This window comes from Paenibacillus whitsoniae (assembly GCF_003955665.1).
GTDB classification, from domain to species: domain Bacteria; phylum Bacillota; class Bacilli; order Paenibacillales; family NBRC-103111; genus Paenibacillus_E; species Paenibacillus_E whitsoniae.
Genome location: NZ_RXHU01000075.1, coordinates 57,672 through 115,342, shown reverse-complemented (window position 1 = coordinate 115,342; position 57,671 = coordinate 57,672). Strand labels below are relative to the sequence as shown.

At 51.6% G+C, this 57,671-nt stretch carries 45 protein-coding genes (2 of these 45 cut by a window edge); 35 read left to right on the top strand and 10 right to left on the bottom strand.

Annotated elements, in window-relative coordinates; genetic code table 11:
* The 18 genes from EJQ19_RS23520 to nrdF form a co-directional block, all read left to right on the top strand.
* Window positions 1-663: the 3' portion of a HAMP domain-containing sensor histidine kinase gene (locus tag EJQ19_RS23520; protein ID WP_126143685.1), read on the top strand. Its footprint begins 393 nt before the window's first position; only the last 663 of its 1,056 coding nucleotides appear in the window; its start codon lies beyond the left edge, outside the window; its stop codon occupies window positions 661-663.
* Window positions 660-1,307, top strand: coding sequence for a response regulator (locus EJQ19_RS23515; protein WP_126143684.1), 648 nt, complete (start codon window positions 660-662; stop codon window positions 1,305-1,307). Before EJQ19_RS23520 ends, EJQ19_RS23515 begins: the two co-directional genes overlap by 4 nt.
* A 145-nt stretch (window positions 1,308-1,452) precedes the next feature.
* Window positions 1,453-1,866, top strand: a complete 414-nt coding sequence (locus EJQ19_RS23510) for a YugN family protein (protein WP_126143683.1) — start codon at window positions 1,453-1,455, stop codon at window positions 1,864-1,866.
* Between the two features lie 133 nt (window positions 1,867-1,999).
* A complete protein-coding gene (locus EJQ19_RS23505; RefSeq protein ID WP_126143682.1) occupies window positions 2,000-3,574 on the top strand; it encodes a S1C family serine protease in 1,575 nt (524 codons plus the stop codon).
* Window positions 3,575-3,690: 116 nt separating this feature from the next.
* Window positions 3,691-4,380, top strand: a complete 690-nt coding sequence (locus EJQ19_RS23500; RefSeq protein WP_126143681.1) for a response regulator transcription factor — start codon at window positions 3,691-3,693, stop codon at window positions 4,378-4,380.
* Window positions 4,381-5,853: a sensor histidine kinase gene (locus EJQ19_RS23495; protein WP_126143680.1), complete on the top strand. Its 1,473-nt coding sequence runs from the start codon at window positions 4,381-4,383 to the stop codon at window positions 5,851-5,853.
* 45 nt (window positions 5,854-5,898) lie between these two features.
* On the top strand, window positions 5,899-6,855 hold the full coding sequence (locus tag EJQ19_RS23490) for a 4-hydroxy-3-methylbut-2-enyl diphosphate reductase (protein WP_126143679.1): 957 nt from the start codon (window positions 5,899-5,901) through the stop codon (window positions 6,853-6,855).
* A gap of 35 nt (window positions 6,856-6,890) precedes the next feature.
* Window positions 6,891-7,430: a DUF2062 domain-containing protein gene (locus tag EJQ19_RS23485; RefSeq protein WP_241243058.1), complete on the top strand. Its 540-nt coding sequence runs from the start codon at window positions 6,891-6,893 to the stop codon at window positions 7,428-7,430.
* A gap of 159 nt (window positions 7,431-7,589) precedes the next feature.
* Complete coding sequence (aroF, locus tag EJQ19_RS23480; protein ID WP_126143678.1) at window positions 7,590-8,633, top strand: 3-deoxy-7-phosphoheptulonate synthase; 1,044 nt, start codon at window positions 7,590-7,592, stop codon at window positions 8,631-8,633.
* Between the two features lie 242 nt (window positions 8,634-8,875).
* Complete coding sequence (gene glnA / locus EJQ19_RS23475) at window positions 8,876-10,300, top strand: type I glutamate--ammonia ligase (RefSeq protein WP_126143677.1); 1,425 nt, start codon at window positions 8,876-8,878, stop codon at window positions 10,298-10,300.
* A 158-nt stretch (window positions 10,301-10,458) separates the two neighbouring features.
* Entirely contained in the window at window positions 10,459-11,010 is a 552-nt protein-coding gene (locus EJQ19_RS23470) for an NADPH-dependent FMN reductase (RefSeq protein ID WP_126143676.1), read from the top strand.
* 125 nt (window positions 11,011-11,135) lie between these two features.
* The gene (locus EJQ19_RS23465) at window positions 11,136-12,458 is read left to right on the top strand and encodes a DUF1800 domain-containing protein (RefSeq protein WP_126143675.1); all 1,323 of its coding nucleotides are present in this window, start codon (window positions 11,136-11,138) and stop codon (window positions 12,456-12,458) included.
* A 14-nt stretch (window positions 12,459-12,472) separates the two neighbouring features.
* Window positions 12,473-13,705 (top strand): DUF1501 domain-containing protein, encoded by a 1,233-nt coding sequence (locus tag EJQ19_RS23460; RefSeq protein WP_126143674.1) that lies wholly within the window; start codon window positions 12,473-12,475, stop codon window positions 13,703-13,705.
* 60 nt (window positions 13,706-13,765) lie between these two features.
* Window positions 13,766-14,257: a mismatch-specific DNA-glycosylase gene (locus EJQ19_RS23455; RefSeq protein ID WP_241243060.1), complete on the top strand. Its 492-nt coding sequence runs from the start codon at window positions 13,766-13,768 to the stop codon at window positions 14,255-14,257.
* Between the two features lie 102 nt (window positions 14,258-14,359).
* Entirely contained in the window at window positions 14,360-15,448 is a 1,089-nt protein-coding gene (gene serC / locus EJQ19_RS23450) for a 3-phosphoserine/phosphohydroxythreonine transaminase (protein ID WP_126143672.1), read from the top strand.
* Window positions 15,449-16,044: 596 nt separating this feature from the next.
* Window positions 16,045-16,404: a class Ib ribonucleoside-diphosphate reductase assembly flavoprotein NrdI gene (gene nrdI / locus EJQ19_RS23445; protein ID WP_126143671.1), complete on the top strand. Its 360-nt coding sequence runs from the start codon at window positions 16,045-16,047 to the stop codon at window positions 16,402-16,404.
* Entirely contained in the window at window positions 16,391-18,475 is a 2,085-nt protein-coding gene (gene nrdE / locus EJQ19_RS23440; protein ID WP_126143670.1) for a class 1b ribonucleoside-diphosphate reductase subunit alpha, read from the top strand. The genes nrdI and nrdE overlap by 14 nt, the downstream gene beginning before the upstream one ends.
* Before the next feature lie 21 nt (window positions 18,476-18,496).
* On the top strand, window positions 18,497-19,483 hold the full coding sequence (nrdF, locus tag EJQ19_RS23435; protein WP_126143669.1) for a class 1b ribonucleoside-diphosphate reductase subunit beta: 987 nt from the start codon (window positions 18,497-18,499) through the stop codon (window positions 19,481-19,483).
* 384 nt (window positions 19,484-19,867) lie between these two features.
* On the opposite strand, the gene EJQ19_RS23430 is transcribed toward nrdF, so the two are convergent.
* The 4 genes from EJQ19_RS23430 to EJQ19_RS23415 form a co-directional block, all read right to left on the bottom strand.
* The gene (locus EJQ19_RS23430) at window positions 19,868-21,811 is read right to left on the bottom strand and encodes an FtsX-like permease family protein (RefSeq protein ID WP_126143668.1); all 1,944 of its coding nucleotides are present in this window, start codon (window positions 21,809-21,811) and stop codon (window positions 19,868-19,870) included.
* Entirely contained in the window at window positions 21,801-22,562 is a 762-nt protein-coding gene (locus EJQ19_RS23425) for an ABC transporter ATP-binding protein (protein WP_126143667.1), read from the bottom strand. The genes EJQ19_RS23430 and EJQ19_RS23425 overlap by 11 nt, the downstream gene beginning before the upstream one ends.
* 101 nt (window positions 22,563-22,663) lie before the next feature.
* Window positions 22,664-23,674 carry a sensor histidine kinase gene (locus EJQ19_RS23420; protein WP_126143666.1) on the bottom strand — a complete coding sequence of 337 codons (1,011 nt, stop codon included), beginning with the start codon at window positions 23,672-23,674 and terminating at the stop codon, window positions 22,664-22,666.
* Window positions 23,671-24,366 (bottom strand): response regulator transcription factor, encoded by a 696-nt coding sequence (locus EJQ19_RS23415; protein ID WP_126143665.1) that lies wholly within the window; start codon window positions 24,364-24,366, stop codon window positions 23,671-23,673. Before EJQ19_RS23415 ends, EJQ19_RS23420 begins: the two co-directional genes overlap by 4 nt.
* 130 nt (window positions 24,367-24,496) lie before the next feature.
* On the opposite strand from EJQ19_RS23415, the gene EJQ19_RS23410 reads away from it, so the two are divergent.
* From EJQ19_RS23410 to EJQ19_RS23375, 8 genes are all read left to right on the top strand, one after another.
* Window positions 24,497-25,126, top strand: a complete 630-nt coding sequence (locus EJQ19_RS23410; protein ID WP_126143664.1) for a YhbD family protein — start codon at window positions 24,497-24,499, stop codon at window positions 25,124-25,126.
* 15 nt (window positions 25,127-25,141) lie between these two features.
* On the top strand, window positions 25,142-25,828 hold the full coding sequence (locus tag EJQ19_RS23405) for a polymer-forming cytoskeletal protein (RefSeq protein ID WP_126143663.1): 687 nt from the start codon (window positions 25,142-25,144) through the stop codon (window positions 25,826-25,828).
* Window positions 25,829-25,842: 14 nt separating this feature from the next.
* Window positions 25,843-26,586 carry a cell shape determination protein CcmA gene (locus tag EJQ19_RS23400; RefSeq protein ID WP_126143662.1) on the top strand — a complete coding sequence of 248 codons (744 nt, stop codon included), beginning with the start codon at window positions 25,843-25,845 and terminating at the stop codon, window positions 26,584-26,586.
* Window positions 26,587-26,619: 33 nt separating this feature from the next.
* Window positions 26,620-28,167, top strand: coding sequence for an MDR family MFS transporter (locus tag EJQ19_RS23395; RefSeq protein WP_126143661.1), 1,548 nt, complete (start codon window positions 26,620-26,622; stop codon window positions 28,165-28,167).
* Between the two features lie 858 nt (window positions 28,168-29,025).
* Entirely contained in the window at window positions 29,026-30,888 is a 1,863-nt protein-coding gene (locus tag EJQ19_RS23390; RefSeq protein WP_126143660.1) for a hypothetical protein, read from the top strand.
* Between the two features lie 136 nt (window positions 30,889-31,024).
* The gene (locus tag EJQ19_RS23385; protein ID WP_126143694.1) at window positions 31,025-31,507 is read left to right on the top strand and encodes a DUF2975 domain-containing protein; all 483 of its coding nucleotides are present in this window, start codon (window positions 31,025-31,027) and stop codon (window positions 31,505-31,507) included.
* A 9-nt stretch (window positions 31,508-31,516) separates the two neighbouring features.
* Window positions 31,517-31,738 (top strand): helix-turn-helix domain-containing protein, encoded by a 222-nt coding sequence (locus EJQ19_RS23380; RefSeq protein ID WP_126143659.1) that lies wholly within the window; start codon window positions 31,517-31,519, stop codon window positions 31,736-31,738.
* 1 nt (window position 31,739) lies between these two features.
* On the top strand, window positions 31,740-32,984 hold the full coding sequence (locus EJQ19_RS23375; protein WP_126143658.1) for a DUF4153 domain-containing protein: 1,245 nt from the start codon (window positions 31,740-31,742) through the stop codon (window positions 32,982-32,984).
* Between the two features lie 84 nt (window positions 32,985-33,068).
* On the opposite strand, the gene EJQ19_RS23370 is transcribed toward EJQ19_RS23375, so the two are convergent.
* The gene (locus EJQ19_RS23370; RefSeq protein ID WP_126143657.1) at window positions 33,069-33,785 is read right to left on the bottom strand and encodes a response regulator transcription factor; all 717 of its coding nucleotides are present in this window, start codon (window positions 33,783-33,785) and stop codon (window positions 33,069-33,071) included.
* A 144-nt stretch (window positions 33,786-33,929) separates the two neighbouring features.
* Between EJQ19_RS23370 and trmL the strand changes: the two genes are divergently transcribed.
* Both trmL and EJQ19_RS23360 read left to right on the top strand, forming a co-directional pair.
* Entirely contained in the window at window positions 33,930-34,394 is a 465-nt protein-coding gene (gene trmL, locus EJQ19_RS23365; protein ID WP_126143656.1) for a tRNA (uridine(34)/cytosine(34)/5-carboxymethylaminomethyluridine(34)-2'-O)-methyltransferase TrmL, read from the top strand.
* Window positions 34,395-34,582: 188 nt separating this feature from the next.
* Window positions 34,583-34,837, top strand: a complete 255-nt coding sequence (locus EJQ19_RS23360) for an AbrB/MazE/SpoVT family DNA-binding domain-containing protein (RefSeq protein WP_126143693.1) — start codon at window positions 34,583-34,585, stop codon at window positions 34,835-34,837.
* A gap of 290 nt (window positions 34,838-35,127) precedes the next feature.
* Here the strand turns inward: EJQ19_RS23360 and EJQ19_RS23355 are convergent, their stop codons facing one another.
* From EJQ19_RS23355 to EJQ19_RS23340, 4 genes are all read right to left on the bottom strand, one after another.
* Window positions 35,128-36,204, bottom strand: a complete 1,077-nt coding sequence (locus EJQ19_RS23355; RefSeq protein ID WP_241243057.1) for a phosphodiester glycosidase family protein — start codon at window positions 36,202-36,204, stop codon at window positions 35,128-35,130.
* Window positions 36,201-36,632, bottom strand: coding sequence for a hypothetical protein (locus EJQ19_RS23350; protein ID WP_126143692.1), 432 nt, complete (start codon window positions 36,630-36,632; stop codon window positions 36,201-36,203). The genes EJQ19_RS23355 and EJQ19_RS23350 overlap by 4 nt, the downstream gene beginning before the upstream one ends.
* A gap of 65 nt (window positions 36,633-36,697) precedes the next feature.
* Window positions 36,698-38,326: a response regulator gene (locus tag EJQ19_RS23345; protein WP_126143655.1), complete on the bottom strand. Its 1,629-nt coding sequence runs from the start codon at window positions 38,324-38,326 to the stop codon at window positions 36,698-36,700.
* Complete coding sequence (locus EJQ19_RS23340) at window positions 38,327-40,225, bottom strand: cache domain-containing sensor histidine kinase (RefSeq protein WP_126143654.1); 1,899 nt, start codon at window positions 40,223-40,225, stop codon at window positions 38,327-38,329. It abuts the gene before it with no gap.
* 90 nt (window positions 40,226-40,315) lie between these two features.
* On the opposite strand from EJQ19_RS23340, the gene EJQ19_RS23335 reads away from it, so the two are divergent.
* The 5 genes from EJQ19_RS23335 (at window position 40,316) to EJQ19_RS23315 (ending at window position 45,913) form a co-directional block, all read left to right on the top strand.
* Complete coding sequence (locus EJQ19_RS23335) at window positions 40,316-41,200, top strand: carbohydrate ABC transporter permease (RefSeq protein ID WP_126143653.1); 885 nt, start codon at window positions 40,316-40,318, stop codon at window positions 41,198-41,200.
* Complete coding sequence (locus tag EJQ19_RS23330; RefSeq protein WP_126143652.1) at window positions 41,200-42,036, top strand: carbohydrate ABC transporter permease; 837 nt, start codon at window positions 41,200-41,202, stop codon at window positions 42,034-42,036. The genes EJQ19_RS23335 and EJQ19_RS23330 overlap by 1 nt, the downstream gene beginning before the upstream one ends.
* Before the next feature lie 160 nt (window positions 42,037-42,196).
* Window positions 42,197-43,519: an ABC transporter substrate-binding protein gene (locus tag EJQ19_RS23325; RefSeq protein ID WP_126143651.1), complete on the top strand. Its 1,323-nt coding sequence runs from the start codon at window positions 42,197-42,199 to the stop codon at window positions 43,517-43,519.
* A gap of 134 nt (window positions 43,520-43,653) precedes the next feature.
* Window positions 43,654-44,883 (top strand): MFS transporter, encoded by a 1,230-nt coding sequence (locus EJQ19_RS23320; protein WP_126143650.1) that lies wholly within the window; start codon window positions 43,654-43,656, stop codon window positions 44,881-44,883.
* A gap of 79 nt (window positions 44,884-44,962) precedes the next feature.
* On the top strand, window positions 44,963-45,913 hold the full coding sequence (locus EJQ19_RS23315; protein ID WP_126143649.1) for an NAD(P)/FAD-dependent oxidoreductase: 951 nt from the start codon (window positions 44,963-44,965) through the stop codon (window positions 45,911-45,913).
* Here the strand turns inward: EJQ19_RS23315 and EJQ19_RS23310 are convergent.
* Window positions 45,900-46,664 (bottom strand): DUF2161 domain-containing phosphodiesterase, encoded by a 765-nt coding sequence (locus EJQ19_RS23310; protein ID WP_126143648.1) that lies wholly within the window; start codon window positions 46,662-46,664, stop codon window positions 45,900-45,902. The genes EJQ19_RS23315 and EJQ19_RS23310 overlap by 14 nt on opposite strands.
* Window positions 46,665-46,909: 245 nt before the next feature.
* Here EJQ19_RS23310 and EJQ19_RS23305 point away from each other — a divergent pair, with 245 nt between their 5' ends.
* Both EJQ19_RS23305 and EJQ19_RS23300 read left to right on the top strand, forming a co-directional pair.
* Window positions 46,910-50,950, top strand: a complete 4,041-nt coding sequence (locus EJQ19_RS23305) for an S-layer homology domain-containing protein (protein ID WP_126143647.1) — start codon at window positions 46,910-46,912, stop codon at window positions 50,948-50,950.
* A 139-nt stretch (window positions 50,951-51,089) separates the two neighbouring features.
* On the top strand, window positions 51,090-57,671 hold the 5' portion of the coding sequence (locus EJQ19_RS23300; protein WP_164716687.1) for an S-layer homology domain-containing protein. Its footprint extends 105 nt past the window's final position; 6,582 of the gene's 6,687 nt are visible here — the first part of the coding sequence; it begins with the start codon at window positions 51,090-51,092; its stop codon lies off the right edge, out of view.

Sequence of the window (57,671 nt, the reverse complement as noted above, 5' to 3'; positions counted from 1 at the left end):
GAACTTACGGAGAACGCCGTGATGGAAGAGCGCCGACGACTGGCGCGTGACTTGCATGACACCGTCAGCCAGGAGCTGTTCGCTATTCACATGTCGGCTTCCGCGCTGCCGAAAGTGTTGGAACGCAATCCTGGCGCGGCGCCGGGCATGATGGATCAGTTGATCCAAATGTCGCATCACGCCCAGAAGCAGATGCGCGGCCTGATTTCGCAATTGCGGCCGATCGAACTGAAGGACAGCTCGCTGCAAGAAGCCCTGGAGAAGTGGTTTCCGGAATATTGCCGGACCCATGAGCTTCAGGGTCAACTTGAGGTTTCGCTGCCGGAAACGATTTCGGAGGCGATCGAGCATCAGTTTTTCCTCATCATTCAGGAGGGACTGGCGAATGTCGTCAAGCATGCATCGGCCAAGGAGGTGCGGCTTACGATTTTTGAAGGTGAACATCAGTATGTGCTGCAAATTCAGGATGACGGGCAAGGCTTTGAACGCAGGGACATTCCATCCGCTTCCCACGGGCTGTCGACGATGAGGGAACGGGCGCAGAAGCTCGGCGGCGAAGTGACAATCGACAGTAAAGTCGGCTCGGGCACGCGGATACGCGTACGTATTCCGAAATTTAGCTCAGCGCAGGCGCAAAGCAGCCAAGGAGGAAATAACGAATGACGACGATCAATGTCATGATTGTGGACGATCACGATATGGTAAGGGTAGGGCTTCGGACATACATTTCGCTGGAACCGGATTTGGCGGTGGTGGGGGAAGCGTCCAATGGCAAGGATGCGTTCGACCAACTGCAGCAGAAGCGCGTTCAGCCGCTGCCCGACGTGATTTTGATGGACTTGACGATGCCGGTGTTGGATGGGATTGGCGCGACGAAGCTGATTTGCGAAGCTTTTCCGGATATCAAAGTGATTATGCTGACAAGCTTCCTGGAGGAAGCGAAGGTGCTCGAAGCGGTGGAGTCGGGGGCGATCAGCTACATGCTGAAGACGGTTTCGTCGGATCAGCTGATCCACGCGATTCACAGCGCTTACCGCGGTATGCCGGTGATGAACGCTGAGGTGTCGCAGGCGCTTACGCGCGGCATTCGCCAGCGCAGCGATAAGCCGGAGGAAGAAGGACTAACCGCTAGGGAGAAGGAAGTACTTCTGCTCATTGCTGAAGGCAAATCGAACAAGGATATTTCTGAGGAATTATTTATTAGTATTAAAACGGTGAAAACGCATGTCAGCAATTTGCTGATGAAATGTGAGCTGGAAGACCGGACGCAATTGGCGATTTATGCGCACCGCAAAGGTTGGGTATAGGATCTCCGGCAATTAACGGAGAATTGGGCACATAAAAACCGTTTTTTGGCACATTCTATGCAATAAGGAAGCTTTCCGAAATTTAGCAGTATTTGATTCGGAAAGCTCCATAGTAAATTCACTTTGCCGCATAAGGAGTGCCCCAATGAGAACTGTACCCTCTTCGATTGAACATGTAAAAGAAACGTTTGACAGCGTGCGCGCCCAATTGTCGAAATTTGATTTTTCGCTCGGCGGCAACTGGGACTATGATCACGGGTATTTCGACAAATCGCTTGATGAAGCGAACAAGGTTTGGCTGCGAATTCCCGTTCAGGTGATAACCGGAAGAATTGATGGCGATTCGGAAGCAACGGATGCGTTGGTTGAGGTCGGGACGCCGTTTGTGTTGAATCACGTATATAACGAAGGGCTGGATACTTCGGCCGAGGCCGAGACTTACGGTGCGCTTGTAGACCAATTTCAGGCTCCGCTCGATCCCGATGGCCATGTCGAAGAGAAATGGGTTCAAGCTGCGAAAGATGTGTTGAAAAATGTCGAAAATGACTGGTTTCACTAATTAAAGCCCTTTTTTTACCTCCATTTTATTGATTTTTAATCTACGTTTAAGGTTGTGAGTGCATGATAGAGACATAGCAAACGAGACATTACAAAAATGCACTGATAACTTTCAATATATGGAGGTAAGACCTATGGACGATAACAAAAAAGATTACAGCGACTTTTTCAAGCCGCAGAACAATCATAATGAAAATGAGCAAGGTTCCTCCTCGAACCGGCAGGAAGAGGGTAACCAAGAAAGACCGTCGTACTATTACTCCTATGGTCCTTATAAATCCTCGTTCCAGGAAGAGAGCGAACCCCAGCCGCAATCAATGACGACTTCTTCTTCCTCCTCGGAAGGAACGTCGTCTGTGGAAGTGACACCGCCGCGCAATTTGCGTCCGTTCAGCTTCGGTCCGGAAGCGGCGCCGCAAAGCTCGTCTTGGGACGGCGGTAAGAAGCGTTCCTCGGTTAAAAGCGTTTTCGCCGCTTTCTTGGCCGGCGCCGTCGTCGTTGGCGGTCTCATGTTTGCCGCGGATAAGACGAATATGTTCAGCGGCAATCAACCGCTCGCATCCGGTACTGCCTCGCAAACGGCATCAACAACAAGCAGCGGCAGCGGCGATGTAAAAAATGTTTCGCTGGACGTCGTACGTCCGGGCAACATTTCCTCCATCGCACAAAATGCCGGTCCGGCAATCGTGAAAGTGGAGTCGTTGGTGAAACCGAAGACTTCTTCCCGCGGCGGTAATTCGATTTTTGACGATCCGTTCTTCCGCCAATTCTTTGGCGATGGCGGCGGCGGCTCGCAAACGCCAAAAAGCCAAGGCAATAGCGGAAGCGGCTCCGGTCAGCTTCAACCGGCCGGCATGGGAACCGGGTTTATTTTTGAGAAGAGCGGGTACATCCTAACGAATGAGCACGTTGTGGACGGTGCGGATGAAATTCAAGTGACGGTTGAAGGCTACGACAAGCCGTTTACAGCGAAGCTGCTCGGCAACTCTTACGATCTTGACCTTGCAGTGCTGAAAATCGAAGGCGCCAAAGACTTCCCGATTCTGCCGCTTGGCAAATCCGACGATGTGAATGTCGGCGACTGGGTAGTTGCGATCGGTAACCCGTATGGCTTCGACCACACGGTAACGGTTGGCGTACTAAGCGCCAAAGAACGTCCGATTTCCATTCCGGATGAGAAAGGTACACGCGACTACAAGCACTTGCTGCAAACGGATGCGTCCATTAACCCGGGCAACTCCGGCGGTCCGCTGCTGAACCTGAACGGTGAAGTCATCGGGATTAACACAGCGGTTAGTGCGCAAGCGCAAGGCATCGGTTTTGCGATTCCGACCAGCACCATCTCTTCCGTGCTCGATAACTTGAAAAACAACATTCAAATTCCGAAAGAGCCTGTTCCATTTATCGGTGTTGGCTTGCAAGACATCGGCAAAGACTGGGTGAGCGAGCTGAAGCTGTCGAACACCGACGGTGCGCTGGTGGGCAGCGTGACAAGAAAGAGCCCGGCTTTCCAAGCGGGTCTGCGCCAATACGATGTCATCGTGGACATTAACGGCACGAAGGTGAAAAACTCCCAGGAGCTGATCACCAAGGTGCAGGCGACGAAAGTCGGCGATAAAGTAACGCTGGGCGTCATTCGCGACGGTAAGCGCATGGACGTCACCGTAACGGTCGGAGACAAAAATACGTTGGCTGATACACAGGAATAACGACCGGTAAGAACAGAAGAAGTGGAGTCCCGCGGCCGCAAGACTGCAGGCTCCGCTTCTTTTTGCTAGTTTTGATACATGCTACAATGGAAGAAAAATGAAGGGTGGTTGCTGCGATGAGAGAAAATATTATGGTGATCGATGACGATGAGAAAATTACGTCCATGCTGCGAAGAGGTCTGGCTTTCGAAGGCTATTCCGTCGTAACGGCAAGCAACGGAGCCGACGGGCTCAAGCAGATGCTGCAAACCGAGCCGAACTTGATCATTCTTGATGTCATGATGCCGCAGATTGACGGCTGGGAAGTCGTGCGCCGGGTTCGCGAGGGCGGCAGCGAAGTGCCGATTCTGATGTTGACGGCCAAAGACGATATCAGCGATCGGGTTAAAGGGCTGGATCTTGGCGCTGACGATTATTTGGTCAAGCCTTTTGCACTTGAAGAGCTGCTCGCTCGTGTACGGGTGCTGCTGCGCCGTCGGGTGGAACGTCCGGAGGCGGTGACGAATCGTCTGACATTTGAAGATGCGGTGCTGGATCTGGATACGCGTGAAGTGTTCCGCGAGGATAAGTTGATCGAGCTGACGACCAAGGAGTTCGACTTGCTTCACTTGTTTATGTTGAATCCGAAACGGGTCCTGTCGCGCGACATCATTATGGAAAAAATATGGGGCTACGATTACAGCGGCGAGTCGAACGTCCTGGAAGTTTACATTGCTTTGCTGCGTCAAAAAACGGAAGAATACGGCCATAAACGCATTATTCAAACGGTTCGGGGAGCGGGGTACGTACTGAGAGGGGATAGCTAGATGTCCCTTCGTCTTCGATTAACGCTGTGGTATTCTGGTATTTTGGCGCTGACGATGCTTCTTTTTGGCGTCGTGCTTTACTTTTTCCTGAACTATTTCCTTTACGATCAGATCCGCCAGGATGTCAAACGCGAAGCCAGCAACAGCTCGCTGCGTGTCCAGAAAAGCATCGCACTTTCGCAAAAAGGGCTTGTTGTGGATCTGGAACTGGAGAGCCGGGATTTTTATTCGACCAATACGTTTTTGCAGCTGTACAATATCGCGCTCAAAAGCTTTAATCGCTCGGCCAATCTCCAGTACTATGATGTCACGCTCCCGTTGACGGCGGAGAACATTAACAAGCTGCAGGATCAAAGCGGCTTTTTTGTGAAAACGAAGGTGCTCGGTCAAGATTTTCTGATCTACCATCAGGGTATTCGCTCGGATGACGGCGCACGTCTCATCGGCGTGCTGCAAGCCGCAGTCCCTGTCGGCAGCTACGAGCGGACAGCGGTTACGCTGCGGTACACACTGATCATCTGGGCGATCCTGACCATCATCGTTGCCGCTTCGCTGGGCTGGTTCCTCGCGCGCAAGGCACTGAAGCCGATCGAGCGCGTAATCGACGCGGCGAATCAGATCGACAGCGGCGACGACCTCGAGAAGCGAATCGCTTACGAAGGCCCGCAGGATGAGATTGGCCGACTTACCAATACGATCAATGGCATGCTGTCGCGCATTCAAAAAGGGTACGACGAGCTCGACGAGGCGTATCGCGCGCAGCGCAGGTTCGTGTCGGATGCTTCGCACGAGCTGCGGACGCCGCTGACGACGATCCGAGGAAATGTCGATCTGCTGGAGAAAATGTGGAAGCAAACGTCCGGCAGCACGATGCTGGCGACGCCGGATCAAGTGCAGATATCGCTCGAGGCGATGCAGGACATCGCAGGCGAAGCCCAACGCATGAGCAGGCTCGTAAACGACCTGCTTGCGCTTGCGCGCGCGGACGCCGGCGTCACGATGGAGAAGCAGCCGGTCGAGATGCTGCCGCTGGTGCAGGAAGTCGTGCGCCGCGCGCAGCTGCTTGAGCATCGCGCCGAATGGTGCGTCGGCGATCTGACGGCGCTTGAAGACGTCTACGTTCACGGCAATCGCGACTATTTGCAGCAGCTTTTGTTCATTTTTATCGAGAATGCCTTTAAGTATACCCCAGAGGGTACGGTGACCATTGATGCAAGGCGCAGAGACAGCTTCATCGGATTGCGCATCTCGGATACGGGCATCGGCATGGACCGCGAGGATATTCCGCATATTTTCGACAGGTTTTATCGTGCGGATTTATCCAGAGGCGTGACAACCGGGACGGGGCTTGGCCTTTCCATCGCCAAATGGATCATTGACGAGCACGACGGATCCGTTGAAGTGACGACGCGCAAGGACGAAGGGAGCACTTTCCTCATCTGGCTGCCGGCAAACTTTCCTCTGTCTGTATAATGGGATATAATATAGGAAATAAGACATAGCAGGCAGGTGGATCGCATGGAAGTGGTACGTATATCGCCGCGGGGTTATTGTTATGGCGTGGTTGACGCGATGGCATTAGCGATGCAAACGGCTAAAAATTTAAATCTGCCAAGACCTATTTATATACTAGGGATGATCGTTCATAACGCGCACGTAACCGATTTTTTCAAGGAAGAAGGCGTCATTACGCTGGATGGAGAAAATCGTCTGCAAATTTTGGAGGGCATCGAGTCGGGCACGGTCATTTTCACCGCGCACGGCGTGTCGCCGGAAGTTAGACGCCGCGCACGTGAGAAAGGGCTGACGGTTGTTGACGCAACTTGTCCGGATGTGACGAAGACGCACGATTTGATCCGTGAGAAAGTGGCGGATGATTACCACGTGATCTATATTGGCAAGAAAGGCCATCCTGAGCCGGAAGGCGCGGTAGGCGTAGCTCCGGACCGTGTGCACCTCATCGAGAAGCTGGAGGAAGCGGAGGCGCTTAAGCTGGAGGCCGGCCGCATCATTATTACGAACCAGACGACAATGAGCCAGTGGGACATCCGGCATATCATGAACCGCTTATTGGAACTGTTTCCGGGCGCGGAAATTCACAATGAGATCTGTCTCGCGACGCAAGTCCGGCAAGAAGCTGTGGCCGAGCAAGCGAAGGAAGTTGACTTGGTCATCGTTGTCGGAGATCCGAAAAGCAACAATTCCAATCGCCTCGCGCAGGTGTCGGAAGAAATTGCCGGTGTGAAGGCGTACCGTATTTCCGATCTTTCTGAGCTCAAGCGGGAATGGTTGATGCACATTCGCAAAGTAGGGGTAACTTCGGGAGCTTCGACGCCGACGCCCATAACGAAAGAAGTTATTTCTTATTTGGAGAATTTTGATCCAAAAGATGAAACCACTTGGGAAATCATACGTACTGTAAATATGAAGAAACTTATTCCGACTGTCAAAAGCAAAGCAGCAAGTCACTCCTAAACCTGCTTATTCCACTCGACGGGATTGATGCCAGCATGTACAGTACTCAGAAGGTGAAAATGATGAAGGCTCGCTTCGAATGGAACAGTATAAAGCGATGGTTCCGGTATAAATATATTCAGTTACTACGAGCGAAGGGCGGCCCCTCCAAGGTCGCCCGCGGCTTTTCGATCGGTCTGTTCGTGGAGATGTTCACGCTGCCGACTGCGGGATTTGCCTTTGTGCTTATTTTTCCATTGGTTTATTTATTGCGAGCGAATCTGCCTGCAGCTTTGATCGGTTTTGTTTTCGGCAAGGTCATTTATATTCCAATGTCGATTCTGAACAAACAGGTTGGCGAATTGCTCGTGCCCAAACACTTCAAGATTTACTTAATTCACCATTTGCCGCATATCCTGTCCAACATCATTAGAAGCGGATTGGATCTCATCGTCGGAGGCATGGCCGTCGGGCTTATGCTCGGGATTATCGCCTATTTCCCCATTGTCTTTCTTCTCAGATATCACACCAATCGCCGCAAAGAGAAACGCAGACTTCGGAAAGATCAGCTGGCTCCCTCGCAAACAAATGAATAATAAATAAATTAGCGCTTGACGAAAACTCGTCAAGCGTTGTATATTTGCTTTAGCGGTTAAAAGCATAAAAGCTTAAAAGCGAACAAGCGTCGAAGCGTGTTAGCATTGAAGTCAATGAACTCATAACATACTATTTTAATTTAGGGAGCGTGGATTATTATGATCGCAATTACATCCAACAAAATCGGGGACGAACGTATTCAGGAGATCGTGCACTACATCGAGAGCCAAGGCGTGCAGGCGCATGTATCCAAAGGTGAAGATCGTACAGTCATCGGGATTATCGGCCAAGCGGATCCGAAGCTTGCTGAGCATCTGAGATCCATGTCGGGCGTCGAGCAAGTTGTGAAAATTTCAAAATCCTACAAACTGGCCAGCCGCGACTTCCATCCGGCAGACACCGTGATCAAGATTAAAGGCGTAGAAATCGGCGGTGAGCAGCTCGTCGTGATGGGCGGTCCTTGTGCCGTCGAATCGCCGGAACAAATCGATGAAATCGCTCGCCTGGTGAAAGCGGCTGGCGGCCAAGTACTGCGCGGCGGTGCGTTCAAGCCGAGAACAGGCCCTTACAGCTTCCAAGGCGTTGGTGTGGAAGGTCTCATCATGATGGCGGAAGCCGGCAAGAAACACGGCCTGCTGACGATTACCGAAGTCATGACGCCGGAGTACGTCGATGTGTGCGCCGAATACGCGGACATTCTTCAAGTCGGCACGCGCAACATGCAGAACTTTGACCTTCTGCGCAAGCTCGGCACGATCCAAACGCCGGTGCTGCTAAAGCGCGGATTCAGCGCAACGTACGATGAGTTCCTGAATGCTGCGGAATACATTCTCGCCGGCGGCAATCCGAATGTTATGCTTTGCGAGCGTGGAATCCGTACATTCGAGACGTACACAAGAAATACATTGGATTTATCGGCAATTCCGGTTCTCAAACAACTCAGCCACTTGCCGGTTATCTCCGACCCGAGCCATGGAACAGGCCGCAGAGAGCTGGTTGTGCCGATGACGAAAGCTTCTGTCGCCGCAGGTGCTGATGGCCTCATCATTGAAATGCACACGGATCCTGACAACTCCATGACCGGCGACGGCGTGCAATCGCTGTTCCCAGATCAATTTGCCCACTTGCTGCAGGATCTTGAGAAGCTGGCTCCGCTGCTCGGCAAGAAATTTGACACGAAAAAAGAAGCGATTTTCGCTTAATCATCCACAATCCGGAAACTGGTTTCTTCATTAAAATGGAGAAGCCAGTTTTCCTGTTTTTGGATACGTGAACAGGTCGTGAATAAGTGTGAGCATATCTTACACATCAATAAAAAATACCTGACATAAGTATTGACGGTGAGAACGCAATCGCTATATAATAAGTGCAAGAATTAAGCCAAAAGTTGAACATTAATCAAGCAAAGTACGTTGAATGTACGGAAATGGGAGGGTTTTTTAAAATGTCAGTTCAAAATGTGTTGAACCTTATCAAGGAAAAAAATATTGAGTGGGTAGATTTTCGTTTCGTTGGTCTTTCCGGCAAAGCACAACATATTTCCTTGCCTGCAACAGAAGTTGATGAAGAAACATTCGTAAATGGCGTGGCTTTCGACGGTTCTTCCATCCCGGGCTTCCGTGGAATTGAACAATCTGACATGGTGATGATGCCAGATACAGAAACTGCTTACATCGATCCTTTCACTGCACATCCAACATTGATTATCATGAGCAACATCCATACACCAGACGGCGACCGTTATGACCGTGACCCACGCTCCATCGCGCAAAAAGCTGAAGAATACCTGCAAACAACAGGTATCGGTACGCAAGCGTTCTTCGCTCCTGAGTCCGAATTCTTCATTTTCGACGATGTACGCTATGAGAACGGCATGAACAAATCCTACTTCGAAGTTGATTCCGAAGAAGCAGGCTGGAACACTGGTCGTAAAGAAGAAGGCGGCAACCTGGCATACAAAGTACCGGTTAAAGGTGGTTATGTGCCTGTAGCGCCAATCGATTCCCAACAAGACATCCGTTCCGAAATGTGTAACAAATTGGCTGATGCCGGTCTTCGCATCGAGCGTCACCACCACGAAGTTGCAACAGCGGGTCAAGCTGAAATCAACTTCCGTTTCGACTCTTTGACTAAAACTGCAGATAACCTGCTCAAATACAAATACATCGTTGCTAACACAGCGAGAGAGTACGGCAAAGTAGCAACTTTCATGCCTAAGCCACTGTTCGGTGACAATGGTAGCGGTATGCACGTTCACATGTCCATCTTCAATGAAGGCGAGCCTTTGTTCTATGAAAAAGGCGCTTACGCGAACCTGAGCGAACTGGCGATCCACTACATCGGCGGTATCCTGTACCACGCTCCTGCGTTGATCGCAATCACAAACCCAAGCACAAACTCGTTCAAACGTTTGGTGCCTGGTTACGAAGCTCCGGTTAACCTTGTATTCTCCAAAGGTAACCGTTCCGCTGCAGTTCGTATTCCAATCGCGGCTGTAACACCAAAAGGCTGCCGTATCGAGTTCCGTACACCGGACAGCACAGCTAACCCGTACCTGGCGTTCGCAGCTATGCTGATGGCTGGTCTTGACGGTATCAAAAAGAAAATCGATCCACGTGCTCTTGGCTACGGTCCTTTCGACACGAACATCTATGAAATGTCCGACGCTGAGAAAGCAGAAATCCGCAGCGTTCCAGGCACACTGGAAGAAGCGCTTGACGCTCTTGCAGCTGACTCCGAGTTCTTGACTGAAGGCGGCGTATTTACGCAAGACTTTATCGATAACTACATCGAGTTGAAACGCGGCGAAGCGAAACAAGTTGCAATCCGCATTCACCCGCACGAGTACAACCTGTACTTCGATTGCTAATCTCTAGCACTATTATAGAAGAAAGCCGTTTCTCCTTAAGGGAGGAACGGTTTTTTATTTATAATAATTTTAAATAAAGCTGGAAATTCATGTGAACTTCGGTATAATAAAAAGACCGCACCAAGCGAACCAACTCATTCATGGAAGGAATGTAAGTCATGAAAATTGCAATTGTTGCAGGCAGCAATCATAAACTCGCTACAAGTACCAAATTGTCCGTCTATATTCAGAAATTAATCGCTCTGGAAGGGCATGAGGCGACGCTTCTGGATCTGTACGAAGCGCCGCTGCCTTTCTACTCGCCGGAAGGCGGCTATGAAGGGCATGAAGCGCTGAAAGCCTTCAAACAAGCCTTGTTCCATGCCGACGCGATTGTGCTGGCTACAGCCGAGTACCACAGCTCCATTTCCGGTGTGCTCAAGAATGCGCTGGATCACGTTAACAAGGATTATTTTAGTCAAAAAGCGGTGCTTTCCGTCAGCTCCTCCGGCGGGGCTATCGCAGTAAGCTCGCTGACCCAGCTGCAAACGATCGTGCGCAATTTGCACGGCATTAACTGCCCGGAATGGATTTCCATCGGCGGCGACCAGCGCAAGAGCTTCCAGCCGGAGGCCAATCTGGAGGAGGTCGAAGCGGGAATCGACAAACGGATTCGTCACGTTGTCGGCTCTTTCCTCTCGCTGGCCAAGCAATTATCCGCCGGTAAATAATAGAACGATACATTAGGAAACAAGCTCATCATGGGCTTGTTTCTTTGTGTTGGGGGCGGAGTACATACTTTTGACACATTTCCATGCTACAGTTAGGCAAAAATGGTCGGGAGGTCCCTTTGCGTATGAGCATCCAGTGGACGAAGAAGGAAGCGGTTCATCTGTTATCGCGAGCCGGGTTTGGCGCTAGCCAAGCAGACGTTGCGGCCAGCGTCTCGCTTGGACGGGAAGAGACAGTGGGGCGCCTGATCGCCGGTGTCCCCTTCGTTGAGGGCGCGCAGGCTCCGCTCGCGTTCGATCAGTTCAAAACGGACGGCGCCAAGGCGCTCGATCCGCAGCAAATTGCCGATCAGCAGCTCTACTGGCTGTATCGGATGGTTGCCACGCCGGCGCCGCTGATCGAGAAGATGACGCTGTTTTGGCATGGCCATTTTGCGACGGCCAATTACAAGGTGAAGGATGCGGCGCTCATGGCGCAGCAGAACGAGCTGTTCCGGAAATACGCGCTGGGCAATTTCAAGGAGCTTGTGAACGCCATCGGCCAAGACCCGGCGATGATGATCTGGCTAGACGCGAACAAGAACAAGAAGGGCAAGCCGAATGAAAATTATGCCCGAGAGGCGATGGAGCTATTCACGCTCGGGATCGGTCATTATACCGAGACGGACGTGAAGGAGGCTGCGCGGGCTTTTACAGGCTGGACGTACAACAAGGAGACGCACGAGGTGGCCTTTAACGCGAAGCAGCATGATGGCGACATCAAAACGCTGCTCGGGGAGTCGGGCAAGCTGGATGCGGTCGATGCGGTCGACATTCTTTTTCATCAAAAGGCACTGCCGGTGTTCATGGCGACGAAGCTGCTGAACTTTTTTGCGACGGATACGCCGTCCGAGAGCTGGGTGCAAAAGGTGGCGGCGGACTTCGCGGCGAAGCCGACCGTCGGCGACGTGCTGCGCGAGCTGTTCCTCGCAGACGAGTTCTACGACGAGAAGCTGCGCCTCGCGCTCATCAAAACGCCGGCGGATTATGTCGCCGGCACTCTGCGCATGACGGGTGTCGCTCCGGCCAAAGGCCACGCGCAGGCCATGCGCAGGATGGGCCAGGAGCTGTTCGTACCACCCGATGTGGCGGGTTGGCGCGGCGGCCAGGCCTGGCTGACGTCGAACAATTTGCTGGCGCGATTCCAGTTCGCCGAGGGTATTGCCAAAAGCATCGGCTCAGCGAAGCTGACGTCCGCCGATTGGAAGCCTCAGGCGCCGGTGCAGGCGGCCGCCTGGGTCCAGCTCTGGGCGGAGCGGCTGGGGATCGCGACGTTATCTGAGAAGACGCAGGCGAGCCTCAGCAGCTATGCGAATGATTCGCTTGTCCATAGCAAGAAGATGAACACGACCGGTTTGCGAGGGCTGCTCCAGCTTGTGCTGATCAGCCCGGAAGCACAAATGAAATAAGAGGAGGCGAGCAGATGAAGCTGACGCGGAGAGATTTTCTGATTAAAGGCACGACGCTGTTTGCTGCGCTGGGACTCGGCGGCGCTCTGTTCACGGAGACGGGGCGGTCGATTTTTGCGGGGGGACAGGATGCGAAGACGGAAGATCCGATTCTGGTCGTTGTACAGCTCAGCGGCGGCAATGACGGTATCAATACGTTGATTCCGTATGGGCAAGGAGCCTACTACGATGCTCGGCCGACGCTGGCTTATCAACAGAAAGATGTGCTTCCGCTCGACAACCGCGTCGGCTTGCATCCGAGCTTGCCAGGCCTCGCCGCCTTATATAAACTGGGAAAAATGGCGATTATACAAGGAGTCGGCTATCCCAAGCCGGATCATTCGCATTTTCGCTCGATGGAGATTTGGCAGACCGCCGAGCCGGAGAAGGTGATCCGCAGCGGCTGGCTTGCTCGTTATGCGGAATCGTCGCTGGGCAGCGACAACAATCCGCTGAAGGCGATTCAGGTTGGCAGCGCGGGGAGCAAAGCTTTTGCCTCGGAGACGATGAGCTTTCCCGTCGTGCAGTCGCTGGAAGCCTACCATCTGATCGACCCGAAGACGGGGATGATGGAGAAGAACCGCCTGACGCAAGCGTTTCTTGAGATGTACGGCGGCAGTGGTACGCTGGATCCGCTGCGCGTCGTGTCGAATCGCGGCAGCGAGGCGTACCGCAGCGTGGAGGCGATCCAATCGCTTAAAGCGGGCTATATGAGCAAAGTCGAATACCCGCGAACGACATTCGCCCAGGATTTACAGCTGGTGACGAAGCTGCTCGCCGGCAATTCCGGGACGCGGCTGTTTCAAGTGCAGGTGGGCGGCTTCGACGATCACGCGGACGAGAAGCTTCAGCATGCGCGCGTGCTGACGACGGTGGATGAGGGCCTGACGGCTTTTTATAAAGATTTGGAGGCGCAGGGCTTGCAGGATCGTGTTGCCGTGATGATGTTCTCGGAGTTTGGCCGCAGGGTGAAGGAGAACGGCAGCGGCGGCACGGACCATGGCACAGCGGCACCGGTGTTCGTCATCGGCGGCAAGGTCAAAGGCGGCTTGTACGGGGCTTATCCAAGTCTCAGTTCCCTCGACAACGGGGATTTGAAATATGAGGTGGATTTCCGCAGTGTCTATGCGACGCTGATCGAGCAGTGGCTCCAGGGCGACACCAGATCTGTGCTCGGAAAAGCTTATGAGAATTTGAAGTTTATTTAGCGCGGTGTTAGCGCGATGCGAGGGAGGGACGATAGGCAGGTGGCAGAGTACGAATACATCATGGATCATGTGCGCGAAGGGCTGCGGATTCTGTTCGTCGGCTATAATCCGAGTATCCGCTCCTCGGAAACCGGTCATCATTATGCGAATCCGACGAACAAGTTTTACCGCATTCTGCATGAGGCAGGATTTACGTCGCGGCTCGTGAAGCCGGAGGAGGACGGCGAGCTGCTGGCGATGGGGTTCGGGTTCACGAATATCGTGGCGCGGCCGACCGTAGCGGCAGCAGATATTACGCCCGAGGAGTATCGCGAGGGCCGTCGCATTTTGCAGGAAAAGCTCGCCTTGTACCGGCCTCAGGTGGCTTGCTTCGTCGGCAAAGGCGTCTATGAGCAGTATAGCGGCCGCAAAGGGATGGGGTGGGGAAGCCAATTGCCTCCTGTCACCCCCGGGATTGTGGAATACGTCTGTCCATCCTCTAGTGGACTTGTTCGTATGAAACTGGAGGAAATGGTGGAAATTTACAAAGGTATTCATGTGTATTTATCGTGAAGCACCCTCTTGCAGCGGTCGTTTTGTCCCAGTTTTTACTTGATGCTTGGGCAGAATATTGCTATCATAGCCATAATACAAATTTGCAAAGGTGTGTGCATCATGGGAAATCGAGCGTTTAACTTTAATGCGGGGCCTGCGGCGCTGCCGCTGGAAGTGCTGCAGAGAGCACAAGAGGAATTTGTCGATTTTAAGGGTATCGGCATGTCCATTATGGAAATTTCTCATCGCAGCGCGGAATACGAGCAAGTTCACAATGAAACGCAGGAGCTCTTGAAACGTATTTTCGGCATTCCGAACGGGTATCAGATCTTGTTCCTGCAAGGCGGCGCAAGTACGCAATTCGCCATGATTCCGATGAACTTCCTGAAAGCGGGCAAAGTGGGCAGCTATGTGCTAACCGGCGCTTGGGCGGAGAAAGCGATTCAAGAAGCGAAACTGTTCGGCGAAGTTGCGATCGCAGCAAGCTCTGCCGAGCAGAAGTTTATGAAAATTCCGGATTTGAGCGAAATCAAGCTCGATCCGAATTCCGCGTACCTGCACGTGACGTCCAATGAAACGATCGAAGGCGCTCAGTTCCAGGCTTTCCCGGAAACCGGCAATATTCCATTGATTGCGGATATGTCGAGCGACATTCTAAGCCGTCCGGTAGATGTTTCCAAGTTCAGCATGATCTATGCGGGCGCGCAGAAGAACCTTGGGCCGTCCGGCGTTACGGTGGCGATCATCAAGGATGAGATGCTGCAAGACCTGCCGAAATCGATTCCGACCATGATGCGTTACGAGACGCATAGCAAGAACAACTCCTTGTACAATACGCCTCCGGCTTACTCCATCTACATGGTGAATCTTGTACTGAAATGGATCGAAGAGCAAGGCGGTCTCAGCGTCATCGAGAAAAACAATATCGAAAAAGCGGGCTTGATCTATTCGGCGATCGATCAAAGCGGCGGCTTCTACCGCGGACCGGTCGACACAGGCAGTCGTTCGCCGATGAACATTACGTTCCGTTTGCAAAACGAAGAGCTCGAGAAGCAATTTGTGAAAGAATCCGAGAAGAACGGCTTCGTCGGTCTGAAAGGCCACCGGAGCGTCGGCGGTTTGCGCGCTTCCACCTACAATGCCGTGCCTTATGCATCGTGCAAAGCGCTGGCCGATTTCATGGCTGATTTCCAATCACGCAACAGCTAATCCAGCATCCGTCAGGGAGAAGCTATCCATCGCACCTCGTGTGCGTATGGGTAGCTTTTTTGCGGCTCGGGATCAATCTATCAGGCGTCGTCATAGAAAGCCTCTGAGAGGCTTGTAGAGGGGTTAGAAGAGGGCAAAATGATAGACGTCGCCCCCTAGATATTGTGGTAGGCCATCCGAATTATGGATTCGACATTTTCGAAAAAATCAAGTGTTTTTCGAAAATAAATTTTTTAAAGCCGAGAGGCCACGCCCTGCCTGAGATTCGATGACTTGAAGGGGGATTTGGGACTTTTAGATCGTTGACAAACACTATATCTTGATATAAATTTGAATCTATCAACTAGATGTCGTGCAAATGAGCGGATTCCGAACATCGGAGCTAAAGCCGGAGAAAGTGCTGAAAAGCCGATGATATCGCTGTTTTCCGCTTTTTTTTGCCCCGATTCGGGGGTTCGGCCTGCAGCCAATTTTGTCGAAACGCTAGCGTTTGGACGAGCAGGCTGGCGACATCTTGAGCGGTTGAATACTACATATTGGGTTTCATCGTTGAACCGGACATACCGCGAATTTGAGAGAGACAGGAGATCGATCCTATGCTGATAGCCTATGATTCCAAGACTGGCAATGTTCGCCGCTTTATTGCGAAGACAGCTTTGCCTGCCGTGCAAATTGAGGAAGCGATGACGATGGAAGAGCCATTCGTACTCGTCACCTATACAACCGGATTTGGTCAAGTGCCTGAGAAGGTCGCTACGTTCCTTGCGAACAACGGCGAGAGGCTGATCGGCGTTGCAGCAAGCGGCAACCGGAACTGGGGCGACGGCTTCGCCAAGAGCGCGGATACGATCGCACAGCTGTACGATGTGCCTGTCCTAACGAAATTCGAATTATCCGGCACTAAAAAAGATGTAGAACGATTTGTTCAGGGGGTACAAGCAATTGCGGCACATTGAACTCAACAACCTATTAATGCAGCGCGGTAGCGACGGATTTTTTCAATTGGAGAAGGACAAGGAAGCTGTACAGGTCTACATGCAGGAAGTGCTGAGCAAAAGCTTGACATTCCCCGATACAACTTCGAAAGTGCGCTACATGATCGAGAATAACTATTACGAGAACGTCTATGAGCAATATACGGAAGCGGAAGTCAATTCCGTTTTCCAAGTGGCCCACGACAATCAATTCGAATTCGCTTCTTACATGGCGGCTTCGAAATTTTATACGGATTACGCGCTTCGCAGCGATGACAAATCGCTTTATCTCGAGCATTTCCCGGATCGCGTGGCGATCGTTGCGCTGAGCCTCGGTCGCGGCAATGCCGAAACGGCGCGCACCCTGGCGCTTTCGATGATGGAGCAGCGCCTCCAACCGGCGACACCGACGTTCCTGAACGCAGGCAAAAGCCGGCGCGGCGAGATGGTGTCCTGCTTCCTGCTGGAGATGGACGACTCTCTTAACTCTATCAACTATGTCCTTGCAACGTGCATGCAGCTGTCCAAAATCGGCGGCGGCGTGGCCGTCAACCTGTCCAAGCTTCGCGGGCGCGGCGAGTCGATCAAAGGCGTGGAGCGTGCGGCGAAAGGCATTATGCCGGTGCTCAAGCTAATGGAGGACGCGTTCTCCTACGCGGATCAAATGGGGCAGCGCAAAGGCTCCGGCGCGGCGTACTACAATATTTTCGGCTGGGACGTCATGGAGTTCCTGGACAGCAAAAAAATCAACGCGGACGAGAAATCCCGCTTGAAGACGTTGTCGATCGGCCTGATCGTGCCGAACAAGTTCTACAAGCTGGCGGAAGAAAACAAGCCGTTACATATTTTTGCTCCATATACCGTGCTGCAAGCATATGGCAAGCATCTGGACGATCTCGATCTCGACGAGATGTACGATGAGCTTTTGGCAAATCCGAAGGTGAAGAAGAAAGTCGTGATGAGCGCGCGAGATATGCTCGTGAAAATTGCGACGACGCAGCTCGAGTCCGGTTATCCGTACATCATGAACCGCTCGAATGCGAACAAGGATCATGCCCTGAAGTCGCTCGGTTCCATCAAAATGTCGAACCTGTGCACGGAAATTTTCCAACTGCAGGAGACGTCGGAGATTAATGATTACGGGATGGAGGACATCATCCGCAAGGATATTTCGTGCAACCTGGCTTCGATGAACATCGCGAATGTGATGGATCGCAAAAAGTTGCGCGAAACGGTCCACGAAGGCATGATCGCCCTGACATCCGTAACGGATATGACGACGATCTCGAATGCGCCGGGCGTCGCGAAAGCGAACAAGGAGCTGCATTCGGTCGGTCTGGGCGTGATGAATCTGCACGGCTATCTGTCCAAAAGCAAAATCGCCTACGAAAGCGATGAGGCGAAGGATTTCGCACGCGCGTTTTTCGCTGCGATGAACTTTTATTCCATTGAGAAAAGTATGGAGATTGCGAAGGCGACCGGACAAACGTTCGAGGGCTTTGAGCAATCCGACTATGCGAACGGTGCCTACTTCACGCGTTACGTAGAAACGGACTACCGTCCTCAGACGGACAAAGTGAAAGCTTTGTTTGAAGGCATGCCGGTACCGTCCCCGGACGACTGGGCGGCACTTCGCGAGCAAGTGAAAGCGAACGGTCTGTACCATGCGTACCGTCTGGCGATCGCTCCGACGCAAAGCATTTCGTATATTCAGAATGCCACATCCAGCGTCATGCCGATCGTAGAGCAAATCGAAACGCGTACCTATGCGAATTCGACGACGTACTATCCGATGCCGTTCATGTCGCGCGATAACTATTTTTACTATAAATCGGCTTATCAGATGGATCAGTTTAAAATTCTCGATCTGATCGCGGAAATTCAGCCGCATATCGATCAAGGGATTTCCACGATTCTGCACGTGAACAGCGATGTGACGACGAGACAGCTCGCCAGAATGTACTTGTACGCGGCGCATAAAGGGCTTAAATCGCTCTACTATACACGAACCAACCAGCTCTCTGTCGAGGAGTGCGTCAGCTGCGCGATCTAATTCGGAAGGGGAACCCGATACATGTCTTTTACACCTACCATTAGCAAACCGATCGTCAGAAAAGCGGTGAACTGGAACCGTCCGGATGACGATTTTACGATAACGTTCTGGAATCAAAATATTATGCAGTTCTGGACGGACGAAGAAATTCCGCTTTCCGACGATAAAATGTCCTGGATTACGCTGAGCGCAGAGGAACGCGAGCTGTACATGAAGGTGCTGGGCGGTTTGACGCTGCTCGATACGATGCAAGGCGGCGTCGGCATGCCGAAAATTCTGGAGCACGTCGATGGCCTGCAGCGCAAAGCGGTGCTCAGCTTCATGGGCATGATGGAGCAGATTCATGCGAAGTCGTACAGCTCGATTTTCACGACGCTGTCGACGACCGAAGAGATCAACGAGCTGTTCCAGTGGGTGGAGCGCAACCCGCATCTGCAATTCAAAGCGACGAAAATTTCGCATTACTACGAAAACATTTCGACCTATAAAGACTTGTACCTCGCGATGGCGGCTTCGGTTCTTCTGGAGAGCTACCTGTTCTACAGCGGCTTCTACTATCCGCTTTACCTCGCGGGCCAAGGTAAAATGACGAGCAGCGGCGAAATCATCGATTTGATTTTGCGGGATGAGAGCATTCACGGGCTGTACGTAGGCGTGTTGGCGCAAGAGGTGTACGCCGAGCTGAGCCCTGCGGAGCAGGATGAAGCGTACGCGACACTGTGCGCGCTGCTCAAGGAGTTGCACGCGAACGAGGAGCAGTATACGGACAGCCTGTATGGGCCGCTCGGCCTCGCGGACGATGTGAAGGCGTTCCTTCGCTATAACGCGAACAAAGCATTCATGAACCTGGGCGTGGAGCCGATGTTCGAGGAAGAGGAGATTAATCCGATCGTATTGAACGGGCTCAGCACGAAGACGAAGCAGCATGACTTTTTCTCCAAAAAAGGAAACGGGTATGTGCGCACGATTCACGTTGAGGCGCTCCAGGATGATGATTTTGTGTTTTAATTCATAGTGAATTTGGAGGCTGCAGTCCCTTGATGGGGGCTGTGGCTTTTTAGTTTTCTCGGTTGTTCTCGGTCCCTTTCCTGCAAAACATACAGGTAATTTCTCATAAAAGGGGTCGTAGAGGGTACAATCATGCAAAATCTACATGAAAATTTCGTACTCGCCCCCTATTTTCGCGAAAATCAGGGGGCAAGCGGCGATTTACCTGTAGGAAATGCAGGATTCTTCGAAAAATTCCCTTATTTTCCTTAATTTTACTGTAGGAAATACAGGTCCAGTGTTGTTTGTCGTATGCAGCGGTCATGAGGTTCCTGCCGCCGTCACCTCCTCCAAACAAGAGAGCCTGCATCCGAAGATGCAGGCTTTCTTGCGCTGTATACAGAATTACAAGGCCGAAGCTATGACTTTCTTATAGTGACGGATGGACAGAAGACCGAACACCGAGTACAGCGCTGTGTAGAGGATCATAACTACCAGCATCGGCGTCCAAAGCTCGGTTCCGAACAGGAACCAGCCGGATTGAACCGCGAAATAGCTGTGAAACAGTCCAATGACCAAAGGGATGCCAAAATTGAATAATTGTTTCATTTTGATCCCGTTTAGAAGGTCGGTCTGCGTAAAACCAAGCTTTCTGAGCACGGTATACGTCGATTTCTCGTCTTCGCTTTCGTCCATCTGTTTGAAATACAGAATGCAGCCGGACGTAATGAGGAAGGTCAGCCCCAGGAAGCCGACGATGAACATGAGCAAGCCCATCTGGTTTCTTGATTCTGCGGCCATATCCTGGCGGGAACCATAACTGCTTCGATCTTTATCATAGAAGCTGTGGAACAATTGGTTCGCTTTCTCTAAGTTTTTCGCGTCTGCGATATCAATCCCGAGATAGACGGAGGCGTTCCTTTGAATGCTGGGATCGAGGTTTTGCTTAAGCAGTTGAAACGTCGCATCGTCCACGATGGCAACGGGCAGGGAGCTGCTCATAAAATGCCAGGAAACAAAAGCTTGTTTTGCGATGCCGGTGTACGTGAGCGGGACGGTAGTCGTCGGTGTCAGAATTTGCGTAATGCCGCCTTTATGAAAGTTAACGAGGGCTAACATTTCATCGCTGGCGCCAGTGAACAGGAGTTGATCCTTGCCCACATCCGGCGCTCCCGCCGAGGCATCGCTGATGACTGCCATCTGTCTGGGACCCGGCTCCGAAATCAAACCGCCTTTGGCATCCAGCACTTGATCCAGATTCGCTTTGACTTGAAGAACTTCGATCCGAGTGTCTTTGTGCGGAATCCCGCCGTCATCCAAGGCTTTCGTCAACGGGTCCGCATCCTGCTGCTTAGTAAAAACAAAGTGGGCGGGCAGACTGTTTTTGGCTGTCTTATCGACGGAATAGTACGTGATGTAGCTCAAAGAGAGCAGGCCGATGGCAAGCGCCGAGACCGTTGTAATGATGGTCAAGAGAAGCGAGCTCGCTTTCATGCGAAACATGATCGAAGCCAGCGAAAGCACTTCATGAACGTGCAGCAAGCCTTTTTTTCTCCGGCGAATGCCATTCAGAATCAAGCGTACGGAGCCTTTATAGAAGAGATAGGTGCCAAAGATAACGGAAGCCAGGATCAGCAGCATGCTGGATAATAAAGCAGTTGCTGTCGTGATGCTGCCGGAGAACAGCCGCGAAGAGACGTAGTATCCGAGCAGAATGAGACTGATGCCCAACACGCCCATGACCGTTTCCGAAGTCGACATGGACTTTACTTTTGCTTCCGTTGAAGAGGACACCCGGAAGAGGGCAAGGATGCTCTGCCGCTTGATAAATAAATAATTGACCAACAGAATGAAAAGATAGACCGCGCTGAAAACGACGATGGTTTGAACGAATGCCTGAAATGAAAAATGCAGTGTCGCAACTGCTTTCACACCGGTAATTTGAAACAGGATCATCAGGATTAACTTGGATACTGAGAACCCGATAAAAGCGCCGACGAGTAGGGAGCCGAAATATAAAATAAAATTTTCAGTGCTTAAGATCTGAAAAATTTTCATTTTAGTCATGCCGATAAGCTGCAGCAGGCCGATTTCTTTGCTCCGCCTTTTCACAAACATATTGTTGGCGTACAAGTTGAAGATGGTAACGATGGCGATCAGCAGGACAGAGGCGGATTTTATCGCGGCCGCGCCTTTAATCGTTCCTTTGGCGGCATCCAGCGCTGGATCGTACTGCAGGGTGACAAATGCGAAATACAGCGCGACGCTGAACATTAAAGCGAATACGTACAAATAATAGTGCTTCAGATTGGCTTTCAGATTTTGCAAAATCAGTCGATTAATACTCAACCTGCACACCACCTAGCACGCCTTGCGTTTTCATGATGCTTTGAAAGAACGCCTGTCTTGTTTCCTGGCCTCTATAAATCTGCGAGTAAATCTGGCCGTCCTTAATAAAAACAACGCGTGAACTATAGCTCGCAGCGACAGAATCATGGGTCACCATCACGATGGAGGCCTGCCGGCTTTGGTTGAGCACGCTCAGCTTGTTCAGCATGTCGGAAGCCGATTTGGAATCAAGCGCCCCCGTAGGCTCATCGGCGAAAATAATATCAGGCTCGTGCACGAACGCCCTGGCTGCGGAAGTACGCTGCTTCTGTCCCCCGGAAATTTCGTTGGGGTACTTATCCTGAAGCTCCAGAATCCCGAGTTCGGAGGCGACGGATTGGAATTTGTGCTCGGCTTCTTTTCTGGAGAGGTTCGTAATGGACAGCGGCAGCATAATGTTTTCTTTCACCGTCAGCGTGTCGAGCAGATTGTAGTCCTGGAAAATAAAGCCCAAATGCTGCTTCCGAAACTCGGCAAGCTGTTTTTCTTTCATGCCTGTCGTTTCTTGGCCATTGATCTGAATGGAGCCCTGGCTCACGCTGTCGATGGAGGAAAGCACGTTGAGCAGCGTTGTCTTCCCGGAACCGGAAGGGCCCATGATGCTGACGAACTCTCCTTTTTCAATGGCGAGGTCGAGCCCTTTCAGGACTTCTTGCTTGTTATGTTTATTGCCAAAGCTTTTATGAATTTTCATTGCATGTAAGATGGGCATTGCTTGCACACTCCTTTCAAACGATAGCTTTATTATAAAAAGCTCCCCGTCATTTATCCTTCGATTGGCCGAACAAAGCAGACAGGCATGTGACAACTTTGTCACACGCCTGTAAGTCGAACGAGCTCGTTGGGCTTCGGAAAATAGAGCGTAACGGTCGTGCCGTTGCCAACCTCCGACTGCACGGAGATCCGGATATGGAGCGAATGCGCGGCTTTCTGGGTAAGATATAGCCCCATGCCGGTCGCAGCGCTGTCTTGATGCCAAGTCGTCGACGTAAAGCCTTTGTCGAAAATGCGGGGCACATCCTTCGGATCGATGCCGCGGCCGAAATCGGCGACTTCGAAGACGACGCGCTCGTCTTGGCTAAAGCTCCTCACGATGATGTCGGGCGCTTGCTTATCGCTGTACTTGACCGCGTTCGTCAGGATCTGGCGAACGATAAAAGCGAGCCATTTCGCATCGCTAAGCGTCTGCGCGGCGTCCAGTTGGACGTCGAAGCCGATCCCCTTTTGCATGCACCAGGATTGCAGCGACTTGATTTCCATGTAGAGAAGAGGCTCGAGGTCCACGTTCTCGATGAGGATGTCATTTTCTATCGAAGGCAGGCGTTGTTGATGGAGCTGCTGGTCCAGCAGGTGGTGAATGCGCAGCCATTCAAAAGTGAGCGAGGCTTTGAGCGCTTCGTCGCCCAGCCGTCCGATCATGAGGTGCATGGCGGTGAGCGGCGTTTTGACCTCGTGAATCCAGGAAAGGAGTTCGTCCTTTTCCTGCTCCAGGGCGATTTGCTGCTGGGAAGCGAGCTGCTGGAGTCGGTTCGTCTGGTCGGTGAGCGCCTGCTCAATGGCCCGTTCGAAAGGACTGGAAGCCTCGCCGATGCCGGACATGTCCAGACTATTTTCCCAATCCTGCAAGCGTTTGATGAACGAGGTTTCCTTCTTGTAGCGCCAAGTCAGGAAGATGATGAAAAGCAGGGTTGTCAGAAAAACGATATAGAGCAGCGGCTCAAGCGGAATGGCGTAATCGAGATAGGCAATCAAGAGAACGAGGACCTGGGCGACGGCGAACATGAACAGCCAGCTTTTGCGTTCGATGAGATACACTCGGATCATAAGGAGGTGTGCTCCTCCAGCGCGATGTAGCCTTGCCCGACTTTAGTTTCAATGAAGCGCCCCAGATCCAGCTCGTCCAGCTTTTTGCGCAGCCGATTTACATTCACCGTAAGGGTGTTGTCGCTGACGAACCGCTGGTCGTTCCACAAGCTGTTGATGATTGCTTCGCGTGAGACAATCGTATTCTTTTGCTCGATCAGCAGCTTGAGAATATAGATTTCATTCTTCGTCAATTCAATTGAGCCGTCAGGCGTCGACACAAGGTTCTTCTCAAAATCGATCGTGGCGCCGCACCACGTTTTGAGACTCGTGGATTGCTCGGTATTGTAATTATAGACCCGTCTGAGGATGGCATGAATCTTCGCAATAAGCACGTCAAAATGAAACGGCTTCTGGATGAAATCGTCGGCACCAAGCTGCATGGACATGACCATATCGGTCGGATGATCGCGTGAAGAAAGAAACACAATCGGCACGTTCGAATGCGAACGGATCAAGCGGCACCAATGAAAGCCGTCAAACTTCGGCAGTTGGATGTCGATGATGACTAAATCGGGCTTGAGACCGATAAATTCTTCGAGCACTCTGTTAAAATCAAAGATGCCGTGAACTTCGTACGACCATTTGGCAAGCCGTTCTTTGATTTCGGTAAACAAAGTTGCGTCATCTTCAATGAGTAAAAGTTTAAACATGAAATCATCACCTGCATCCGAGTCGTTTCTAGCAATGTCATTTTCATTGTAATGGAAAGCGGAGGGAAGTGCCATCTCATTTACAACGTAACAATGTTATGTTACACTGTTTTGTGAGGAGGGATTCCTTATGGAGGATGATCTGATTTCCAAAAAAGAATTGCTTGAATTGACCGGTATTTCCTACGGCCAGTTGTACCGCTGGAAGCGGAAAAACTTGATCCCGGAAGCCTGGTTTATCCGAAAGTCTGCGTTTACCGGGCAGGAGACGTTTTTCCCGCGAGCGCTGATTCTGGCTAGAATCGATAAAATTACGAATATGAAAGACGATTTATCGCTGGATGAATTGGCTGATGTGTTCTCTGTCGTTCCCTCTACGGTACAAATTGATTGGTTGGAGTTAGTGAAACGAAACATTGTTTCAAAAGTGGCAGCGGAGCATGCCGCGAGTGTACTGGGCAAGGCGGATACGTATAGTTTTGCCCAAACGTTGTTTCTCTACATGCTCGACGACGGCCTGCAGTCGGGTGAAATGAATGTGGACGAAGGCAGGGCGCTGCTCCTTACGCTGCAAGACAACTATGGCAAATTCGAAGGGCAAGATTGCGATCTGTTATTTTTCCGCAAAATGGGTGTAAGTCTGTTTCTGCTCGCATCGGCAGGCAGCGAAGTGTTCGCAGAGCGCGGCGCGAAAGAGGTCCTGCGTATGAATGTCGGCAAGAAGATCGAGGAGCTCAAGCTTAAACTGACAACGGTGTAGGAGAGGAGGAAGCTCATGAAGACAGAGCGGAAACAGCGGAATCTGGTTATTTCGGGAATCGGGTCCTCGGGCGGAGGCGACTTTCAGACGGCGAAAATTGACGGTGTCGGACGTGTCGAGGGCGACATTCGCTGCGAACATTTTGTGCTGAACGGCAGATTGGACGTACACGGAAGCCTTACCGCGGAACGTGCGGATTTGAAAGGCACGGCGACGGTTGACGGCAGCGTGCAGGTGAAGCGGGTGGCGCTTGCAGGCCGCGTCAAAATCGGGGGCTCGGCGGCGGGCGAAAGCATGGAGGTGAACGGCTCCTTGCTGCTGCGAGGAAACTGCGAGGCGGAAACGTTCACAGCGGAGGGCCGGGTTAACGCAGAGCTGTTGAGCGCCGATCGCATCCAGTTGACCCTGCATGGCCCTTCGGTCATTACGGAGCTGGGCGGGGAGCAGATTGTGGTGCGGAAGCAGGCAGGCATTGATTTTGCGAAATGGCTGCAGAAGCTTCCCCTGCCGGTCGGCAACCGGCTGACCGCCAAGGTGATTGAAGGCGACGACATCAACTTGGAGTGTACGACGGCTGATATCGTTCGCGGCGCAACGGTGCGCATCGGGCCGGGCTGTGAGATCGGAGTCGTGGAGTACACAACGAAGCTGGACCAGGACCCGCGCGCGAAAGTGAATCGGGCTGAGCAAATAACCCGGTAAAGGAGGGGAAACGTATGGGAGCAATCATGCGGAAGAGCAGCGCCGCGAATGGCAACCTTCGCATTACAGGAAGCTCGACGGTAGGCGGCGGACATTTTGACAAAGTGAAGGTTGTCGGGGAAGCGATCATAGAAGGCGACTTGACTTGCACCTCTCTGTCTTGCATCGGCACGATGGAGATGGCGGGCAGGCTGCAAGGCGGACGGCTTGGCATTGTTGGGACTTGCGCCATTACCGGCAGCGTACAAGCGGAATCGCTGAAAAATTCAGGTACGGTCACGATCAGCGAAGACGCTGTCGTTCACAAGCTGACGGGATCCGGTCTGCTGGAAGTGAAAGGCCAGCTGGCGGCGAAGGAAGTCAATGTGAAGGGACACATTGCAACCGCAGGCGACTTCGAAGCGGATCGGCTTCGTCTTCGAGGGATGTTTGACGTTGGCGGTCTGCTGAACGCCGGTACGCTCGACATTAAGCTGTATCAAACATGCAAGGCGAATGAAATCGGTGGCGAACGCATTGAGATTCGCAAAGCCTCCTTGCTGCATCCGTTCAGCTTGTTTTTCCGGCCTTTGGCGAGTGCGAAGCTGACGGTGGGTATCATCGAAGGCGATGATATTTATGTGGAGCATACGCATGCGGACGTCATTCGCGGAACGAAGGTTCACATTGGGCCCGGCTGCAAGATCGGGGTTGTGGAATACAAAGAGGAGTTAACTGTAAACAAAGACGCTGACGTGGCGAATAAACGCCAAGTGTAAGCTATTCAATAATGAGAGAAGGAATGTGTGGAAATGGCGAAACAACAAACAAATCAAGTCGGCTTTGTGTTAGCCGGCTTACTGCTGGCGATGCTGATGTCGTCGATGGACAACACGATTGTCGCGACGGCGATGGGAACGATCGTCGGGGATCTTGGAGGCCTCGACAAGTTTGTCTGGGTGACCTCGGCGTATATGGTGGCGGAAATGGCGGGGATGCCGATATTCGGCAAGCTGTCGGATATGTTCGGCCGCAAACGGTTTTTCATTTTTGGCTTAATCGTATTTCTTGCTGCCTCCATCCTGTGTGGAACGGCGCAAAGCATCGTACAGCTTAGTATTTACCGGGCGATTCAAGGTATCGGTGGCGGGGCGCTCATTCCGATCGCATTCACGATTATGTTCGACACGGTACCGGTGGAACAGCGCGGCAAGCTGGGCGGATTGTTCGGCGCGGTTTTCGGGTTGTCGAGTATTTTTGGGCCGCTGCTTGGCGCGTACATTACCGATTATATCAGCTGGCACTGGGTCTTCTATGTCAATATTCCGATTGGGCTGCTGGCGTTAATTTTCATCAGCGTGTTCTACAAGGAATCGCCTGTCCATCAGAAGCAAAAAATCGACTGGTGGGGTGCGATTACCCTGATCGGTGCCGTGGTCAGCATCATGTTCGCCTTAGAACTGGGTGGCAACAAGTATGCGTGGGATTCGGCGGTTATTGTTAGTTTGTTCGCTGCATTTGCCATCTTGGCCATCGCGTTTGTCTTCATTGAACGGAAGGCAGCAGACCCGATTATTTCGTTCCCGATGTTTAAAATCCGCCTGTTCTCCACGAGCAATGCGCTTGGTCTTCTAACAGGCATGGCGTTTATCACGGCGTCGGTGTATATCCCGATTTACATTCAAGGGGTTCTCGGCGGTACGGCAACGAACTCCGGGCTTGTTCTCCTGCCGATGATGCTCGGCTCCGTGTTCTCTGCGGTGGGCGGCGGTTTCCTGATGAGCAAAATCCGGTATCGCAGCATTATGATCATCTTCTCGCTCGTGTTCACGGCGGGGATGCTGATGCTGACGACACTGACGGTCGACACGAGCCGTTTCTTCGTGACGCTGTGCATGATCGTCACCGGTGTCGGCATCGGCGCCAGCTTCTCCGTGCTAAGCAACGCGGCGATTCACCACTTCGAGCCCGCGCAGCGCGGCTCGGTCAACGCAACGATGTCGTTCATCCGCTCGCTCGGGATGACGCTGGGAATCACGCTGTTCGGGATTCTGCAGCGCAACGACTTCACCGCGAGCCTCAAGGACATCTTCGCGGGAAGCGGGCAAGGAGCCGGACTCGCGCAGAATCCGGCGATGACCGACCCGCGCGTGCTGCTTGCACCGGAGGCACGCGCTCAAATTCCGGCGCCCGTGCTGGATAAAATCACGGCCGCGCTCTCCTCGTCGATCACGACGACGTTCCTGTGGGCGCTCATTCCGACCGCGATTGCCGTGATCATGGCGCTGGCGATGAGCAAAGAACGCCTCACCGAGTCGGTGGAGCACGTGCAGGCGCAGGCTGCGGCGGAAGCAAGGTAAGGTTTAGAAACGGAGCAGCCCTTGAAGATCAGGGCTGCGCTATCAGGTGAAGGACGCAATCCAAGCGGAGGCTTGGGAGGCGTCCTTTTTTTTTCTACGCCATTAGTAGACGCTACCGTCCTTGTAGGACGGCAGAACCGTTTTCTTCGAATATGCTGAGAAGGACCCTGGAGAGGGACATTTATCAGGGACCTGCCCAAATTACGTGATCGGGAAGAACTGTTTGAACAAGAAGATTGTGGCGAAATCCATTGGGATTTGATGGGGCTGAGGTCATAGGGGGAACCAGTTTCACTTGAAATGGCGGAGGCTAAGAGGGCCTGGCCCCCGCTAACTCGCCCAAATTGCCTGATTATGTGTAGATAGCAGGGTCTGGCCCCTCTTAATGGTCATTGCCGAGTGGGTTTCGCCTCGAATGACGGGTTTTAAAAGGGCCTGGTCCCCTCTAACTCGCCGAAATCGCCTAATTTCGCGTAGCTAGCAGGGTCTGGCCCCTCTTAGCGGCTATAGCTGAGCGGGAAATGGAGTTTCAATAAGCGTGGTAAACCACGCTTATTGGTGCGATGCACGGCGATTCGTGAAGAATAAGGGGGGCAAACCACCGCTATTACTGCGAAAAGAGGGGTTTGCCCTCGCGGTTCTCCTAATAGCAGTGGTTCACTCCTCTTATTTTCCCGCGAAAGACAGATGTGAAGCAAATAGAGGTGGTTTACCACTTTTATTTTCAAAACAATAGGTTGTTAGGCCACACGGATCCACGATAGCCGTTCAAGCGTAGGATATGGTACACTAATTTTGGAAATGGTTGGATGTGGCAAAGTCTAACCGCCGGGATTGGTATTTTGGAAGGAGGCACAGATGGCCTATACACGACTCGTAGCTTTGGTGATGGCGTTTGAGGTGTTGGTTACCGTGGTGACCGGACTTGGCATTTATTGGGGTTTTTCCTTATTTCCTTACTCGCAATCATCGACAGCTGCAACGGGGGCAGCCGTGCAGGCAACCGGGATTCAAGCAACGATTCCCCTCTACATGCCTTCGCTGGCAGATCTGAAAATGCCATATACGTATTTGGAGACCAGAGCTCAGTCCTGGGGTATCACGGCTATCGTAGTCTCAGCGGCAGTTATGGCGGTGCAAAGCTTTGTTCGGGGGATGTACCTCGGCGGTTTGAAAGCGTGGGTTCTGAACAGCAGGACAGTTCCGCTGATCCGGTGTGGACGTCATTATTTTGGCCGCATGCTGGCATGGTCGCTCTTTCAAAACGCGACAGGCGTGCTGATCGTTTTCATCGCGGTAGCTTTGGTCCCCTTAGGATTCCTACTCATGTTTGCTTTACTGTTCTATTCGCTTACCCCTTACCTAATGGTTCTCCAAAATGTATCCTTCGGAGCAGCAATGGCGAAGGCACCCCGCCTATTTCGGCGCTATTTCCGCACGCTGTTTCCGCTTGCGCTGCTTGCTATGCTGTGCACACTGCTTATCAGCCCATTCCATTTGCTGACGCCCCCATGGGGATACGCTGTACCCTTGATCGTTTACGCAAGTGTGGGGACCTTGCTGATTGGCGCGTTGATGAGAAGGCTGGCATTGAAGTTGACGCTTGACGGCGCGAAGGTACCGGATGAGCCATTCGGAGAGATTCGCGCTCAAAGAGCGGTTAACATGGTAAGTGTGCTGCTCGTGCCCGTACTGGTCTTTGCAGGGATCTTTGCAGCTTCCGGAAGGCATATCAGCGCATTTGAATTCGGCAGCAAAGAGCGGCTTGACGGCTTCCTCTACAGGCCGAATTTCTCTGACGTTTTCTATGCGTCACAGATGATGTACACAGCTTACGACTTCCAGACGGGAGATTACAGCTTGGACATAAGGCTGCCTGACTTGTCCCAAAAGAAGAAGCCTGGGGAATTGCGGGGAATCGCCGAAATTACATGGCAGGTGAATGAGGAAATCCGCACGGTACAAGGAAATTCGACGCGAATTGAGGTGAACCCCATCATGCACAAGAGCCGTTTGATGTACCGACTTGTCCGGGAGACCGCCAGCAATGGCAGCTTTTATTACTCGAGTATGAGGGGCGCTGCGTCGATTTTGACTGACGAGGAGAAGCCGCGCGAGCCGCTGTCCATTCAAATCATGGTTAGCGGAGACGGTAAACATGTGTTTGCCCTGCAATACCCCAGCCGCTTTGATATCACCCAAGTATTCCGTGCTTCCGACGATGGGCGATTCTTGATTCCGGCAACAAGTCGAGTAAATCCGTCGGATTTCCACACTTATTGGTTCAACGCAGAACCAAATACCGATGATCTATTTGACATGCTGGCTGCAAAAAATAATACGAACTACATGCCGACGACGAACCGGGCATACCTTGCGCTTGCTTCTGCCGTGCAAGAAGGAGATGGACGCATGGTCGTCAAGCTACTGGAGGCGCTGAAGAAGGGTGGTGTTGACGTGAAGGTTCCCGAGTGGGATGACCTGACATGGACCCATTACTTGCAGGGCAAATACACAGGTGCAAGCCTGCCAACGATCATGGAGCTGCTGACGAAGGCAGGCGTTCAAGGCGGCTATGAAAGCAAAGAAGTCGTGGATCAAAGCGATGATAAGATCGGTGTTTACCGGTTTGAGGTGCCGTTCCCGAATGGGAGGCTGCCGATCACGTATTCGGAATCCAAAGCAGACGGCAAGCTGTTGTCTCTAAGTATCGCGGAATAGATGCGCCAAGTTGAAAGCCATCCCACATGGGGTGGCTTTTAAAAATAAAATTTTACCCATAAACGGTATATATTTATTGAAAAACGATAAATATTGTGATAGATTAAATTCGAAAAAACAAAAAGAGGTGCATGTGATGAAACGAGGATCGACGCTTTTTTTAAAGGCTGCCCTTTTCTTAATTGGTTTGCCTGTGCTTGCTTTGTGCATATTTTTGCTGCCGGAGATCGGAAACTATGCAGCGGAATTGTATCCCGACTATGCGTATTTGGAATATCTGGTTGACCTGGATTTGTTGGCAACGGCGATTCCTTTTTACATGGCCTTGTACCAGGCGTTTAAGCTTCTAAACTATATTGATAAGAACGAGGCTTTTTCGGCCTTGTCGGTACGCGCTTTACAAAAGATTAAATACTGCGCAATCGCATTCAGCGGATTGTATGTCGTTGGCATGCCGCTTTTTTATCTCCTTGGGGAAAAGGACGATGCACCGGGCATTATTGTTATCGGCATGGTGATGATTGTCGCTTCGCTGGTGATCGCTGTGTTTGCTGCTGTGCTCCAAATGCTGCTGCAAGAGGCAATCGATATTAAATCTGAAAATGATTTGACGGTCTGAGGTGACGACATGGCGATTATCATTAACGTTGATGTGATGCTGGCGAAACGGAAAATGAGCGTAACGGAGCTTTCGGAGAGAGTCGGGATTACGATGGCGAATCTCTCTATATTGAAGAACGGCAAGGCTAAAGCGATTCGATTCTCGACGCTGGAAGCGATCTGCAAAGCGTTGGATTGCCAGCCTGGCGATATTTTGGAGTATAAAATGAAAGAAGAAGAGGGGGAGTAACATGGATATTCACCATTCAATCATTCACAACATGGCGAATCCTCGTGAATTGGAGCGGCTGTTCAGGCGTGATCCCGAAGCTTTCAAATCGGCCTTCCCCAGCGTCAGAGAGCAGCATCCCGATTCGCAGGTTCTTGCCGTATGGCAGGAACGATTGCATTTTAAAGAAGCTGAAACGACGGAAAGAGCTTCCATCTTTCAAAAAGATTTCCTGGTCATGGGCATTCTGGCCTTACTGGCTGGACTGGTCAGCCGCGTTATTTTCCAGTATACCGAACAGCATGCCATCGCTCCGATTAACCTGGTCTATGGGATATTTCCCTTTATTGCGGCGTATTTCGTATACAAGAATGCCCCCGGCAAGAAGGTGCTCGCCACCCTGGCATCGCTATTTGTGCTCTCCGGCGTATATCTAAACCTCCTTCCGCTTGAGAAGACAGACAGCATGTTGTTGGTGTATCTGCACCTTCCCATTTTCCTGTGGGTCGTCGTAGGGCTTGCTTTTACAGGGAAGGAATTCAGGTCAGGCAGCACGAGATTGGCTTATTTAAAATGGAACGGGGAATTCGCCATTCTTTACGCCAGTATGGCAATCAGCGGCATGCTGCTAACCGCATTAACGATGCAGTTATTCCGGTTTGTCGGCATGAATATCGAGGATTTTTACTTTAGAAATGTCGTTCTATTCGGCGCGGCCGCGCTTGCCGTGGTGGCTGCCTACCTTATAACCAAGAACCTGAAACTCGCTAGAAATATTGCCCCCTATATCGCCAAGATTTTTAGCCCGCTTGTGTTGGTTACCCTGCTGGTCTATCTGATTACGGTGATTGCGGTCGGGAAAAATCCGTTCTTGGATCGCGATTTCCTCCTATCTTTCAATGGCATCTTGCTTATTGTACTGGCTGTCACCATCTTCTCCATTACCGAAAGCGGTGCGGCCGAGAAAAAGAACATTTCGGATTATATCAACCTGGCGCTCATCGTGCTTGCGCTTGTGATTGACAGTGTGGCGCTGTCGGCTATCGTCTTCAGGCTCTCGTCTTACGGGATTACGCCGAACCGGCTAGCGGTCCTGGGCATCAATCTATTGATCTGGGCAAATCTGCTGTGGATCATGCTTACGTATCTGCAGTTTCTGCGCAACAAACTTGGACCCGCCGCGATCCAAAATGCCGTTACTGCGTACTTGCCCGTTTACGGGATTTGGGCGGCTTTCGTGACGGTGGCATTTCCTTTGATTTTTTAAAAGGCGTCGGCCCTACTGACGAGTTAAAAACAGCGACAGCCTGGATGTGATGTGCTCATCCAGATGCTGTCGCTGTTTCAGTTCTTAGTACGCGAGCGATTCCTTACCCGCCGGCTCCGTTAATTTATACCCGACGTTGCGGACGGTCATGATGTATTCGGGATTGCGCGCGTTGCGTTCAATTTTGTCCCGCAGGTGGGAGATGTGGACATCGACGATGCGCGTGTCGCCGAGGAAATGATAGTCCCACACGCCGTGCAGCAGCTGCTGGCGGCTGAGCACTTTGCCGCGGTGCTTGCAAAGGAAGAGCAGCAGCTCGAACTCCTTCGGCGTCAGCTCGATCGGCGCGCCGTTCACGGTGACTTCGCGCTGATCGGCTTTTACGGAAATTTGGCCGATCGTCATTGGCGCCACCTCAGTTGTCGAAGGCAGCGTCTGGATGCGGCGGTGGATCGCATGGATGCGGGAAATCAGCTCCTGCGGAGAGAACGGCTTCGTCATGTAATCGTCGGCGCCGTTGTCGAGCCCTGCGATTTTGTCCGTCAAGTCCTGCATCGCAGTCAGCATAATGATCGGCACGAGATTGCCCTGGCTCCGCAGCTTGCGGCAGACTTGAAGGCCGTCCATTTTGGGCAGCATCAGATCGAGCACGATCAGATCGGGGCGAAACGATTGGATGGCATCGAAGACGGCTTCGCCATCAAAGACGCAGTGGACCTCAAAGCCTGCCAGCTTGAGGTTGAATTCTATTAACATGGAGATGGAAGGTTCGTCGTCAACAATCAAAATTTTCTTTTTCATCGCTCAGTTAGCTCCTTTGAATGAAGGATACTTCTAGTATGCAGGCTCACTATCATCCGTATATTAAGAAGAAGTTAACCCAATGTAAAATTGCAATCCGCTCCCGCTTATAATAGGATAGACATTGAGGTGACATAAAGAGCGATGGCTTTTCATATTGTACTAGTTGAACCCGAAATTCCCGCCAATACCGGGAACATTTCCAGAACGTGCGCCGCGACAGGCACACATTTGCATCTCGTGCGGCCGCTGGGCTTCCAAACCGACGACAAAACGCTAAAGCGGGCAGGACTCGATTATTGGCACTCCGTGAAGCTGGAGTATCACGATTCATTTGATGAAGTGCTGCAAGCATACGCGGGACATCGATTTTTCTTTGCGACAACCAAGGCGTCCAAGCGGTATACGGATTTTACGTTCCAAGACGGCGATTTTTTCGTATTTGGGAAAGAAACCAAAGGATTGCCTGAGGACTTGCTGCGGCAACATCCCGAGACTTTAATGCGCATGCCGATGTCGGATGCGGTCCGTTCGTTGAATTTATCCAACTCCGCGGCGATTATTTTGTATGAAGGGCTTCGTCAAACCGGTTTTACAGGTCTTACCTAGAAGAATAGGTGGATGGTCCTATTATTTAGGGCCTCTCTTAACATTTTTGACAAGAAAAGAAAGATTTCCTGGTTCACGAAGAGGATTTTCCGAAGGCACGGCGAATAGTAATCGTTAAATCGATGTAGCACGCCTACTCGAGGCGAATACGCGAATATGCTTGGGGAAAAGAGAGGTGAAGTCCTATGATGAAGCCAGCTGGTGTAGTCCGTAAAGTCGATCAATTGGGACGAATCGTACTTCCAAAATCGTTGCGTAAGCGATACCAAATGAATGAGGGAGACCCGGTTGAAATTCTTGTGCAAGGGGACCATATCATTCTTGAAAGATATCGTCCGAAATGCGTATTTTGTGGAAGCATGGAACAAGTGAGCGAGTTTAAAGACCGGTACATTTGCGGCGTGTGCATTACAGAAATGAATGGCATGAAAGCTAGAGCGTGACTCGCATACGAAAACAAAGAAAAAAGCATCCCTACTCTCCGAATGAGAGCAGCGATGCTTTTTTTATTAGCTTGGTCAATTACAGGCCTTTGGATTTGTCTTCGTTATAAGAAGCTGTCAGCATCGCGCAAATGAACAATGCGAATACCGTGGTCACGAGCCAAAATGTCGAGGAAAGACCGAACATTGCTGCACCTCCGTTAGTAGTTAGAGCCCTTTTTGCATACAATTAGAGTTATTATACCCAATAAGCCCAGAAAAAGATATGAGGCAAATGTGAAAAATTTGGGTCATTTAAAAAACAGGAAGTGCGTCGCCAGCGGACGCTGCCGTCCGTCGGATGGCCGGTTGATGACGCTGCCGCCCCAGACCAGCGTCGTGGAGCCCCCGCCGTCCAGATTGTAGGCGTCTACGACGCCAAGCTGCTGCATCTTGTCCTGCAGCTCGGCCAAGGTGGCGCCGGAGTTGCCGCTCTCGTCATAGCCGTCGGTGACTAAGAACAGCAGCTGGTCGTTCTTATAATTCGCCATCACAGTGCGCGCCGCGCGTGCCGGCGACGTCTGCCATTGGGCTGGAATCGCCTGCTTGCTGCCGCCTTTGAGCAGGACGGGCACGAACGTGGAACCCATCTGCGGGTTCAGCTTGTCCAGCTCGGCTTGGGACGAGAACTTACCGCCGATGAGCTTGCGGTCCTTGTTCAGTCCGATGAACACGGTACCGTTATTCGAAGGGAAGAAGCCGTTCAAATACTTCCCATTGATCATCGTCGTATCCAGCGGATAGCGCCGACCGTTTCTGTCGTCCGCGAAGCCGCCGGCATTGACGCCGGCGATAGCGCCGTAACGGTTCGCCGCAGACAGCGTCGTCTCGCTGGAGCCAAGTTTATCGTTACCAAGGACGAGCTTGATCGCCTTGTCGTTCTTGAGGTTCACTTTCAGCGCATAACCGGTATAGTTCTTCTCGTTCAAGCTGAACAGCTTGATGTCGATGTTGCCGGATGATGCCTGGCGGATCGGGCTGCCGAGCTTCGCTGTGATACGCGAATCGTAGATGACGCCGGGTTTGAGCGCGCCGGCTGCAGCAGCTTGGAGCATGGCGGTCACTTCGGCGGTGCTTTTCTCATACAGATCGTAATATTGCTGAATGATCGATTTGGTCTGCACCGCGTTGTCGCCTGCCAACGCGAGACCATTTTGCAGCGCGGAAGTTTCCTGCGAGAACGTCATCGTGGCCGGGGCTGGCGGTTGCCACGGCAGCAGTTTCACATCCAGCGATACGAAAAGCAGGCAAATCAGCATGCCGAGGAACGGGGCGCAGGCTAGCAAAAAGACGCGGTTGATGTGTTGGACCGGGTTCGGCTGCATCATTTTAACACATCCAGATTTTTCTGAAGCTCTTCAAGCTTCTTCTTCACATCGGCCAGCTGCGTATAGAGCTGATTGCTGCTATCCGTCTTGCTGTTGGCGCTGTCCTTGGTGAAAGCGAGCAGTTCGTTCAAGGAATCGACTTTGCCTTGCAACGTTTTCATATCGGCGGCGACACTGTCTCGCAGATCAGAGACTTGCTTTTGATAGTCTTGCTGAATCACTTGAAGCTGGCTATTTGTTTGCTGCGCAATATCGGCTGTAATTTGTTGGCGTAAATGTTGCGTGTACAGCATGGTTGCGGCCACGCCGATTCCGATGAGCAGGACCCAGCCTGCAAACAGGTACAGGTACGTTTTCTTTTTGACTTTGGTAGATTTTGCCGTGCGGGGTAAAGAATTTACCGCTGTATTCTCGACAGGCATACTCATGACGATCACCTCTGCCTCCTAGTATAGCCTACTAGAGAGAGAGATTCCATATTTTATCCAGAAAGTTAGATAGAATTCGTTGTTTTTCGATATTCGCCGGGCGTCATGCCCTCGATTTTTTTAAAAACTTTGGAGAAATATTTCTCATCCTGGTAGCCGACCATTTCGGCCACCTGGGAAATACGCAGATGCGGATTGCAGAGCAGCACTTTCGCTTTGCTCATGCGAATGCTACCCAGATAATCGGACAGATTGACGTTAAACTCCTGCTTGAATTTCCGCGAAATATATTCCCGGCTGAGATAGAAGCGGCTCGCAATATCCTGCAGGGAAATATCCTCGTGATAGTGCTTGTCCAGGTAGGCGGCGATTTCGAAAATCACATTGTTGTCCTTTTGCTGGCTTTCGACATACAGCTTCGACAGATGGGTCAAGCTCCGCGACAGCTCCTGCTGCCAGATCGAGAGCGACAGCATGCCTCGCTCATCGAGCGGAATGATCATGCTCGCCTGATCGTCCAGCAGCAGCTCCTTCAGTTCCGCTTCGCGGGCCGCCGGGACGAGCTGAGGCGCCCATCTTCGCAGCATGACGCGGTATTCGCTCCACCACATGTCGAGCTGCTCGGGCGTCACCACGTCGCTGTCCTTGACGGCATCGATAAAATGCTGAATCGCCTCTCCGATCTGATCGATATTTCCGCTTTGCACGGCGAGCTGCATGCCGGTCTCGAATTGATTGAAGGCAAGCGCCTGCGGCGCGGCCTTGGACGCGGGCGTGAAACGGTGAATCCACGTTTCCTTCGATTTGAGGTTGCGCTGCCGGAGGGCGCTTCGCGCTTCCTGGTACGCGCTTTGGAAGCCGGCCGGGAACGGATGCACGTGCCCCAGGCCAAAATCGACCCGCGTATGCAGCGCAGCGCGCATGCCCTCGTTGATGGCGGCGAGCAGGTCCTCCAGCTCAGCCAGCTCCGACCAGACCAGCAGCACGATCTCGTGCTGGGAGTTCCAGTGGCGGAACGAGAAGCCGCGCCTGTTTTTGGTCAAGAACTCGTTGCAAATGTTGATCAGGGAGAAGATCAACAGGTCCAGGTTCTGGGCGAATTTATTTTTGACGCTGCGTTCCATCGTATCCAGGGAGAGAATGGCGACGCGGCAGGTCTGGACGCCGCGCGGCAGCCGAAGCTCTTTCTCAAGCTGCTCAGCGGCGGCTTCGTACGCGGCAGGCTCCGCCAAAATCGAGGACAGCAGCTTGTCCCAATACATCGGCTTGATGGAATTCACCTCAATGTTCAGCTCGCGGCTGACATGGCGCTGCTCTTCTTCCTTGAGCCAAGCCGTGATCGCTTTCTCCAGCGCCTCGTTCAACTGGGAAGGATCGATCGGCTTCAAAATATAATCCATGCCGCCGTATTTGAGCGTATGCCGCAGCAGGGAAAAGTCATCGTGACCGGAGATGACGATCGTTTTGGCCGTAGGAGCGTTCGCATGCAGCCATTCGAGCAGCTTCACGCCGTTCATGACCGGCATCATCATGTCGGTCATGATGATTTCCGGCTGTTCCTGCTGGACCAGCTGAATCGCTTCTTCGCCGTCCTTGGCTTCCAGAATCGTATCAATGCCATACTGCTGCCATTTGACGAGCAGCCGGATCGCGTCGCGAACGTGTTTTTCATCGTCGACAAGTAAAACCTTCATCTAAGCTGCTCCTTCTTTGATTGGAATGTGAATCATAATTTTGAGCCCGTGAGGGACAGCGGGAATAAGTTCCATGGACGCTTGTCCATTAAAATAAAGCTGCAGCCGCGTGCACACGTTGCTGAGGCCGATACTGGCGCCGCCCTCCGTGCCTTCGACGTTCGCTGCGCGCAGCTGCTTGCGCACTTCCTGCATGCGCTGCTCGGTGATGCCGGTGCCATTGTCTTCAACGGTAAGTTGCAAATAATCGCCGTCCGGCCTGGTTACCCGGGCCGCTTCAATACGGAGGCGGCTCGTCTCGGAGGATGTTGGATGAAAGCCATGCTTGAAATAATTTTCAACGAGCGGCTGCAGGATCATTTTCGGGACCATGACAGCCCCGGTACCTTCCTCGATCGCGTACACAATGTCGATCTGATGTTCGAAGCGCTGCTGCTGCAGCTCCAGATACGCTTTGATGTGTTCGATTTCCTTGCGCAGCGGAACGATGGATTCGTTCGTATGCATGCTGTAATGCATCATCCGCGCTAACGAGGAGATGAGCATATAAATTTTCGGGGCATCGTGCTGGAGCGCCAGCGTGCCGATGGACTGCAGCGCATTGTTCAGAAAATGCGGATTGATCTGCGCTTGCAGCGCTCCCAGCTGGGTCGATTTATTGGCGATCTCCAGCCGGTATTCGCGCATAACCATTTGATCCAGGTCCTGCATCAGACCGTGAAAGCGGTGCGCCAGGATGCCAAGCTCGTCCTGCCGCGCAAAGCTGATGTCGGCCTGGGTATCGCCGATCTGAACTTGTCGGGTCTGGATGCGTGTAATATAGCGGATCAACTGCTTGATCGGCGCGGTGAACCGGATCGAAATGTACACCGTGCTCGCAATGACGATAAACATCGAGACGATCAGGATGAGTCCGTTAATCAATGTCAACTGCCGGGCGTTCTCGGTCAGCTGCGCATAAGGCAGCCGTTTGACGATCGTCCAGTCCAAATAATCGGTTTTCATTTTTTCATAAATATTAATTCCGGCGTAGGCGTCTTTGTTCCAGGTGTAACTGCCCCGCTCTTCCTGACTTTGCAGCGCCTCATGCCACCAGTCGCCTGCCTCAGGCTGCCCCCACTTGGCGGGATCGGGCCCGAATATAATGCGTCCTTCACCGTCGAGGATGTAGAGCTCTTGCTGGTCGTGCGTAAACATGCTTTGCGCAATGTCCGAGATTAAGCCGAGATTCAGATCGACGATCAGCTCGCCGATCGTATCGTTGTGAGGGGAATACACAATTCGCCGGTGCATGGACAGCACGGGCTCGGCCACGGGCGGTACGTTGAGCGCGATGTTATATGAGTGGCTAAGATGCGTTGCCTCGAAATAAACACTTTTGTCTGCCGGGAAAGGCAGCAGTTTCACATACTTGCCCTCACTGCTTGCTTGAAAATCGTTGCTGGCGAGATACGACCGATCACTGACGGACGCATACAAGTAGATCTGCTTGATTTCTTTGACCGAATGGGACATGACTTGAAGACCGCTTTTGATAACTTTGTCGCTCATGTAATCAATTTCTTTCTGAGTGAGCAAAATATCATAGAGCTGTCCGAGTTCAGCAAGATGGATGCCGGTGTAAATGGTGGAGGAGGCTTGGACCACGCCGTCCAAATAGTTAATTAAATTCGTTTTGCCTTGGGAAAGCAGCGCGGAGTTATTCGTCAGCGTATCCTCCGTCACCTTTTGCTTGGTAAAGAAGTAGGAAACGACGAGCGAGGTAAGGAACGGCACCATGGTGGCGATGACGAGAAAAAGAATCAGCTTGTTGCGGAAGCTGTGGCGTATCACTGCGATCCCCTCGGATTCTATCGTGGATTTTTCCTCATTGTAGCAGGGGAGGTCAACAAATTCCACCTAATGCATCACCATCGTCTGTGTTTCCGGGTTTGGCAGGGAACTATACTTACGGTATACAGTGAGATATGAAGTAGGGGGGAATTCCCAATGAAAACAAGTAAAAGGTTATCAGGATGGATGCAGCAATGGGTTTTTGTCGGACCTGCGCTGCTATTCTTCGGCGTCATTGTGCTGATCCCGTTTCTGATGAGTATTTACTATTCATTTACCGAATGGAACGGCGTCACAACGAACGTAACCTTCAACGGACTGGACAATTTCAAGCAAATTCTGCTGCACGATGCGGATTACCGGCACGCGTTCAGCTTTACGTCACGGTTGACGATCACCAACGTGATTTTGACGAATCTGGTCGGCTTCCTGTTGGCGTTGCTGCTGACGCAAGCACTCAAGACGCGCAATGTGCTGCGGACGATCTTCTTTATGCCGAACGTGATCGGCGGTTTGCTGCTCGGGTTTATCTGGCAATTTATTTTTGTAAAAGGCTTCGCGACGCTTGGCGATTTGACGCACATCGGCTTCTTCGAGCTCCCTTGGCTTGGCGATGCGCCAACCGCATTCTGGGCGATTGTGATTGTCAGCGTATGGCAAGGGGCCGGCTACCTGATGATTATTTATATCGCAGCGCTCGCAAACGTGCCGAAGGATATGATCGAAGCGGCGCATATTGACGGAGCAACACGTTGGCAGGTGCTGCGTAGTATCATTGTACCGCTCATTATGCCGGCTGTCACGGTGTGCCTGTTCCTGACAATCTCGTGGTCCTTCAAAATTTTCGACCTGAACTTCTCGCTTACCAAAGGCGGACCATTCAACTCCACGGAATCGGTTTCTATCAACATTTACCAGGAAGCGTTCAGGAATAACCGCTACGGCTTGGGCACAGCGAAAGCGTTCGTATTCTTTATCGTGGTCGCCATCATTTCAACCATCCAGGTAATGTACACGAAACGCAAGGAGGTTGAAATCTAATGGATTCCGTTAAAAAATACAGCGCAAGGCTGTTTACGCTTGAAGTGCTCGGGATTCTCGTGGCGCTGCTGTTCTTGGTCCCATTCTATTTTGTCGTCGTCAACTCGCTTAAGACGTTCCCTGAGCTGGCGGCGAATACGGCCAAACTGCCCCAATCGTTGTACTTGGACAGCTATACCAAAGTTTGGACGATCATGAACTTCCCGAAAGCGTTCTTTAATTCGCTTTTCATCACCGTGGTGAGCAACTTAGGGCTAGTGGTCATTTCTTCGATGGCGGCGTACCGTATGGTGAGGAAGCCAAGCAAATTCAACAATCTCGTTTTCCTCGCGTTCGTCGCGGCCATGGTGATTCCTTTTCAATCCATCATGATCCCGCTTGTCCGCGTTGCGAGCAATGTTGGACTGATGGACAGCAAGCTGGGGCTGGTCGCCTGCTACTTCGGCTTCGGCGTCTCGTTGAACACATTCTTGTACCATGGCTTCGTCAAGTCCATTCCACAAGAAATTGAAGAGTCCGCAACGGTAGACGGCTGCTCGCCGTACGGCGTGTTCTGGAAAATCGTCTTCCCGCTGCTCAAGCCGATGACGATGACCGTGATTATTTTGAACAGCTTGTGGATCTGGAACGATTACTTGCTTCCTTCGCTTGTGCTGAACAATCCGGAGCTGCGCACCATTCCGCTGGCGACATTCTCCTTCTTCGGCCAATACACGAAGCAGTGGGATTTGGCGCTTGCAGGGCTGACGCTGAGCGTGCTGCCGATCGTCATTTTCTTCTTGATGCTGCAGAAGCATATCGTTGAAGGCATTACAGCAGGTTCAGTAAAAGGGTAACAATTATGTAAAAGAGTTCAAGATATTCCACTTTTATGTTCAATATTCTCGGTGTGAAGTGGGCATGTAAGTGTTTACAATGAATCTTGTCAGCGAGTGGCACGGTGCGAATGCGCCGGCAGCGCTCACAAGGGAACCAAGATAAAGGGAGGCTTTCTCAATGAAAAAATTAACGATGGTCAGTATGGCTGCTGTACTTTCACTTTCCGTTCTTGCAACAGGCTGCGGCAAAAAAGAAGAGACAACGACGCCAGCGCCTGCGGCAACATCCGGTGCGGCAACTTCGGCCGCTCCTGCCACCGGCAAACCGGTTACGATCAAGATGTTCCAATTTAAAGTCGAAATTGCCGATCAACTGAACAAACTGGTGCAGGAATACCAGAAGCTGAATCCGAACGTGAAGATCCAAGTGGATACCGTCGGCGGCGGCGCAGACTACGGCGCGGCATTGCTGGCGAAATTCAACTCCGGCGACAAACCGGATATCTTCAATAACGGCGGCTTCAGCGATCTGGACAAATGGATCGACAACCTGGAAGACCTGTCCGATCAGCCTTGGGTGAAGGACCTGGTCGACGTTGCGAAAGAGCCGATGACGAAAAACGGCAAGCTGTACGGCCAACCGTTGAACCTCGAAGGTTACGGCTTCCAGTACAACAAAGACCTGTTTGCGAAAGCCGGCATCACTGACCTGCCGAAGACATTCTCCCAGCTGGAAGACGCGGCGAAGAAGCTTCAAGCGAAAGGGATCACACCGTTTGAAACTGGCTACGGCGAGTGGTGGGTACTGGGCAACCACTTCGTGAATCTGCCGTTCGCCTATCAGAAAGATCCAAACGCGTTCATCGACGGTCTGAACAAAGGCACTGCCAAAATTCCTGGCAACGATGTGTTCAACCAATGGGTGAAGCTGTTCGATCTGCAGCTCCAATACGGTAACAAAAATCCGCTGCAAACGGATTACAATACACAAGTAACTGATTTCGCAACAGGCAAAGCCGCGATGACACAGCAAGGCAACTGGACACAAGTACAGCTGGACAAAACGAACCCTAATCTAAAAGTCGGCTTCCTGCCAATGCCGATCAGCGATGATGCGGCGGCGAACGATAAATTGTTCGTAGGCGTACCGAATAACTGGGTTATCAACAAAAACTCCGCTGTGAAAGATGAAGCGAAAAAATTCTTGAACTGGATGGTTACCTCCGATATCGGTAAGAAATATATCACGGAAGAATTCAAATTCATTCCGGCGTTCAAATCAATCCCTGCCGATGAGAAGGTACTTGGACCTTTGGCTGCTGATATCATCACGTACAGCAAAGCTGGTAAAACACTGAGCTGGAACTGGTTCAAATTCCCTGGCGGCGAAGCTTCCTCCAAAAAATTCGGCGACATCATGCAAGGTTATGTTGCGAAGAAGTATACGAAGGATCAAATGCTCGATGAATTCCAGAAAACATGGGATAGCTTGAAGAAGTAAAGCAAATCCGGATATAAGATGGCCCTCAGCGCAAATGCTGAGGGTTTTTGCTGTTTAACAGAAAGCGGGCGCGCTGATAGAATGGAGGAAATAGAAACAGAATCAGGGACCAGACATATGGGCGGAGGTTTATCATGCAGCTTAACATCAGGACTTGGCTAAACAGCCGCGGGAGCGCGCTCCCGCTGGAAAAGCGCTTGTCCAAGGAAGCGATCATTTCGCTAATCATCCATTCGATCTTCCAATTCGGCGCCTCCATGTCGGGTGTATTTCTCAATTTGTATTTATGGCGTTTAACGCAAAGCGTGGCCGTCAACGGCACGTATAATATCATCGTCTACGCCTTGACGCCGATCGGTTTTGCGCTTGGCGGCTTTTTGATCAAAAAGAAAGACCGCATGGTTTCCTACCGGCTTGGCATTGCGCTGGTGGGTCTTTTCTATTTGTGCGTGAGCATTGCGCAGGAACGTCTGGTGGATTACTATGTCGGGTTCGGCATCTTTAACGGACTTGCGCTCGCGTTCTATTGGGTAGGGTATTTGACGCTTATGTATGATGTGTCCACGGAACAGAACCGGATTCGCTACTTGGCGTATAATATGATTTTCTTCACCGCGGCTACGCTGGCGGGTCCTGCGGTTGCCGGATTTATTATCCGGATGCGAGAGGGGCTGAGCGGCTACACCATCGTCTTTGCCATTGCGTTCGTCATGTTTTTCCTGGCTGGACTGATTTCGCTGAAAATCAAAGCGTCCGGCAGCCATCACCGTGTCTACTATTTAAAATATGTCGGTCTGATCATGAGAAAAGAGCCCCGCTGGCTGAAAGCCTGCCTCGGATTTTTCGGCATGGGCCTCTTGCAGGGCATCATGTTGTTTTTACCGAACATTTTGCTGTTCAAGGTGCTGCCGCGGGAAGATCTGGTCGGCTATCTCGGCATGCTGTATTCCAGCCTGAGCATTGTCATGGGCTTCCTGATCTCCAAATTTGCACGGACGTCGATGTCGCGGCTTTATTTGCTTATTTCGACGGTCGGATATTTGATCGGCGTGTCTTTTATTATCGGCAATCTCAGCATTTGGTCGGTCGTCGGGTTTATGATTTTGTATTCCATCTTCGCGCCGCTGCAAGGGAATACAATGACAGGCTATTATTACAGCCTGATCGCCGAACTGCCACCGAAAGGGCAGTTGAAAGTCGAAAGCGTTGTCGTCCGAGAATCCTTTTTGAATGTGGGACGGATCATTTCAATTTTCGTGCTGATTTCGCTGGGCAGCAATCTGGACGGCGGTTGGATTCCGTGGATTCTTATGGCGGCGGCAGCTACGCAGTTCGCTTTGATTCCGTCGATTAAGAATCGGTAAATCAGGATGAAAGCGCCTTGGATCGGCCATCCTAAAATGGAGAGTAGCTGATTCGAGAAAAGGGCAAAGGGGCTTTCAAATGGAAAATGCGGATTGCCTTGTCGTGGGCGGCGGGATTGCCGGCCTGCAGGCTGCGATTCAATTGGGGCGTTACGAACATCGCGTTATGGTCATTGACGCAGGCGGCGGCCGTTCGACGCTGTGTCGAAGCTATCATAATCTATTAGGTTGGCCGGACGGCGTTTCCGGTGAAGAGCTGCGCCGGCTTGGCCGGTTGCAAGCGGAGCGGCTGGGCGTCCAGTTCGTGCAGGATGAAATCGTGCAAGCGGTGCAAAAAGGAAAGATCGGCGAAGGCTTTGAACTGTGGGGCAAGTCTGGCCGAGGTTATGCCGGACGTCTGCTTCTGCTCGCTACCGGTCTTATGGATCGTCTGCCCGATGTTCCCGGGTTAAAACCATGTCTGGGGCTAACGGTGTATGTATGTCCGGACTGCGACGGCTATGAAATTCGGGATAAAGTGACGATTGTCATGGGGTCCGGAGATGCCGGAGCCGCTATGGCGCTGAAGTTAAGCCGCCGGACAGATCGGTTGACTTACGTCAATCACCAGCAATGCGCTGTGCAGAGTAAGTTTGTAAAGGCGCTGCAGGAGAAGGGCATCGAGCTCGTACAGGAGGACATACAGGAAGTGATTACGGCGGGAGCGGGGGCGTTTGGCGGCGTCGTGTTGGGCAGCGGAAAGCGCCTTACGGCGGAGCGGGGCTTTATTGCGTTTGGCGGCAATGAGGTGAAATCCGACCTGGCCCGCCAGCTTGGGGCGGAGCGGATGGAGAACCGCCACATCCTTACCGATCCCCGCAGCAAAATGACCAGCGTGCCGTTCGTTTGGGCGGCCGGCGATGTCGGCGTGCATGCCGAGCAAGTCACAATCGCCATGGGGGAAGGTGCTCAGGCGGCGATCTGGATGAATAAAGCGCTGCTGCACATGCAGGAGGATGCGAGCGTGCACCGTGTGCTTATTCGCTCTTAAGCTTGCGTTTTCCCTTGCGGGTGGGCGCGGGCTCCGGCAGCGGCTGCGTTTCGGGAAACGCCTGCGCCACATGTGCGTAGTCGGCCAGCGCTTTCTCGCCGAGCGGGGTAACGGCGTAGATGCCCCGGCTCTGCCGCGCGAACCAGCGATAGAAGTTTTGCTGGAGCAACGAAGCGACATGCGCGTTGCCGGTCAATGTTCGCAGCTGCTTCGGGCTGAGCGGGCCGTGCTGCTTCAGAAGGTGCGCGGCGTGCAGCGATTTTTCCCGGTAGGCGGTCATCAGCTTCATCTTGGTACTGCCGCCGACGTTGTAATCGCCGCTTCGCTCGCGAAATTCAGTCATTAGTTTCGTTGTTGCCCGTTTATTCGGGCGCAATTGATATGGCGTAGGCTCACAGACGAGATCGACTGTGGGCTGTTTGCGTTTGTAGAATTGCACGGTCAGGACACCGAGTCCGAGCATGCGGCATAAGCGGCGCACATCCTCCCAAGCGAGACGATGCGGCGCTTTTCCTTTATTGGGAAGCTCGAAGGCGACATAGACTTCGGAGCTGAGCTTGAGCCGGTCAATCGCTTGCACGAGGAGCGGGATGTTAAAGCTTTTTTTCAACTCGACAATGACCATGGGCTCGTCCTCGCTTCGGACGGCGACGAGATCGCAATGCTTGACCTCTCCGCGCACGGTATAGCCGCGTTCTTCGAAAAACTGTTTGATTGGCGCGTACAGTTCTGTTTCTTGTTGAATAGGCACGGGAGCCCTCCTCTCTCGGCAGATGGCTATCGGGAATCGACATTTATTATAGCATCCCGCGGCAAAATGGGGGAGAGTGACGGTTGCCGGCACACAGAAATTCGTATTGGTAAAGATTTTAAACAACGAGATAATCATTTTTAACTCTAACCAGACTTGCTTCTCTTTATAATGAAAGGGTTTCCAGCATGCGGCATTGCTGACAAAGCTGGATAACCATCTATTCTCAAGAAGGGAGCAAGCGGATGAAGGAAAAGAGGATTCATTCGATATGTCGAAAAAGTGTGGCCATCGCCGCCTCTCTGCTGATCGCAAGCGGCCTGATTCCCATACGGGAAGCACATGCGGCAGATACGGTTTTTACGCAAAAAGGTTCTGGTAATCTGGGGTGGCATGCAACACCTTATGGAGGAAGCTTTACCGAGTCGCAGATGCAAGCCAACACAGACTGGATCGCCAGCAATTACAAGGAGTACGGGTACCAGTACATTTGTGTGGATGGCTGGGTAGGGGATTCGACCAAACATAACGCCGATGGATACATCACGTATTACAAAAACGATTGGCAGCACGATTGGAAATGGTGGGCGGACTATGTTCATTCGAAGGGACTTAAATTGGGGATCTATTACAATCCCTCCTGGCTGCATCAGGATCTTGCGAATGATCCAACCTTGAAAGTTGTAGGCACGAATATTCCGCTTAAAAACATTGTGCGGGAAGATCCGAACAATAAATACATGCATCAAACCCGGTATATGGTCGATCCGGATGCTGCGGGTTCCAAGGAATACGTGCAAGGGATGATCAAGTATTACATCTCCATCGGCGTTGACCTGCTGAAAATTGATTTTTTGAGGTACTATGAGGATGTTTACGGTCATGCGGCTATGAAAAAACTGTATGACTGGATGCGGGAAGCGGCTGGCAATGACATCATTTTGTATTATGCCAATACGAATAATGTCAATCATGCTGTGGATGAGGTGGCTACGGCTGATTTTCTGAGGGCAAGTGAAGACTGGAGAACGGATACGACACAGCCCGGGGTCTGGTATCATACCAGCCTGCGCAATCGAGGGAAGGTCAAAGATAATTCGTGGCCTCCGGCTTACAATATTTTCGACGGCTTTGTCTGGTTCTCGGATTTATCCGGACCGGGGAAAGTTGTTCTGGACGGCGATTTTAGTGTGCTTAGCTCGGGAGGAACGGACGCCGAGAAGAAAACGAGAATCAGTCTGCTCGCGATGGCAGGCAGCAGCATCAATATCGGAGATCGCTATTCGAATATAGGAAATAACGATGTGTACTATAAGAATTGGGAAATTATCGATATGAACAAGCGCGGTTTTGTCGGCAAACCGTTGGTCAGAGATGTAACGAATCCACAGAGCCAAATTTGGAAAGGGCAGCTGTCAGACGGAACATGGGTTGTGGCGTTATTCAACCGAGAAGATACGCCTCAGGTTCGCTCTATCAATTTTGCCAATCAATTAGGCATCCAGGGAAATTACCTGGTTAGCGACATGTGGTCGCACTCGGCATTGGGGGAGATGTCGGCTTACAGTGAAGCGATTGAGCCCCATGGTGTCCGACTGCTCAAGATATCCAGCATTTCCATGGAACCTTACGGTTCTGTATTCTTTGGGACCCAGCATGTTGTTTTGCATGCAACAGATCCTGGCGCAGTGATTCGCTATACCACAGATGGAAGTGAACCTACGGCGACTTCTCCCTTGTATCAGGGCGGCATCGATATTCATCAAAGCGCAACGCTGCGCGCGAAAATTATGAGCGGTACGGGGCAGGGCCAAATCGCACAAGCGATGTTCTTGGCTTCGGCAACGGATCCCATCGATAACATTGCGGCGGGTATTACGGCGATGCCAACGATTGCCAAGGGGCAAACGAGCGTGGTCCTTCCGAGTGTGCCGTCGGGCTATACGGTGCGTATCAAAAACTCGGATCAGACAAGCGTCATTGACACGAACGGGACGATTCATGCGCCATCTTTGGATACTTCCGTGAAGCTTGTGCTCGAGGTGGCTAGAACGTCGGATGGTGTCAAGAAGGATACCGGCAGTATTACGGTCGTTGTACCCGGAACCGATCCGGGATCTGGCGCGGGCAATCCGGTGATTCTGGAAGGGGAGAGCATGCCCTACGTACTGTCACCCAGCGGACTAGGCACCAAATTCAATAACGAAGCAGCTGCAAGCGGCGGACGAAACTTCCAGATTACGTTTACGGCAACAACGGGCCAATCCGTTAATTTCACAGGGGATGTTCCGCAGGCGGGCAAGTATGAGGTCGTCTTCGGCTACAAGAAGAATAATGCCCGGGGTATTTTCCAAATGTATATCGATGGCACGCCTGTCGGGGATCCAGTCGATCAGTTCTCCAATACGGCCGAATACGCGTCAGCTAGCTTGGGGCAGGTTTCCTTGACTTCGGGCGCTCATCAATTCCGATTCGATATTGTCGGCAAAAATCCGGCGATGACGAAGACGCTTGATTTTGTCATCGATAATGTGAAATTAGTGCCTGAGGTTGTCTCTCCGTCGATTATCAGCATTCCAGCGACAGCTATTTCGACCGTGCTGAATGAAAGACCTGAACTGCCAGCGGAAGTGGAGGCTGTTTATTCAGACGATTCCCATCGGAATGTAGCCGTAACATGGGATGCGATCAATCCTGCCCGTTATTCAACATTAGGGAGCTTTACAGTTGAAGGCGCCGTTTATGGGACGACAATCCCGGCGATTGCGAATGTAACGGTTCTTGAGGTTGATCCGCAGGTCATTGCAGACGGTATTACGTCTATTCCGGCCCCTGCGCCGAATGCAACGGAGTTGACGCTTCCTTCTGTTCCGGAAGGGTATTCGATTGCCATTCAGCAGACTTACAATCCTTCCGTCATAAACGCAAGCGGAGTGATCTATCCGCCTGCAACTGCAACGGCAGTCGATTTGGTACTGGAAGTAACGCGGAACTCCGATGGTGAAAGCGCAGATACGGATCTGATTACGGTGATTGTGCCTGCAAGGAGCGGTGGTGGTGAAGAAGGCGGCGGACCGGGAGGGCAGCCAGGGGACGGAGATACAGGGACTGAAGGGAACAGTGGGAACACCGGAAATACCGGCTCGGGCAGCTCAACGCCCCCAAGCACCCTTCCGGCTAGCCATGATCGTTATCTCGTTTCGGAAAGCGCGCTTTCCAGCCCAACACAGGGTGGAAAGCTGATCGTTAGCACTCCGAACGATGCCAAGGAAATTGTGTTGCCAGCCCAGATAGCCTCCAAACTTGGGGACCATCCGTTAGAGATTCATGTTGGCAATGTGAGTATGGAACTTCATCCTGACCTGATTCGCCAAATTTCGGGCATGCTTCATGCGGCGGAGCAGAGCAGTGATTCCGTAGTTATTCAACTTCTTAACACGGATTCATCACTCTCTGGAGGGAACGGATCTCATGGAAATCTGAAGCCGGCAAGCAGTGTCTATGAAGTTGGTGTTTCTTTGCTGGATGCGAACGGCAAGATAACGCAGGTAAAACAATTCGAACATCCGCTTACCATTCGAATCAAAGCAGACGCTTCGCGTAACGCCAAGCTCCTGGGAATCTATGATTTGGCGGAACAAGGCCGCTTCGCTTATGTGGAGAGCATATACGTGAATGGCGAAGTGACCGCGGAGATCAGTCATCCGGGCCAATATGCGATCTTCGAGTTGAAGGCTAATTACGCCGATCTGCCAAGCGAACATTGGGCGTTGGAAGACATTCAAGTGCTGGCAGCGAGGCATATTATCGACAGCGACGTCTCGTCGTTTGAACCGAATCGGCCAGTGACGCGGGCAGAGTTTACCGCCATGCTGGTTCGGGCTCTCAGGTTGCCGGTAAGTGGAGGGCAGCAGCAGTTTGCGGATGTTTCACCTGATGCCTGGTACGCAGCGCCGATTATGGCAGCAGTGAAGCAAGGAATCATAAATGGAAAAAGCGAGTCGCAATTCGATCCGAATGTCACGATTTCTCGGGAGGAGATGTCGGTTATGCTGATGCGAGCCTATACACTGGTCCACGGCGAGGATCATGCTGCACCAACGGATACAACCTCGTCCCAGTTCCGTGATGAAGCAGACATCGAAGCATGGGCGCTTCCTGCGGTTAGATTGGCAACCAGCCTGCAACTGCTTCAGGGCCGAGCGCAGGACCAATTCTCTCCGAAGGAGAACGCGACTCGCGCCGAAGCGGCAGTAACGGTTAGTCGAATTCTGAATATCGAATAGGTTGCAGCAGGCACTTGTTATTTACGCAAGTGCCTGCGTGTATATGATAAAATATTGCACACTTATATTAAAATATTGCATCTTATTCGACAACATATCTTTCTATAATGGAATCAGGAATCCAAAAGGGGGGAAATATGTGCTTCGAACATTACGAACAACGTTGGCAAAAGTTCAAGTCTTCTCCATGCTAGCTACAACGGTTTTTGCCGGATCAGCGGCAGCCGCGGAACCGGCTGCAGTCGAGACTGCTGCGGAGTCTGTGCCAAGCATGACGGCATTTACGGATACGGCTTCTCATTGGGCATCGCAAGAGATTGACCGTTGGTCTCAAAAGGGGATTATTAACGGTTACGAGGATCATAGTTTCAAGCCGGATGCTTCGGTGAGCCGGGCTGAGTTCATATCGCTCATTACTCGGGTATTTGGCTATTCAAGCCTGAAGTCCGGTGCATTTGCAGATGTTTCACAAGGATCCTGGTATGCTGATGCGGTTGCCAAAGCGGCAGCAGCCGGTATTGTTACCGGCGACGCCGAGGGTCAGTTCAGACCCGGTGCGCCAATTAGCCGTCAAGAGGCGGCAGTCGTACTGTTTCGGGCGTTTGATTTGCAGACGCGCAATCCGAAAGCCTTCGAGCAATTTGGGGATGCAAGTGCAGTTGCTGAGTGGAGTAAGCAAGCCGTTAGCGCTTTATTTGAAAACGGTTACGTAACTGGGCGGATGGATGGCATGTTCGCTCCGCAATCATCGGTTACGCGAGCAGAGTTTGTTAAAATGCTGGACGGTATCACCGGGGAGTTGAAAAATGAAGCGGGTACGTATACAGGAAATATTCAATCCAATGTGGTGATCAATACCAGGGATGTAAACCTGAAAAACATGACCATCGCCGGCGACCTCTACATCACGCAGGGAGTAGGGGACGGGAATATCTCTCTGGATCATGTACAAGTCCGTGGTCGTACGATTGTACGCGGTGGTGGCGAGCATAGTATAGTCATCAATAGCTCAACCTTGCAGGGACAACTCTTGGTTCTCAAGGAGGACGGCAAAGTCAGGATTGTCATGCAAGGAGATTCCAGCATTCCGAAGGTTCAACTTCAATCGGGCGCTTTGCTGGAAACAGGTAGCCTGACAGGCAGCGGTTTTGGTGATGTGCAGGTTGCAGGGACGATTGCAGCAGGCCAGGACATCACGCTGGATGGACACTTTAGCTCCATCTCCGTCGAAGCGCCTGGGGTAACGGTTCAAGTCACGGATGGTTCTGTAGATGCCATCACGATCCAGAAGTCTGCTGTTGGCTCCGAGGTTAAGATCAGCTCAGGCAGTGTTCGTGAGCTGAATGTTCTGTCCCCTGCCGCCATAGCGTTAACCGGCGGAACGGTGGAAAATATGAAAGTCCAACCATCGGCAGCAGGGACTTCTGTCTCCATGAACGATAAGGCGAATGTGACTAATTTTACAGCCAATGCGCAGGTAGCAGTGAAGGGCTCAGGGCATATCGAAAACGCTGTCATCAATGCGGATGGCGTTACAATGGAACCTCAGCCTGTACACGTAACGGTTTCGGATGGAGTTAAGACGGATGTCAAACCACCGTCGTCAGGAGGTTCATCCGGTGGTTCGTCCGGAGGATCATCCGGTGGGGATCAACCGCCGCAGTCCGGACAAACGGCCGCCCAAGTGGCGGGAGCGATCACATCCATCACTGCGCCAGTGCAAAATGCAGTTTCGTTGACATTGCCAAGCGTGCCGGCAGGCTTTACGGTTGCGATCAAATCTTCAAGTGTTACGGGAGTTATCGCCTTGAACGGCACGATCGTACCCCCAACATCAGCAACTGTGGTCAATCTTGTACTGGAAGTTACGCGAACGTCTGACGGCAGCAAGGCAAGTACAAGCAGCCTTTCCGTCACGGTGCCGGCGAAGAGTGTCATTGTCGACGGAACGGGAATCCGGCTAAAAGATATGAATTATAACTACATTAGCGACATTTCCGCTAATTCCTTGACCATTGCAACAGGCAATACTTATATCTACACCGTAGATACGGCAGAAGGCGCAGGTCTCACTACGATGACATTGAACACAGTAGGCGAGATGCTCGATCAGCTTACGTCGGCTACCGACGTGCCGCAGACGTATACGGTTAAGGGCACTTCCGGTTCCAAAACGTCTTCCTCTGCGCTTGCACAAGGCGACGTGCTGACCGTTAGCGCCGGCGGAGCCACACGCGATTATACGATCAATTTTGCGAAGGGCGCATTAAGAGGAAAATTAGAGCTGCCTGTCGGGCAAATTACAGCCAATACGCCGAAAGACGTGACTTTGAACTTCTTTTCCGGGCTGAGAAGTCCTGCAACAACAGTTGCGCTTAAAATCCCTAAGGGCATTAACGTAACGATGGACAACACCTGGGTCAATGTCATCGGCAGAGGCAAAGTGAAATTGTCGGGTCTCGAAACCCAGTCCATCGGCAGAACTGGGGACGGTTATCGATTCCAGAAAGTGGGCACTGTCGATCTTGTGAACAACAGCGATGGCAGCCAATTGCTCACCTTGAGCGGTCTCGATTTCAGACCGGCCAATGGCGCCGATCTCGAACTTACGTTTGAAGGCTTGTCCGCAAGCCTGGGCAGCTATACATTCGAAGCTGCCTACACAACAGCAGAACCGGAAGTCTTAACGAGTCCGTGGGTGGCTGTCAATCTTCAGGCGGTCGAAACGATCAGCGACTTTAGCCGGGTTCTGGATAAGAGTCTGACGTATAAGGAAACGAGCGATACGTATACGAAGGCAACCTTCACGTGGAGTCCGGCCAAGCACGCGTCTTCGATTACGCTTCTGCAATCGACGGATAAAGGAGCGACCTGGACGACCAGGAATGTAAGCATCAGCTCTGGGGCGCAAGAAAATATTACGCTGACCGGTCTTACGCCGAATACCGAATACTACTTCAAACTTGCAGTAGTTGGCGGAGAGAACGCAGGCGACTCCAACATTGCCAAGTTCTATACCGGCAAACTGGACGCTAAATTAATGGGAGCCAAAGGCAACGGCACAGCTGATGACACGGATGCGATCAATGATGCGATTATTTATCTGAACTCATTGGGCGGGGGCACCCTGTTGTTTACCGGCGGTACCTTTAATGTGAGAACGGTTCATCTTCAAAGCAATGTGTATCTGTACGTCAACAGCGATGCGACAATTTCAGCCTTGAAGGGTGGAGACGCGCCTGAGACGACGTATTTCTCCGACAAAGGCTATCGTTCGGGCACATCGGCTACATCGACTGGGCCTTACAAGGATCCTGAGAATTACTTGACGAAGCAAGATGTCGGCCACCACTATTTTAGGAATGCGATGTTCTTCGGCGAAAGATTGGATAACATCAAAATTATCGGCAACGGTCGTATTACAGGAAATGGCAACATTTCAACCAGTGATGGCGTCATGGACAATGCTGCGAATAATCGCAGCGATAAGATGGTCACGGTCAAGCTGTGTACGAATTTCGAGTTTGGCGGTTTGGATAACGGGCTTGATCTCTGGTATGAGGAGACGAATTCTCCAGCGACGGATGAACCTTATTATATACAAAGCATTGATCCGGATGGCAGCAACGAGGTCAAGCAAAGAGACATTAGCAATATGCTCAGAGTAGATCGGGCAGGCCACTTTGCTATGCTTGCGACCGGTACGGATCATATCAATACGCATGACTTTTACTACGGCAAGGATGCTAGCGGCAGTGCAAGGGACGTATTTGACTACATGCAAAGCAGCTATGTGACAGCTAAAAATATTTATGTCAGAGGCTCTTCGGATGACATTGTCAAACCAGGTAGCGACGCTTCGTTAGGCTTCACGCGCCCTGCGACAGATTTTTGGGTCCGAAACATTATTGGGGATACGAACTGCAATCTGTTCCAAATCGGCAGTGAGACGGTAGACGACATTAAGAACGCATATGTAGATAACATTTATGTTCTTGCCGGGAACAAAGCAGGCTTCTCGATTTCCACAAATGACGGCGCTCATGTAGAAAATATTTATTTGAACTATGGCATGACGGGAACTGTGCATCATAAGGCTCAAATGAGACGTACGCGTGCACCATTCTTTATTTCGATTTCGAATCGAGGACGCACCATCGGCGGGAATGCGACTCGCATGAAATGGATGGAAAATGGCGTACAGCGAGACGAACTGTTAAGTACAAATGTCAATATTGGTCAAGTCAAAAATATTTACATTAAAGATGTGAATATCGAGCAAGTTTATCAAGGAAGCTCGTACAGCGATCCGACCAAAAGATGGAAGTCCTATAGTGGTGCTGCGAATACCAAAGCGACGCCGATCATTGCCGGCTATAAAGTCGGAGATGGCGGGCCGGTGCTTCCGGATGGACGCAACATTGGCTATATTGAAAATCTCAACTTTGAAAATGTGGACGTCTTGGTTAAAGGCGGAAACAGCTTTGCGGACACACTCCTCAGCCCTCCGGAATTGGGAGTTGGGAAATACAATATTGGGGACATTGGCGAACAACCTTCCTATGGCTTCTGGGCTAAGCATGTCAAGGGGCTTACATTTAAAAATGTCAACATGAACTTTGAACAAAATGATGACCGCTATGCCATCGTGCTGGATGATGTTTCTAATGCTACGCTGGATGGTATGAAAATGGTTGCCGGGACTGGCAATCCAAATGTATTGCAATTAAGGGGTTCAAGTCATGTTACGGTAACGAATTCTGCTTATTACAGCAACACGTGGGGGAATGCTCTTACTCCGCTAGCGAATCTGAACGATGTTACGGTGACCGGTAAACAGACATATCCGAATCCAACGATTGTCAATTTGAAAAATACGGATATCCAGCTTAAAGCGTCCGGGCATGCGAATTTGACGGCGTTAGATTCAACCTTGTCTACGATTACTGCAGCATTGGGTTCGGTTGTCAGCGATATCGTCAGTCAAGTAGAATCTACGAATGCCACGAATCAGTCCTATGCCGTGACGGATGCGAGTCATGCACCGAAGGTATCGGGTCAACTGGTTACAGGCGATGTTTTAGTCGTCACATCGGAAGATGGCACGACAACGAAAAGCTATGCCATTTTGGTTCCGAATGTGATTACAGCAGAAGCCGAGGATCAAAAAGACACAGCAGTAAAAAGCGCCGGTGTGACGCTCTCGACCTCGACCACGAATGGATCAGCTTACTTGCAGACCAATGCGGTAGCCATTGGCGACTATGTCGAATTAACGATTAACGTTCCTGTTGCTGGAACGTATGATCTAAGTTATCAATATAAAACCGCTACTTCTGGCAGAGCGACCGCTCAGGTTTCCCTGGATGGCACGAACATCGGCAGCCCAACGAGCCAGCTTGGGGCTACAGCGAATGTATTTGTACCGGTTGATCTCGGCAATGTCACACTGTCAGCAGGGAACCATGCTGTTCGATTCACAGCTACAGTTGGGGGCAGCATCGTTATTGACTATGTGCGGCTAACGGGTGAAGCAAGTACACCGCCAGCGCCTTCCACCAACACCAATATTCAGTTGTCTGCAAGCCACCCGAATGTGACCGCCGTTGACAATTCGGCGAAAACGGTGAACGTACCTTCAGGCGCAACGGTCGCTCATATCACATCTCAGGTCGCCTCGACGGACGGTTCATCGCAAGTCTATTCAGTCACCGATGCTGGGCATGTCGATAAATCTTCAGGCGCACTTGTCACGGGAGATATCCTGGTTGTTAAGGCGGCAGATGGAACAACAACGGCACAGTACACGATTAGCGTTGCAGCAGCGGTTACAAGCAGCAATACAGGTATTCAACCGGCTGCGAGCCACGCCAACGTAGCTGCTGTAGATGTTGCTGCACTAAGAGTAGGCGTAACGGATGTCACGACAACTGTAGCCCAGTTGACTGCTCAAGTTGCTGCGACAGACGGTTCTTTACAAACCTATACCGTCACCAATGCGTCAGGGGTGACACAGTCAGGCACGCAGGTATTAGCAACCAACGTATACAATCTCGTTGTCAAGGCTGAAGATGGGACGACAACGGCATCTTACAAGGTTTATGTTGGCGCGCTTGCTGCGAATGCCTTCATTCAACCCAAATCTTCCGGGCATACGGATGTATTTGCTGTATACAATGCTGAACTGTCCATCATCGCGAGAACGGGAATCACGGCAGCCAATTTGCTTGCTCAACTCGAATCCGTAGATGCAACGCATCAAACATATTCGGTCATTGATGCAGTTTATTCCACAGGCTTTTTGACGGGCAATGCGGTCGTCTATAGCGGAGATCAAGTAAAAGTCACGGCTCAAGACGGAACGACATCCTTGACGTATACCATCAAATTAGTGGATGTCATCTACGATATTGATCCTGTTGGAACGTATACCTTGTCGGCTTCCCCGCCGACGAGCAGATCAACGGCTACCGATGATAACACAGGCAAATATATCCGCAATGGCGCAATGAGCGGAACTCATCTGCAGTATACCTTCGCGAAGGATCAATACATTCAATTTGCGGTAACCGTTCCTTCTGACGGAAACTATGAGGTGCTGTTTGGGTTTAAGAAAAATACCGGAAGAGCAACTTTTGAGACATCCGTAGATGGAACCAATTTGGCTGCGGTTAATGAGCTTTTGGTGAATAGCGAGGTACAAGGCATGTACTCGAGCACG

Excerpts from the sequence above, each read along its gene's own strand:
- EJQ19_RS23515 (WP_126143684.1), top strand. The coding sequence starts at position 660 with ATGACGACGATCAATGTCATGATTGTGGACGATCACGATATGGTAAGG.
- EJQ19_RS23510 (WP_126143683.1), top strand. The coding sequence starts at position 1,453 with ATGAGAACTGTACCCTCTTCGATTGAACATGTAAAAGAAACGTTTGAC.
- EJQ19_RS23505 (WP_126143682.1), top strand. The coding sequence starts at position 2,000 with ATGGACGATAACAAAAAAGATTACAGCGACTTTTTCAAGCCGCAGAAC.
- EJQ19_RS23500 (WP_126143681.1), top strand. The coding sequence starts at position 3,691 with ATGAGAGAAAATATTATGGTGATCGATGACGATGAGAAAATTACGTCC.
- EJQ19_RS23495 (WP_126143680.1), top strand. The coding sequence starts at position 4,381 with ATGTCCCTTCGTCTTCGATTAACGCTGTGGTATTCTGGTATTTTGGCG.
- EJQ19_RS23490 (WP_126143679.1), top strand. The coding sequence starts at position 5,899 with ATGGAAGTGGTACGTATATCGCCGCGGGGTTATTGTTATGGCGTGGTT.
- EJQ19_RS23485 (WP_241243058.1), top strand. The coding sequence starts at position 6,891 with ATGTACAGTACTCAGAAGGTGAAAATGATGAAGGCTCGCTTCGAATGG.
- aroF (WP_126143678.1), top strand. The coding sequence starts at position 7,590 with ATGATCGCAATTACATCCAACAAAATCGGGGACGAACGTATTCAGGAG.
- glnA (WP_126143677.1), top strand. The coding sequence starts at position 8,876 with ATGTCAGTTCAAAATGTGTTGAACCTTATCAAGGAAAAAAATATTGAG.
- EJQ19_RS23470 (WP_126143676.1), top strand. The coding sequence starts at position 10,459 with ATGAAAATTGCAATTGTTGCAGGCAGCAATCATAAACTCGCTACAAGT.
- EJQ19_RS23465 (WP_126143675.1), top strand. The coding sequence starts at position 11,136 with ATGAGCATCCAGTGGACGAAGAAGGAAGCGGTTCATCTGTTATCGCGA.
- EJQ19_RS23460 (WP_126143674.1), top strand. The coding sequence starts at position 12,473 with ATGAAGCTGACGCGGAGAGATTTTCTGATTAAAGGCACGACGCTGTTT.
- EJQ19_RS23455 (WP_241243060.1), top strand. The coding sequence starts at position 13,766 with ATGGATCATGTGCGCGAAGGGCTGCGGATTCTGTTCGTCGGCTATAAT.
- serC (WP_126143672.1), top strand. The coding sequence starts at position 14,360 with ATGGGAAATCGAGCGTTTAACTTTAATGCGGGGCCTGCGGCGCTGCCG.
- nrdI (WP_126143671.1), top strand. The coding sequence starts at position 16,045 with ATGCTGATAGCCTATGATTCCAAGACTGGCAATGTTCGCCGCTTTATT.
- nrdF (WP_126143669.1), top strand. The coding sequence starts at position 18,497 with ATGTCTTTTACACCTACCATTAGCAAACCGATCGTCAGAAAAGCGGTG.
- EJQ19_RS23425 (WP_126143667.1), bottom strand. The coding sequence starts at position 22,562 with ATGCCCATCTTACATGCAATGAAAATTCATAAAAGCTTTGGCAATAAA.
- EJQ19_RS23420 (WP_126143666.1), bottom strand. The coding sequence starts at position 23,674 with ATGATCCGAGTGTATCTCATCGAACGCAAAAGCTGGCTGTTCATGTTC.
- EJQ19_RS23415 (WP_126143665.1), bottom strand. The coding sequence starts at position 24,366 with ATGTTTAAACTTTTACTCATTGAAGATGACGCAACTTTGTTTACCGAA.
- EJQ19_RS23410 (WP_126143664.1), top strand. The coding sequence starts at position 24,497 with ATGGAGGATGATCTGATTTCCAAAAAAGAATTGCTTGAATTGACCGGT.
- EJQ19_RS23405 (WP_126143663.1), top strand. The coding sequence starts at position 25,142 with ATGAAGACAGAGCGGAAACAGCGGAATCTGGTTATTTCGGGAATCGGG.
- EJQ19_RS23400 (WP_126143662.1), top strand. The coding sequence starts at position 25,843 with ATGGGAGCAATCATGCGGAAGAGCAGCGCCGCGAATGGCAACCTTCGC.
- EJQ19_RS23395 (WP_126143661.1), top strand. The coding sequence starts at position 26,620 with ATGGCGAAACAACAAACAAATCAAGTCGGCTTTGTGTTAGCCGGCTTA.
- EJQ19_RS23390 (WP_126143660.1), top strand. The coding sequence starts at position 29,026 with ATGGCCTATACACGACTCGTAGCTTTGGTGATGGCGTTTGAGGTGTTG.
- EJQ19_RS23385 (WP_126143694.1), top strand. The coding sequence starts at position 31,025 with ATGAAACGAGGATCGACGCTTTTTTTAAAGGCTGCCCTTTTCTTAATT.
- EJQ19_RS23380 (WP_126143659.1), top strand. The coding sequence starts at position 31,517 with ATGGCGATTATCATTAACGTTGATGTGATGCTGGCGAAACGGAAAATG.
- EJQ19_RS23375 (WP_126143658.1), top strand. The coding sequence starts at position 31,740 with ATGGATATTCACCATTCAATCATTCACAACATGGCGAATCCTCGTGAA.
- EJQ19_RS23370 (WP_126143657.1), bottom strand. The coding sequence starts at position 33,785 with ATGAAAAAGAAAATTTTGATTGTTGACGACGAACCTTCCATCTCCATG.
- trmL (WP_126143656.1), top strand. The coding sequence starts at position 33,930 with ATGGCTTTTCATATTGTACTAGTTGAACCCGAAATTCCCGCCAATACC.
- EJQ19_RS23360 (WP_126143693.1), top strand. The coding sequence starts at position 34,583 with ATGAAGCCAGCTGGTGTAGTCCGTAAAGTCGATCAATTGGGACGAATC.
- EJQ19_RS23355 (WP_241243057.1), bottom strand. The coding sequence starts at position 36,204 with ATGATGCAGCCGAACCCGGTCCAACACATCAACCGCGTCTTTTTGCTA.
- EJQ19_RS23350 (WP_126143692.1), bottom strand. The coding sequence starts at position 36,632 with ATGAGTATGCCTGTCGAGAATACAGCGGTAAATTCTTTACCCCGCACG.
- EJQ19_RS23345 (WP_126143655.1), bottom strand. The coding sequence starts at position 38,326 with ATGAAGGTTTTACTTGTCGACGATGAAAAACACGTTCGCGACGCGATC.
- EJQ19_RS23335 (WP_126143653.1), top strand. The coding sequence starts at position 40,316 with ATGAAAACAAGTAAAAGGTTATCAGGATGGATGCAGCAATGGGTTTTT.
- EJQ19_RS23330 (WP_126143652.1), top strand. The coding sequence starts at position 41,200 with ATGGATTCCGTTAAAAAATACAGCGCAAGGCTGTTTACGCTTGAAGTG.
- EJQ19_RS23325 (WP_126143651.1), top strand. The coding sequence starts at position 42,197 with ATGAAAAAATTAACGATGGTCAGTATGGCTGCTGTACTTTCACTTTCC.
- EJQ19_RS23320 (WP_126143650.1), top strand. The coding sequence starts at position 43,654 with ATGCAGCTTAACATCAGGACTTGGCTAAACAGCCGCGGGAGCGCGCTC.
- EJQ19_RS23315 (WP_126143649.1), top strand. The coding sequence starts at position 44,963 with ATGGAAAATGCGGATTGCCTTGTCGTGGGCGGCGGGATTGCCGGCCTG.
- EJQ19_RS23305 (WP_126143647.1), top strand. The coding sequence starts at position 46,910 with ATGAAGGAAAAGAGGATTCATTCGATATGTCGAAAAAGTGTGGCCATC.